This window comes from Streptomyces sp. NPDC002671, from assembly GCF_053592475.1.
Window position 1 is genome coordinate 1 of the sequence record NZ_JBSFVU010000033.1, and the last position, 57,671, is coordinate 57,671.

Genomic DNA, 57,671 nt, shown 5'->3' on the forward strand with positions numbered 1-57,671 from the left:
TCGTCCACCCCGTCCGGGAACCCCTCGGCCAGCCGCCGCCCGGTGGTGATCTGCACCGGCCGCGCCACCCGGTTCAGCCCCGTGCGGTGCCGGGCGTTCAACATCACCGGCGGCACCACCGCCTGGGCGCAGCAGGGGCACCCGCTCAACCGCCCGGCCGGCGGCCGGGCCGTGTGGGCGATGGACCGCCAGGTCCGCATGATCGCGGGCTCGCTGGTGCTGGCCGGGGTGCTGGTCGACCTCGCGCTGCCCGGCGCCCGCTGGGTCTCGGCCGCCGTCGGCTTCGGCCTGGCCTTCTCGGCCGCCACCAACACGTGCGCCATGGGCGCGATGCTCGGCAAGCTCCCCTACAACCGCCCCAAGGCGGTGCTCCCCAGCCTCGACGACACCTTCGCCGCCCTGCGGAAGTAAGCGGCAGCGAGGCGACACGCACAAGGGTCGGCCGTCCCTGCGAGGGGTGGCCGACCCGCGCTGTCTCAGGCGAGCCCGCGTCGTCTCGGGCGGGCCCCGCGCTGTCTCAGGCGAGCGTGAGGAACAGCTTCTCCAGCTCCGCCTCGCTCATCGGAGCGCCGCCCCGCTCGGCCTCGGCCAGGCACTGCCGCATGCCGCTGGCCACGATCTTGAAGCCCGCGCGGTCCAGTGCCCGGGAGACGGCGGCGAGTTGGGTCACCACGTCCTTGCAGTCGCGGCCGGCCTCGATCATCGCGATGACACCCGCCAGCTGGCCCTGGGCGCGGCGCAACCGGTTCAGCACCGGAGCCACGGCCGCGAGCCGCCGCCGGGAGCCGCCCGCACGGTCACCGGATCCGGTAGCGGTGCCTCACCCACTGGCGGAACGCCGTCGGGTCAGCTCGGAAGTAGCGGTACGAGAGCCAGAGGAAGAAGACGCCGGCCGCCAGGAAGATCAGGGACGCCCAAGGGCCCCGGGCCAGGTCGCGGGCGTCCTGGAGATCACTCGGATCCTCGGGGGCGTAGACGACGGGTATCCGGTCACCGACCTTGGTGCCGCCCGACACGTCGCCGGACCACTCGTAGCGCGGCGTCCCGTCCCGGTCGCTGAAGTCCAGCAAGTAGGAGGTGTCGCGGCCGGTTCCCTGCTGATCCTCCACGGTGGCCACCGTGCGCGGCTTCGGTGACCACGAAGCCGATGACCATGCCGAGTCCGCACACCGGCATCAGGGCCGTCAGGAGCCAAAACGGCTGCCCCTCGGCCCGGTCCGGCCGTAGCCTGGGGGCCATGCCTTCGCTTCGCACAGCACAACACGCGGTGGCGGTGTGGGACATCGCCACCCCCTCGGGGACCGGCCGGATCCAGGGGTTGGCCATGGCGAGCTTCCGCGCCCGCACCGCCGACCCCGTCGATCTCGGTGTGATCCCCTATCCCGCCGTCACCTTGGCCGTCGACCTGGGCGACTGGCCGATCGCCGTCGACGACGCCGGCGGGGGGCGGGAGCACGGCAGCGTCGTCATCGGCCTCGATCCGGGCGCGGTGCGGGGGAGCGGCAGCGAGATCGACTGCCTGCAGATCCGGTTGTCACCGCTGGTCGCCCACGCGGTCCTGGGTGGCGCCGCCGCGGAGGCGCGCGGGCTGGTGGTCTCCCTCGACGACCTCTGGGGCCGCGACGCGGAGCGCACCCTGGACCGGCTGCGAGCCGCCGGGGCCTGGGGCGATCGGTTCGAGATCGCGGAGGCCGCGCTCGGCCGGCGGTTCGAGCAGGGGCATGAGCAGGGCCGCCGCGTCGATCCCGAAGTCGCCGAGGTGTGGCGGCAGATGATGACGCGTCACGGCGTGGTCCGGGTCGAGCGGATGGCGGCGGAGGTCGGCTGGAGCCGCAAGCGCCTGTGGTCCCGGTTCCGGTCCCAGGTCGGCGTCACGCCCAAGCGCGCGGCGCAGTTGATCCGCTTCGACCACGTGGCGCACCGCCTGGCCGCGGGCCACAGCGTCGCGCGGATCGCCGCGGAGTGCGGCTACGCCGACCAGTCCCACCTGCACCGCGACGTCATGGCCTTCACCGGGGGGACTCCCGCGGCCCTGGCGACGGCACCCTGGCTCGCGGTGGACGACGTCGCCTGGCCGCGCGGCGGCATCAGCCGCGGTTCAGCGCCGCCCCGGTCAGTTCAGGCCGAGCCCGCGGGCGATCAGTCCGCGTTGCACGTCGTTGGTGCCGCCGGCGAGGAAGGCGAGGACGGACAGGCGCAGGCCCTGCTCGAAGAGGCCGGCGCCGGGGGCGTCCGGCGTGCTGAGCGCCGCCGCGGGGCCGAGGACGTCCAGGACGTCGCGGCTGAGCTGCTCCAAGACCTCGGCGGCCAGCACGCCGGCCATCGACGAGGCGAGGCGGGCGATGTGGGCGGGGCCGGACTCGGCCCGCTCGGCGGCCTCGCCGAGCAGCAGGTTCACCGCCCGCACCTGGACGGCCATCCGGCTGAGCGTGGCGCGTGCGGCGGACCCCGCCGGACCGGCCAGGCCCTCCGGGTCGGCGCGGACCGCTGCCAGCAGTTCGTCGAACTGCCGGCGGGACAGTCCGGCCACCTCGCCGGCCAGCAGCAGCCGCTCGCCGGTGAGCGTCTCGGTGATGACGTGCCAGCCGCGGTTGACCGGGCCGACGCGCGCGCCGTCGCTCACCCGGACGTCGTCGAAGCGCACGGTGCAGCAGGTCTGCCCGGACAGGCCCTGGAGCGGCTCCGTGCTGATCCCGGCGGTCGCCATCGGGACGATGAACATGCTGATTCCGGCGAGCGGCGTGCTCGCTTCCACGTCCGTGCGCACGGCGAGCCAGATGTACTCCGCCGTATCGGCGTTGGCAATCCAGGACTTCGTCCCGTTGATCACCCAGTCCTCGCCGTCCCGGACCGCCGTCGTGGTCAGTGAGGCCAGGTCGGAGCCGGCCTCCGGCTCGCTGTACCCCAGGCAGAAGGTCAGTCGCCCGTCCCGGATCGGGGGGAGGTAGCGGGCCTTCTGCTCGGCCGTCCCGTACCGGACGACGGGATGGCCGACCACGGAGACGGCCGCCATCGCGTTGGCGACCGGCAGTTGGTGGTAGGCGTTCTCCTCCTGCATCGCCAGTTGCTCGGGGACGGTGGCCGCGCGGCCGCCGTCGGCGGCGGGCCAGGTCATCCCGAACCACCGGCGCGCGGACATCGCCGCCACCAGCTCCGGGTCGTCACCCTTGCTGAACTCCCGTACCCGGCCACGGTGTTCGGCCCCGAAGGAGCGGGCCTGGGCCCGCATCGCCGCGGCCGGCGCGGAGTGGTCCACGGCGGGCAGGCCGGCGGTGCTCGCGATCAGGAGGTCGGCGACCGTTCCGCCCGGTGCCGGGAAGCAGGACAGCCGCGCCACGTCCGCGTGGACCCGGCGGAACAGCCACGGGGCGTCGTGTTCCTCGAAGTAGCCGCCCGCGCCGAGGTTGTGGTGGGCCGTCAGCTGGGCGCGCGGTGCGGCGGCGGCCGCGTGGCACACCGCGAGCTCGGTGGCGAGGACCGCCGCCTCCGCGTCCGGTGCCTCGTCGTGCCTCCGGACGGCGTCGTTGATCAGGAGTTCGCCGGCGACGAGGTCGATCTCGCGGGACGCCGTGCGCTGCTGGACCGCGCCGAAGCCGCCGATCGTCTGCCCGAACTGCCGGCGGACCTTGGCGTGGGCGACGGACTGCCCGTGCGTGTGCCGCGCGGCCGCCATGGCGCGCGCCGCGAGCCCCAGCCTGAGCAGCGAGAGCGCCCGGCGGGCCTCGTGCGGCTCGACGGAGAACTCGACCTCCGCCGCGCCCAGGCGCAGGCTGCTCCAGGCGGGCGACGCCAGCCCGGGCTGCGGGATGGCGAACTCCACGGGCCGGACCGACCCGAGGCCGCCCTCGGGGGGCAGGAGCAGGACGTGCGAGGCGGCCGCCCCGCCCTCGGCGAACGGGACCAGTCCGGCTGCCGGGTCCGTCGGCGTCACCACCAGGATCCGGACGCCGCCGTCCGCGATGCCGTCCGCGATCTCCGGGGCGGCCTTCGCCAGCAGGCCCGCGGCGACGTAGCCGTCCATCACGGGTAGCGGGCAGGCAGCCGCTCCGGTGGTCCGCAGCAGCCCCACGACGGCGTCGACGCTGCCCAGGCCGAACCAACCCTGGGCGGCCGCCAGCCGCCACAGCCGGGCCAGCGCGGCTTCGTCCGCCTGGTCGGGGAAGTGCCACTGCCTGGTCAGCAGTTCGATGACCTCGTCGATTCTGAGAACTGTCTTGAGCATTTGCCCGCCTGCCTGCTCGTCCGCTGTCCTGACAATTCGAGGGATGCCGAGCATAGGGACGGGGTGATTTCCCGGCAATGTGCGGCCGGATATTTAGGGGCTAATTAGGGGTTCGCCGCGCGGCGGCCGGGGATAGGGTCGGTCCTGGCCGAGGAATCGGTTATTCGTGCTGCGTTCAGAAAGGTGACGCCCGTGGGAAACGCCGACACTGACAGCTGGATCCGCGTCTACCGCCAGGCACCGGGGGGCATGCGCCTGTTCTGCTTCCCCCACGCGGGTGGTGCGGCCACCTCCTACTTCTCCTGGGGCGCCGCGCTGCCCGGCGACACCGAGGTGCTGGCCCTGCAGTACCCGGGCCGCCAGGACCGCGGCTCCGAGCCCCACCTGCGCTCCCTCCCCGAGCTGGCCGACCGCATCCACGCGGCGGTCCGGCCGCTGCTGGACGCGCCGTTCGCGTTCTTCGGCCACAGCATGGGCGCGGTCCTCGCCTACGAGGTGGCGCGTCGGCTCGACCGGGAGGAGGGCGCGGTGCCGGCGCACCTGTTCGTCTCCGGCAGGCGGGCCCCCTCCCGGTTCAAGCACGAGGAGCTGCACCGGGCGAGCAGGGCCGTGTTCGTCGAGCAGATGCGCGTGCTGGGCGGCACCGACCCGCGCATCCTGGCCGACCAGGAGCTGCTGGACATGGTCCTGCCGACGGTCCGCGCCGACTACGAGGCCATCGAGACCTACCGGTTCGAGCCCGGCCCGCCGCTGTCCTGCGACATCACCGCACTGACCGGCGACCGCGACCCGAGGGTCGCCATCGACGAGGCGGCGGCCTGGGCGGACCACACGCTCGGCCGGTTCGGCCTGCGGGTCTTCCCCGGCGGCCACTTCTACCTGGAGGACTGCCGGGCCGGCGTGCTCGACGTCGTCTCGTCGGTGCTCGCGGGAGCGCGGCAGGACGGTACGTCGGTGCTGTCCTGAGCGGCACCCCTAGTGAACCCCTAGTCGCCTCCCCGGCTGCATAAGGGTGCGGTAAGGGTTGGGGCCCGCTCGTGAGGAATATACCGTTGCCGAGGGCGCGGGCCAGGAAAAGGCGAATGGTGTGGCAGCGCCACTTTCTGAGGGGGACAGAATTGGAAACCGTCGATTACACACCGGAAGACGACTGATGGATTTCGAGCCCTCGCCGATTCAACGTGAACGCTGTGCCGACATCAGTGCGGTCGTCGCCGAGCGGTTCGCCGATCACACGACCAGCGCGGACCCCGAGTCGGCGCGGCTGGCCTGGAAGACCGCGGCAGGCATCGGCCTGACCGGGCTGTGCCTGCCCGAGGAGTACGGCGGTGCGGGCCTGGGGGCCCTGGACACCGCGCTGGCCCTGGAGGCGTTCGGACGCTCCTGCTCCGACATGGGCCTGGTCTTCGCGGTCGCCGCCCACCTGCTCTCGTGCGCCGTGCCGGTCCTGGAGTTCGGGACGGACACCGCCAAGGAGCTGCTGACCGGCATGGCGGCGGGCGACCTGATCGCCGGCAACGCCATGACCGAGGACGAGGCCGGCTCCGACATCAGCCGGATCAAGGCCACCGCCACCCGCCAGGGCGACGCCTACGTCCTCGAAGGGGAGAAGTCCTTCGTCAGCAACGCCCCGATCGCGGACGTGTACGTGACCTACGCCGTCACCGATCCGTCCGCCGGGTTCCTGGGCGTCTCGGCCTTCGCCGTGCCGCGCGAGCTGAGCGGCATCGTCGTCAGTGCGACGCTGCCGAAGGTGGGGCTGCGGGGCTGCCTGGCCGCGCGGGTCCGGTTCGACGGCTGCGTGGTTCCGGCCGAGTACCGGCTCGGAGCGGAGGGCAGCGGCGCGGCGATCTTCCAGCACTCGATGGCCTGGGAGCGCGGTGTCCTGTTCGCCGGCTACCTCGGGCTGATGGAACGGCAGTTGGACGAGTGCGTGGCCCGCGTGACCCAGCGCCGGCAGTTCGGGCGCAGGATTGCCGACTTCCAGGCCGTGTCGCACCGGATCGCCCGGATGCGGCAGCGCCTGGAGGGCGCGCGGCTGCTGCTGTACCGCGCCTGCTGGCTGCTCGACCAGGGCCGCACGGACGTCCGCGCGATCGCCATGTCGAAGACCGCCGTGTCCGAGGCCGCGGTCGCCAACAGCCTGGACGCGATGCAGCTGTTCGGCGCGACCGGCTACCTGATGGGCAACGGGATCGAGGAGCAGCTGCGCGACTGCCTGCCGACCACGATCTTCTCCGGCACGACCGAGATCCAGATGGAACTGATCGCACGGGAGTCCGGCCTGTGACCCTCCACCAACTGGTCATCGACGCCGCCGCGCGCCGGCCCGACGCGCCGGCCGTGAGCGGGCCGTCCGGCTGCGTCAGCTACCGCGAACTCGACCTCATGGCGGACGCGATCGCGTCCAGGCTGGACCGCCAGGGCGTGCGCCCCGGCGACCGGGTCGTGCTCTGGGCGGGCAAGAGCCCCGCCACGGTGGCGGCGATGCAGGCGGTCCTGCGGTGCGGCGCCGTCTACGTGCCCGTCGACGGCGGCAGCCCGGTGGCCCGGGTCGCGACCATCGCCCGGGACTGCGCGGCGCGCCTGGTGGTGGCGGACGGCGCCCGGATCCCGCGGATCTCAGCGGAACTGGGCGATGAGCTCGGCTACCTGGAGCTCGACGGCCCCTACGATCCGGCGCCGGCCCGCAATGCCGCCGTCACGCCCGACGACCTGGCGTACATCCTCTACACCTCGGGGTCGACCGGAACGCCCAAGGGCGTGTGCCTGACCCACCGGAACGCGCGGGCGTTCGTCGACTGGGCGTACGAGCTGCTGGCACCGCAGGAGGACGACCGGTTCGCCAACCACGCGCCGTTCACCTTCGACCTGTCGGTGCTCGACCTGTACGTGGCGTTCCGCGCCGGCGCCTCGGTGCGCCTCATCCCCCCGGAGCTGTCCTTCGCGCCGGCACAGCTCGTCGAGTTCCTCCACCAGGAGCGGATCAGCGTCTGGTACTCGGTGCCGTCCGCCCTCGCCGTGATGATGCGCTACGGCGGCCTGCTGGACCGTCCGGCACCGGAGAGCCTGCACACCGTGCTGTTCGCCGGGGAGCCGTTCCCCATCGGGCAGCTGCGCGACCTGGCCGGCTGGACCGGCGCACGGCTGCTGAACCTGTACGGCCCGACCGAGACCAATGTGTGCACCTTCCACGAGGTCACCAAGGCGGACCTGGACCGCGACCGGCCGGTGCCGATCGGGATCGCGGCCTCCGGCGACCGGGTCCAGGCGCTGCGGGAGGACGGCGAGGTCGCGGCCGCGGGCGAGGAGGGCGAACTCGTGGTGGACGGCCCCACGGTGATGCCCGGTTACTGGGGCCGGCCGCCGCAGAGCGGCCCGTACCGCACCGGCGACCTGGTCCGGGTCCTGCCCGACGGCTCGTTCGACTACCTGGGTCGCCGCGACCACATGGTGAAGATCCGCGGGCACCGGGTCGAGCTGGCCGAGGTCGAGGCCGTGCTCGAGAACCACGCCGACGTCGCGGAGGCCGCCGCAGTGGCGGTGGGCGAAGGCATCGACACCCGCCTGGTGGTCTTCGTGGCCCCGCGGGACGGCAGCGAGCCGGGGCTGCTGACCATCCGGCAGCACCTCGCGCAGAACCTGCCGCGCTACATGGTGGCGGACGAGGTGCGCTTCCTCGCCCCGCTGCCGAGGAACGGCAACGGCAAGATCGACCGGCGGGCGCTGAAGGCGCGCGCCGACGGGTCCGCGACGAGCACGTCATGAGCGGGCCGGACCAGACACCCACCTCCCGATGGAAAGGCGGCGCCATGACGATCGACGAAGTCACCCCGCGGATCACCACCTTCATCAGTGAGAGCTTCCTCGACGGTGACCCGAGGGGCGAACTCACCGAGACCACCCCGCTGCTGGAGTGGGAGGTGCTCAACTCGATGAACAGCGCCCTGCTGCTGACCTTCCTGCGCGAGGAACTGCGGGTCGACGTGCCCCTCGCCCAGATCAACGCGGCGAACTTCCGGGACATCGCCGCCATCAGCAAGCTCGTCTCCGGCCTGGTGGCCGCCTCCGCGGAAGGTGCCCGATAACCATGAGTCTCGACTACGACGTGGTGATCGTCGGCGGTGGTCCGGCCGGCTCCAGTGCTGCCGCCTACCTCGCCAAGGCCGGCCTGTCGGTGGCCGTCTTCGAGAGCGAGAACTTCCCGCGGCCGCACGTGGGCGAGTCGCTGGTCCCGGCCACCACCCGGGTGCTGCTGGAGACCGGCGCGATGGAGAAGGTCGAGGCGGCCAACTTCCCGCGCAAGTACGGCGCGGCCTGGACATCCTCGCTGCCGGCCAAGACGGGCAGCGCCACCCCGCAGTTCGCGCACGACTGGGGCATCGCCGACGTCATGTTCGCCGAGCGCACCCAGCCGGGCGTCGACCGGGACTACACCTTCCACGTCGACCGCGGCAAGTTCGACCTGATCCTGCTGAAGCACGCCGAGAGCCTGGGCGCCAAGGTGTTCCAGGGCGTCCGGGCGCTGCGCGCGGACTTCGACGACCCGGACAAGGTCACCCTGACCTGCCGCCTGGGCTCGAGGGAGGTGGACTTCACCGCGAAGATGATCCTCGACGGCTCCGGCCGCCAGACCTTCCTGGGCCGCCAGCTCGGGCTCAAGCAGGCGGACCCGGTCTTCAACCAGTACGCCGTGCACGCCTGGTTCGAGGGCCTGGACCGGGTCGCGCTCGCCAACAGCCCCGAGAAGATCGACTACATCTACGTGCACTTCCTGCCGATCAGCGACACCTGGGTCTGGCAGATCCCGATCAGCGACACCGTCACCAGCATCGGCGTGGTGACCCAGAAGGCCAAGTTCGCCGAGGCCAACACGGACCGCGAGAAGTTCTTCTGGAGCTTCGTGGAGAGCCGTCCGGACCTGTACGAGGCGCTGCAGAAGACCAAGCAGGTGACGCCGCTCAAGGTCGAGGGCGACTACAGCTACGCCATGAAGCAGATCTGCGGCGACCGCTACGTGCTGCTCGGCGACGCCGCCCGCTTCGTCGACCCGATCTTCTCCAGCGGCGTCGGCGTCGCGCTCAACAGCGCGCGGCTGGCCTGCAAGGACATCCTCGCGGCCGTCGAGGCGGACGACTTCTCGGCGGGCCGGTTCGCCGAGTACGAGCGGCAGCTGCGCAACGGCACCCGCAACTGGTACGAGTTCATCTCGATCTACTACCGGCTGAACATCCTGTTCACCACGTACGTCGAGGACCCGAAGTACCGGATCGACGTGCTGCGGCTGCTGCAGGGCGACCTCTACGACGAGGAGGAGCCGGAGGTGCTGCGCATCATGCGCGAGACGGTGACCGCCGTCGAGAACGACCCGACGCACCTGTGGCACCCGTACCTGGGCAACCTCCGGGCGCCGGTCATCGCTCCGGCGTTCTAGCCGCAGGGGCCTCGTCGTGGGGGAGTCCGATTGTCCGGGTCAGCACCCGGACGTCGGGCACCCGGACCGCGACGGAGGCGATCACGCCGCCCCGGACCGCGAGATCGGCCAGCGACCAGCCGGCGACGTCGCCGCACGGGCGCGGGAGTGACACCAGGGCGCCGTGCGCGGTCGTGACGATGCCGGGCAGGTCCGTGGCGAGCCCCGTGCCCAGCGCCTTCGCCACGGCCTCCTTCCGGGTCCAGAAGCGGAGCAGCTGGGCGTCCCGGTCCGCCTCGGGCAGCTCGTCCACGACCTGCTGCTCGGTCTCGGACAGGGCGGCCCGGGCCAGCGCGCCACGGGCGGCCAGCGGCCGCAGCCGCTCGACGTCGACGCCGACCGGGGCGTCCCAGGACAGGGCGGCCGCCACCACGCCCTCGGCGTGACTGCGGCTCACGTGGAGGCCCGCGGGACGGGCGAGCACCGGGCGCCCCCGGTCGTCGCGCTCCCAGACCTGCTGCTCCGGCGGACACGAGGTGTGCGCGGCGACCAGGTCCAGGCCGACCCGGCGCGCCGCGGCCCGCATGCGGCGGTACCGCCGGGCGCGGGCGTCCAGGCTGAGCGGCCCGCCCTCGGGCGGTGCCGCGCCCACCGCCACCCAGACGGCGACGAAACCGGGGCCCGCGAGCCGGTGCCCGGTCATCGGCCGCCCCTTCCGGTGTCCCCAGGGGCACTGCTGCCGAATAGTCGAAGATCATTGTCGAGCAAGGACAATCTCCAATGGCAGAACGACCGTTGACGAGCCATCACACTACTCCGATCGCCGTCGTCGGCATCGGCTGCCGGTTCCCTGGCGGCGCGCGCGACCTCGACTCCTTCGGCGCGGTGCTCAGATCCGCGACCCCCGTCTTCCAGGATGTCCCCCCGACGCGGTGGGACCGCGGCTTCGCGGGCACGGACGGCACCGGGACGTCCAGCCACGTCGGCGGGTTCCTGGAGGAGATCGACCGCTTCGACGCCACCTACTTCGGGATCTCGCCCCGCGAGGCCGTCGCGATGGACCCGCAGCAGCGGCTGCTGCTGGAAGTGGCCTGGGAGGCGATGAGCGACTCCGGGCGGCCCGCGGACCTCTGGCGCGGCACCCGCACCGGGGCCTTCTTCGGCATGTTCGCCCCCGACTACGCGACGTTGCACACCAAGACGCTCGGGGTCGAGGGCATCGGCCGGCACTACGCCAGCGGCACCGAGTTCAGCTTCGCGGCCGGCCGGCTGGCCTACGCCTTCGACCTGCACGGGCCGATGGCCTCCGTCAGCACCGCCTGCTCCTCGTCCCTGCTCGCCGTTCACCTGGCCAGCCAGAGCCTGCGCACCGGTGAGAGCGACGTGGTGCTGGCCGGCGGCGTCAGCCTGATGCTCACGCCTGAGCTCAGCGTCTTCATGAGCAGGATCGGCGCGATCTCGCCGACCGGCCACTGCCGGCCGTTCGCCGCCGACGCCGACGGCATGCTGCGCGGCGACGGCTGCGGCGTCGTCGTCCTGAAGCGCCTGCCCGACGCCCTCGCCGACCGGGACCGGATCTACGGCGTCATCCGCGCCTCGGCGGCCAACCACGACGGCCACAGCCTCGGCATCACGGCGCCCAACGGCGCCGCCCAGGCCGACCTGCTGCGCACCGTGCTCGCCGGCGCGGGCCTCGCCCCGTCGGACCTCGACTACGTGGAGGCGCACGGCACCGGGACCCCGCTCGGCGACCAGGTCGAGCTGATGGCACTGAACGAGGTCTACGGCCGGGTCCGGGAGGCCGACCGGGCGCCCCTCTACGTGGGCTCCAACAAGGCCGTGTTCGGGCACACCGACGCCGCGGCCGGGATCGCCGGACTGCTGAAGGGCCTGTGGGTCGTCAACTCGCGGGAGGTCCCGCCCCAGCCCGATCCCGGTCGGCTGACCTCGGCCGTCTCCTGGGACCGCGGCGAGCTGGCGGTGCCGCTCAGCCCGGTCAGCCTGGCGGGGACCGACCGGCCGCTGCGGGTGGGAGTGAGCTCGTCCGGGCTCAGCGGCACCAACGTCCACGTGATCGCGGAAGGCGTCGAGCCCGCCGCCGAGCCGCGGTCCGCCGGTCCGGACGGCCCCTACGTGCTGCTCGCCTCGGCGTTCCACCGCTCCGGCCTGGACGGCCAACTCGCCGCGATGGCCGAGCGGGTGACCGACGAGGCCGACGGGTTCGGCGACCTGCTCGCCTCCGCCGCCACCCGGCGCACCCACGAGCGCCACCGGTTCGCCGCCGTCACGGAGGGGCCGCAGGAGCTGGCGGCCGCCCTGGACGGGATCGAGGAGGCGCCGGACGGCACCTACTTCGGCACGGTGGACCCCGAGGGCGCCCCCGAGCCGGTGTTCGTCTACTCCGGCCAGGGCGCGCAGTGGGCGGGCATGGCGGTCGACCTGTACGACGCCTCGCCGGTGGTCCGCGCGGTCCTCGACGAGTGCGACGCGCTGGTCCGCCGGGACGCCTCGTGGTCCCTGCTCGACGAGCTGCGCCGGGGCGCGGACGGCCAGGGCGGCGACAGTCGGCTCGACCGCACCGACCTCGCCCAACCCGCCGTCCTCGCCGTCCAGATGGCGCTGACCGACTGGCTGGCCGACTGCGGGATCCGGCCGCGGACCGTGGTCGGACACAGCGTCGGGGAGATCGCCGCCGCGGCCGCGGCCGGCGCGCTGTCCCGCGCGGACGCCGTGCGGCTGGCCGTGCGGCGCGGCGAGATCCTGCACGGGACGGCCGGCCGGGGCGCCATGCTGGCGGTGCGCGCGGACCAGGAGACGGTCCTCGCGCTGCTGGCCGCCACCGGCGGGCCGGTGGCGGTCGCCGCGGTCAACGGGCCGCAGGCGGTGGTGCTGAGCGGCCCCGGCGACGCCGTCGACGCGGTCGCGGCCGAGTGCGAACGGCGCGGCCTGCGGTGCAAGCGCCTGGCCGGCGGCTACGCGTTCCACAGCCCGGTGGTGGCCGAGCAGGGCCCGCTGCTGCGCCAGGAGATGGCCGGACTCGCCTGCGCCACGCCCTCGTTGCGGCTGCTCTCCACGGTGCGGCCGGAGGAGTCGGACGTGCCGCGGGACGCCGCCTACTGGGAGCGCAACCTCACCGACCCGGTGCTGTTCTGGCCCGCGGTCGACGGGCTGCTCGCCGAGGCCGACGGTGCGTTCGTCGAGATCGGCCCGCACCCCACGCTGATCCGGCAGCTCACCGACGCGCTGCGCCACCGGGAGCGCCGCGGCCCGGTGACGGCCACGCTGCGCCGCGGCGAGGCCGGGCCGCTCGGCCTGCACCGGGCGCTCGCCCGGCTGCACGTCGGCGGCGTCGAGGTGGACTGGACGAAGGTCACCGGAACGCCGGGCCGGTACCGGACGCTGCCGGTGCCCTCCTGGGGCGGCGACCGGTACTGGCTGCCGGGCGTCGAGCCCGGCGAGCAGGGGCGCACGCCCGTCGTCGAGGCCCCCGCGCAGGTGCGGGTGAGCCTGCTGGACGCCGAGGGCCGGGTGATCAGCGAGATGGTCGCGCGCCCGGACGGCAGCGCGTCGAGCGCCGTCCCGGCGGCCGCGCCGACCGCTGCCGGAACCCGGGCCCCGGCGGCCGCGGCCCCGGTCGCGGCCCCCGCCCCGGTCCTCGCGCCCGCCCCCGCCGGCGGGCCGGCGTCGGCTGGCGGCGCGGTGCGGCGCGTCGAGGAGCTGGTCGCGGCCGTGCTCGGACTCGGCGAGGACGAGCGGCTGGCGCGTCGTCGCGGCCTGTTCGAGCAGGGCCTGGACTCGCTGACCGCCGTGGAGCTGCGCGACCGCCTCGGCGCCGAGTTCGGCCTGGACCTCCCCGCGACGTTCGTCTTCGAGCGGCCGACGATCGAGGCGCTCGCCGCGTTCCTGGCGGAGGCCGCCCCCGAGCCGGCCGCCGCCAAGGCGGCCGGCGAGTCGGTCCCCGGCGCGGGCGTTCCGTCCGAGGACGACGGCTCCGACGACGACGCCGTCGCCGTGATCGGCATCGCCTGCCGGCTGCCCGGCGCGAACTCGCCGGAGCAGTTCTGGTCGATGCTGACCGAGGGCCGCGACGCGATCCGCGACATCCCGGCGGTCCGCCTGGCGGACCCGATCTGGTCCGAGGCCGGGCCGGACGTCCCCACCCGCGGTGGCTTCCTCGACGAGGTGGAGGGCTTCGACGCGGAGTTCTTCCGGGTCTCGCCGCGCGAGGCCAAGTCGCTCGACCCGCAGCACCGCCTGCTCCTGGAGGTCGCCTGGGAGGCGCTGGAGGACGCCGGGCAGCCGGCACTCGCGCTCCAGGGCCGTGCCGCGGGCGTCTACTTCGGCCTCAACACCGCCGACTACCAGCAGCTGCTCACCCGGGACATGGCCCAGGTCGACCACTTCTACGGCACCGGCACGACCTTCGCCGCCGCCGCCGGACGCCTGGCGTACTTCCTCGGGCTGCGCGGCCCCAGCATCGCGGTCGACACCGCCTGCTCCTCCTCCCTCACCGCGGTCCACCTGGCGTGCCAGGGCCTGCGCCAGGGGGACTGCGAGATCGCCGTCGTCGGCGGCGCCAACGTGATCGTCGCCCCCAGCGTGTCGGTCTCCATGGCGGGGGCGGGCGCCCTGGCCCCCGACGGCCGCTGCAAGACCTTCGACGACGCGGCCGACGGCTACGGCCGCGGCGAGGGAGCGGCGGCGCTCATCCTCAAGCCGCTCAGCGCGGCCCGGCGCGACTCGGACCGGGTCTACGCGGTGATCCGCGGCACCGCGGTCAACCAGGACGGCGCCAGCGGCAACCTGACCGTCCCCAACGCCGACGCGCAGGCCGCCGTCGTCAAGCGGGCGGTCGAGGCCGCGGGTTGGGCACCGCGCGACGTCGACTACGTCGAGGCCCACGGCACCGGCACCCCGCTGGGCGACCCGATCGAGGTCCGCGCCCTCGCCGAGGCGCTCGGCGCCGGTCGCGCGGCGGACGAGGACCTGCTGATCGGCTCCGCCAAGGCCACCATCGGGCACCTGGAGGCCGCGGCCGGTGTCACCGGGCTGCTCAAGGTCGTCCTCTCGCTCCACCACGGCGAGCTTCCGCCGCACCCGCTGAACCGGCCGTCGACCAACATCGACTGGGAGCGGCTCCCGGTCTCGGTGGTGACCGAGCGGCGGCAGTGGCCGCTGCGGGACCGCCCGCACCGGGCCGGCATCAGTTCGTTCGGCTTCAGCGGCAGCAACGCGCACGTGGTCGTCGAGCAGGCGCCGGCGGTCGTCGAGCAGGCTGCGGGCCAGGCCGGGGGTGCTCCGCACGTCCTGATGGTCACCGCGGCGGCCGAGCCGGCGGTGCGCCAGGCGGCGGGCCGACTCGCCGCCCGGCTGCGCGAGGCTCCGGCCGAGCTGGACGACATCGTCTTCACCGCCGCCCACCGGCGCAGCTGGCTGAGCCACCGGGTCGGCGTCACCGGCCAGGACGCCGCCTCGCTGGTGGCGGCCCTGGAAGCGGTCGCGCTCGGCACCGGCACGCCGGCCGCCCGGACCGGGCAGGTGCCCGAGGACGAGGTCCGCACCGTCGGGTTCTGGTTCGGCGCCGAGCCGCCGTCCGCCGCCCTGCGCGAGCGGCTGGCCGGGCTGCCGGAGTACACCGCCGCGCTGCGGTCGTGCGCCGCCCGCCTCACCGCGCTGACCGGCGTGACGGCCGACCCGTTCGCCGAGCCGGCCGCCGACCTGTCGACGGCCCACCTGCTCTGCCACCACGTCGCGGCGGCCCGGCTGTGGGCCGGCCTCGGACTGGCGGCGGGTGCCGTGGCCGGTACGGGCGCGGGCTGCCTGGGCGCCGCCTGGGTGGCCGGACGGCTGGACCTGGACGACGCCCTGCGCATCGCCGCCGGGCGCCCGTCCGGCGTGGCACTGCGGCCGGGCCTGCTGCCCGAGCTGTCCGCCGACGGCGAGGGCCTCGCCCGGTCGGCCGAGGAGCTGGCCCGGCGCGCCGCCGCCGGTGCGGTCGCCGACCTGCCGCAGGCGTTCGCCGACGAGCTGGACGCCGCGGGCGTCGAGGCCCTCGTCGACGTGCTGGCGCGGCCGCTGCCCGCCGCGCTGGCCGACCGGTTCGGCGTCGCGGTGGACACCGACGACCCGGTGGACCGGTTCGCCGGCAGCGCGGCCGAACTCTTCGTGACCGGCGCGGTGCCCGCTCCGGCCCGGGCCGCGCGCCGACCCGTCAGCCTGCCCGCCTACCCGTGGCAGCGTCGCCGCCACTGGTACCGCGAGGCCCCCGAGCTCCCTGGTGACAAGCCGGCGCTCCCGTGGCCGATCGCGGCCGCCAGCGCCACCGGCCTGCGGGCCCGGGCCGCCGCACTGGGCGACCTGGTGACCCACGACCGGGAGACCAGCCCCCTGGACGTGGGTGCCGCGCTGGCGGCGCTGCCGCGCCAGGGCGCCCACCGCGCCGTCGTGCTGGCCGGCGACACCGCGGGCTTCGGCGACGCGCTGAGCGCGCTCGCCGACGGCCGGACCGCGCCGAACCTCCTTCAGGGTCCGGCGGTCGAGGACCCGAAGGTCGCCCTGATCTTCCCCGGGCAGGGCGCCCAGTGGGCGGGCATGGCCGCGGAGCTGATAGCGGCCGAGCCGGTCTTCGCCGAGCAGATGCGGGCGTGCGGCGAGGCCCTGGCGGAGTTCACCGACTGGTCGCTCAGCGCGGTGATCAACGGCGAGGCCGGCGCGGCCCCGCTGGACCGGGTCGACGTCGTGCAGCCCACGCTCTTCGCGGTGATGGTCTCGCTGGCCGAGCTCTGGCGGTCCTACGGGGTCGTCCCCGCGGCCGTGGCCGGTCACTCGCAGGGTGAGATCGCCGCCGCGTACGTGGCCGGCGCGCTCTCCCTGAGCGACGCCGCCAAGGTCGTGGCGCTGCGCAGCGCCGAGCTGTCCCGGCTGTCCGGCCGGGGCGGCATGGCCTCGGTGGCCGTGGGCGCGGCCGCGGTCGACGACCTGCTGCGCCGGTTCGGCGGGCGGCTGTGCGTCGCCGCGGTCAACGGTCCGCAGAGCGTCGTGGTGGCGGGCGACGCCGACGCCCTGGACGAGCTGGCGGCCGTCTGCCAGGACGGCGGCATCAGGTTCCGCCGCGTCGACGTGGACTACGCCTCGCACTCGCCGCACGTCGAGGCGCTCCGCGACCGGCTCGGCACGGTCCTCAAGGGGATCAAGCCCCGTGCGGGCACGGTGCCGTTCTACTCCTCGGCCACCGGCGGCCTGCTGGACACCACCGAACTCGGCGCCGACTACTGGTACCTGAACCTGCGTCAGCAGGTGCGCTTCGAGGACGCGGTGCGCGCGCTGCTGGCGAGCGGCCACGGACTGCTCGTCGAGGCGAGCCCGCACCCGGTGCTCACCCCGGCGATCGAGGAGACCATCGAGCAGGCCGGCGGCGGCGCGAGCGCGCTGGGCACGCTGCGCCGCAACGACGGCGGCACCGGGCGCTTCCTGGCCTCCCTGGCGGAGGCGTACACGCGCGGCGCCGAGGTGGACTGGCAGCGGGTGTTCGCCGGACGCGACGCGCGGCCGGCCGTGCTCCCCGACATCGCCGGCCTGGAGCTCGACGCCTGGCGCTACCGCGTCGACTGGCAGCCCGTCGCCGATCCCGCCGAGCCGCAACCGGGCGGACGCTGGCTGGTGCTGGCACCCGACACCGGCGCGGGGCAGGAGTGGGCCGCGGCCGCGTGCCAGGCCCTCACCGCGCGCGGCGCGGACGCGGAGCAGTTGTCGCTCGACCCGACGCGCGAGGGCCGGGACCGGCTCGCCGGCCTGCTCACGGACGCGGCGGCCGCCGGTGCGACCGGTGTGCTCTCGCTGCTGGCGATGGACGAGCGTGCGCACCAGGAGTTCCCGGACGTCCCGGCAGGTTCCGCCGCCACCCTGGCCCTGGTGCAGGCGCTGGGCGACGCCGGGGCCGACGTCCCGGTGTGGCTGGCGACCAGCGGCGCGGTCGGCGCGGCCGCCGGCGACGACCTGGACTCGCCCACCCAGGCGCAGGTCTGGGGCATGGGCCGGGTGGCCGGCCTGGAGACCCCGCAGCGCTGGGGCGGGTTGATCGACCTGCCCGCCGCGCCCGACGAGGACGCGCTGCGCCGGCTGTGCGGCGTGCTGGGCGGCGGCCTGGGCGCCGAGGACCAGGTGGCGCTGCGGGACAGCGGCGTGCACGTGCGGCGGCTGGTGCGCGACCCGGTGGCCGGCCGGCCCGCGAAGCGGAGCTGGCAGCCGGGCGGCAGCGTGCTGATCACCGGCGGCACCGGCCGGATCGGCCGGCGCCTGGCCGGCTGGCTGGCGGCCTGCGGCGCGGAGCACGTCATCCTCGCCAGCCGGCGCGGCGGCGACACGCCGGGCGCGGCCGAGTTCGAGGCCGACCTGGTGCGCTCCGGCACCGCGGTCACGATGGCGGCCTGCGACGTGGCCGACCGCGCCGCGGTGGCGCAATTGCTGGCCGAGGCCCGCACCGCGGGGCGGCCGGTGCGCACCGTCGTGCACGCGGCGGTCGTCCCCGAGCCCGGCCCGCTGGCCGAGATGACGCTCGCCCGGCTCGCCGGCACGCTGCGCGCCAAGGTGACGGGCGCGCGGGTGCTGGACGACCTGCTCGACGCGGAGTCCGTGGACGCCTTCGTCATGTTCTCCTCCGTCGCCGGCGTGTGGGGCGCGGCCGAGAACGGCGCCTTCGCGACCGCCGACGCCTGCCTGGACGCGCTGGCCGTCCGGCGCCGCGCCCGCGGCGGGGTGGGGACGGCCGTCGCCTGGAGCTTCTGGAACGCGTTCGGCGCGGACGCCGACGACACGGCGGTGCGGGACGTGTTCCGCAGCCAGTCGGAACGGCAGGGCCTCCCGCTCCTGGAGCCCGGGCAGGCGCTGCGCGCCCTGCGGCAGGTGCTGGACCGGGACGAGACGTCCGTGGCCGTGGCCGACGTGGAGTGGGAGCGGTTCGCCCCGCTCTACACGGCGACCCGCCCCCGGCCGTTCCTCGACGAGCTGCCGGACGTGCAGGGCGGCGCGGCCGGTGGGACGGGCCGGGGCGAGCAGGGGGCCGGGCAGAGCGCCCTCGCCCGGCTGCTGGCCCAGACGCCCGATTCCGAGCGCGAGTGGGCGGTGCTCGACCTGGTCAGGACCGAGGCCGCGACCGTCCTGGGGTACGCCCGGGCCGGCGAGGTGGACCCGGAGCGGCCGTTCACCGAGATGGGCTCCGACTCGGTCACCGCGGTCGAGTTCCGGACCCGGCTGAACACGGCCACCGGGCTGCGGCTGCCGGCCTCCCTCGCCTTCGACTACCCGACCGCCGCGGCCGTCGCCGACTACCTGCTCGAACTCGCCCTCGGCGAGTCGGCCGAGTCGCAGGAGAGCGCACCGGCGGTGAACGCCGCCGCCCTCGACGAGCCGATGGCGATCGTGGGCATGGCCTGCCGGCTGCCCGGTGGTGTGAGCTCGCCGCAGGACTACTGGCGGATGCTGGTCGACGGCGTCGACGGCGTGTCCGGGTTCCCGACCGACCGCGGCTGGGACCTGGCCAACCTGTTCGACCAGGACCCGGACAGCCTCGGCAAGTCCTACGTCCGCGAGAGCGGCTTCCTGGACGACGCGTCGGGCTTCGACGCGGAGTTCTTCGGGATCTCCCCCCGCGAGGCGGTGACCATGGACCCGCGGCAGCGGCTGATCCTGGAGACCACGTGGGAGCTGTTCGAGAGCGCCGGAATGGACCCGCAGAGCCTCAAGGGGAGCCGGACCGGCGTGTTCGTCGGCGCCGGTCCGACCGACTACGCGACCGGTGCGCCGCTGGCGCCGCACAGTGCCGAGGGCTACGCGGTGACCGGAGCCACGCCAGCCGTGATCTCCGGGCGCGTCTCGTACGTGTTCGGGCTGGACGGCCCGGCCGTCACCGTCGACACGGCCTGTTCGTCGTCGCTGGTGGCGCTGCACCTGGCCGGGCAGGCGCTGCGGGCCGGTGAGTGCTCGATGGCGGTGGTCGGCGGCGTGGCGGTGCAGTCGAGCCCGAAGGTCTTCGTCGAGTTCAGCCGGCAGCGCGCGCTGTCCGCGGACGGCCGGTGCCGGGCGTTCGCCGACGCCGCGGACGGAACCGGTTTCGCCGAGGGCATCGGACTGGTGCTGGTCGAGCCGCTGTCGCAGGCCCAGGCCCTGGGGCACGAGGTGCTCGCGATCATCCGCAGCTCGGCGCTGAACCAGGACGGCGCGTCGAACGGCCTGTCGGCCCCGAACGGACCGTCCCAGCAGCGGGTGATCCGCCAGGCGGTGGCCAACGCGGGCCTGTCGCTGCGCGACGTGGACGTGGTGGAGGCGCACGGCACCGGGACGACGCTCGGCGACCCGATCGAGGCGCAGGCGCTGCTGGCGACCTACGGCCAGGACCGGCCCGCCGGCCGGCCGCTGCTGCTGGGGTCGGGCAAGTCGAACATCGGTCACACGCAGGCGGCCGCGGGCGCGGTCGGTGTGATCAAGATGGTGCTGGCGATGCGTCACGGGGTGGTGCCCGCGACCCTGCACATCGACCAGCCGACCCGCCAGGTGGACTGGTCGATGGGCGAGGTCGAGCTGGTCGTGGACGCGGTGCCGTGGCCCGAGAGCGGACAGCCGCGGCGCGCGGGGGTCTCCTCGTTCGGGGTCAGCGGCACCAACGCCCACCTCATCCTCGAAGAGGCACCGGCCCGGCCGCAGCAGCAGCCGGAGACCACCGAGCCCGCTCCGGCGATCGCGGTCCTGCCGTGGCCGGTGTCGGCGGCCTCCCAGGTCTCGCTGCGGCAGCAGGCCGACCGGTTGCGGCAGTTGCTGGCCGACGAGCCCGCCCCGCAGCCGCGCGACATCGGCTGGAGCCTGGCCGCGACCCGAGCGGCGCTGCCGCACCGCGCGGTGGTGCTCGGCACCGAGCCGGCCGACTACGACGGCCTGCTCACCCGGCTCGCCGACGGCGAGCCGGACCCGGGGCTCGTCCTCGGCACCGCGTACCGCAAGCAACGCGTGGTCTTCGTCTTCCCCGGCCAGGGCAGCCAGTGGCCCGGGATGGCCGCGGAACTGCTGGACACCGTCCCCGAGTTCGCCGGCTACATCGGCGAGTGCGAGCGGGCCCTGGCACCGTGGACCGACTGGTCGCTGACCGAGGTGCTCCGCCAGGCCGACGGCGCGCCCGACCTCACCCGGGTCGACGTGGTGCAGCCGGCCCTGTTCGCCGTCATGGTCTCGCTGGCCCGCCTGTGGCAGCACCACGGAGTGAAGCCCTCGGCGGTGGTCGGCCACTCGCAGGGCGAGATCGCCGCCGCGTACGTGGCCGGCGCGCTGTCGCTGGAGGACGCCGCCAAGGTGGTCGCCGTGCGGGCGGCGGAACTGGCCCGGCTGACCGGCTCCGCGGGCATGGCCTCGCTGCGCGCCGACGAGCGCCAGGTGGCGGAACTGCTCGCCCCCTGGCAGGGACGGGTGACCATCGCGGCGATCAACAGCCCCTCGCAGGTCGTCGTCGCCGGCGACACCGAGGCGCTGGACGGGCTGACCGAGGAGTGCGAGCGCCGCGGCACCCGGATCCGCCGGATCGACGTCGACTACGCCTCGCACTCGCCGCAGGTCGAGCCGATGCGCGAGGAACTGCTGGCGAAGCTCGCGGGCATCGCCCCGCAGCGCGCCCGGATCCCGTTCTACTCCGCGGTGACCGGTGAGCCGATCGACACCACCGGGCTCGACCCGGAGTACTGGTACCGGAACCTGCGCGAGCCGGTGCGCTTCGCGCAGGCCACCCGGGCGCTGCTCGACAACGGCTTCACCATGTTCGTCGAGGCGACCCCGCACGCCGTGCTGACCGCCGCGGTGCTGGACACCGCCGCATCGGTGCCGGACATCCCCGAGCCGGTGACGCTGGGCTCGCTGCGTCGCGACGAGGGCGGCATGGCCCGCTTCGCCGCCTCGCTGGCCGAGGCCTGGGTGAACGGCGCGGACCTGGACTGGGCCACGCTGGTCCCCGGCGGCACCACCGTCGCGCTGCCCACCTACGCCTTCGACCGCAAGCGGTTCTGGCTGGAGGAGGAGAGCACCGGGGTGGACCCGGCGAGCCTCGGCGTCGTGGCGCCGGACCACCCGCTGCTCGGTGCCGCGGTCGAACTGGCGGACACCGGTGGCCTGGTGCTCACCGGGCGGCTGTCCGCGGGCACCCGGCCGTGGCTGGCCGACCACTCGGTCAACGAGGTGGTGCTGCTCCCGGGCACCGGGTTCGCCGAGCTGGCGCTGCGCGCCGGTGCCGAGGCGGGCTGCCCCCGGGTCGACGAACTGACCCTGGAGGCGCCGCTGCTGCTGCACGGCGACGCGGCGGTCTCCCTGCAGCTGATGGTGGGCGCGCCGGACGACGCGGGGCAGCGGTCGCTGACCGTCTACTCGCGGCCGGTCGGGGAGAACGGCCAGGACGGCGAGTGGACGCGGCACGCGTCGGCCGTCCTGACGGCGGACGACGGGACCGCACCGGACACCTGGGCCACCTGGCCGCCGCCCGGTGCCGAACCGGTGGAGCTGGACCCGGTCGCCTTCTACGCGGAGGGCGCGGAGGCCGGCTACACCTACGGGCCCTCGTTCCAGGCGCTGGCCCGGGCGTGGCGCAGCGGCGACGAGGTCTACGCCGAGGTGTCGCCGCCGGCCCAGGTGCAGGACGAGGCGGGCCGGTACGGCGTTCACCCCGCGCTGCTGGACGCGGCGCTGCACGCGATGGTGCTGGTCCCCGGCCACGACAAGCAGGTGCGGCTGCCGTTCAGCCTGTCCGGCGTGTCGCTGTTCGCCTCCGGTGCGCGTGCGCTGCGGGTGCGGATCGCGCCGGCCGGTTCCGGCGCGGTGTCGCTGACCGCGGCCGACGACTCCGGCTACCCCGTGCTGGTGATCGAGCGGCTGGTGACCCGGCCGGTCTCGACCGCGCAGCTCGCGGCGGCCGCGAGCCCGGTCAGCCACCCCCTGTTCCAGCTGGACTGGGTCGCCTCGCCGACGCCGAAGACCCGGCTGGGCGGTGACTGGTCGGTGCTCGGCGCGGACCCGTTCGGCCTGGCCGACTCGCTGCGGGCGGCGGGGGTCCCCGTGCACGCGCACCCCGACCTGGCCGCCCTGCTGGGGGCGCCGGCTCCCCGCGTCGCGGTGCTGTCCTGCGCGACCGGGGCGGGCGCCGAGCCGGCTGCCGCGGCCCTGCGGCTGACCAGCAGGGTGCTGGGCGAGCTCCAGGCCTGGCTGGCCGACGACCGGACGGTCGACACCCGGCTGGTGGTGGCCACCCGCCGCGCGCTCCCGGTCGCGGACTCCGGTGACGTGGCCGACCTCGCCGCCTCCACGGTGTGGGGCCTGGTCCGCTCGGCGCAGGCCGAGAACCCGGGCCGGATCGTCCTGGTCGACCTGGACGACCAGGACTGCGCGGACGCGCTCGCGCACGCCCTGGCCGGCGACGAGCCGCAGCTCGCGATCCGGAGCGGCGCGCTGCTGGTCCCGCGGCTGTCCGCGACGGCCGCGCCGAGGGACAGGCTGGTGCCACCGCTCGGCGGCCGCTGGCGGCTCGAACCCGACCCGGCCGGCGTCCTCGACGCCATGTCCGTGGTGGCCGGCCCGGAGACCGGAGCGCCACTGGCCGCCGGTGAGGTGCGGGTGCGGATGCGGGCGGCCGGGATCGCGTTCCACGATCTGCTGGTCGCGCTGGGGCTGCCGCCGGACGACGGCCTGTTCATCGGCGGCGAAGGCGCCGGCGTGGTCCAGGCGACCGGTGCCGGCGTGACCGGGCTGAAGCCCGGCGACCGGGTCGTGGGGCTGATGCCGCGCGCCTTCGCGACGGAGGCGGTCACCGATCAGCACTGGCTGGTCCCGATGCCCGACGACTGGTCGTTCGAGCAGGCGGCCTCGGTGCCCTCCGCCTTCCTGACCGCGTACTTCGCGCTGCACCAGGTGGCGGACCTGCGCGCCGGGCAGCGCGTCGTGATCCACGCGGCGGCCGGCGGGGTCGGCACGGCGGCGGTCCAACTCGCCCGCCAGCTGGGCGCCGAGGTGTTCGCCACGGCGAGCCCGGCCAAGCACGACGCGCTGCGGCAGCTGGGTCTGGACGACGACCACATCTCCTCGTCCCGGGACGCGGACTTCGCCGACCGGGTGCTCGCCGCCACCGACGGCGCCGGGGTCGACGTGGTGGTCAACTCGCTGGCCGGTGAACTCATCGACGCCTCGCTGCGGTTGCTGCCCAAGGGCGGTTGCTTCATCGAGCTGGGGAAGACCGACCGCCGGGACCCGGAGCAGGTCGCGGCCGCGTGGCCGGGGGTGGAGTACCGGACGGTGGACCTGGTGCCGGACACCACCCCGGAGTCGATCCGGTCGATGCTGACCGAGGTCGTCCGGCTGCTGCGGGAGGGTGCCGTCCGGCCGCTGCCGGTGCGCACCTGGGACGTGCTCGACGCGCCCGAGGCCTTCCGGTTCATGGCCCAGGCCAAGCACGTCGGCAAGCTCGTGCTGACGATCCCGTCCGTTCCCGACCCCGAGGGCACGGTCCTGATCACCGGTGGCACCGGGACGCTGGGCGCCCTGGTGGCCAAGCACCTGGCCGGCCCCTGGGGGATGCGCCACCTGGTGCTGGCGAGCCGTCAGGGCCCGGGCGCGGCGGGCGCCGAGGAGCTGTGCGCGCAACTCGCCGAGCTGGGCGCCGAGGCGCGGGTGGCCGCCTGCGACATCGCCGACCGCGCGGCCCTGGCCGGGCTGCTGGCCGAGATCGCGCAGGACCGCCCGCTCACCGCGGTGGTGCACACGGCGGGCGTGCTGGACGACACCGTGCTCAGCTCGCTGACCGCCGAGCGCCTGGCGCCGGTGCTGCGGCCCAAGGTCGACGCCGCCGTGCACCTCGACGAGCTCACCGCCGGTCTCGACCTCGGCATGTTCGCGATGTACTCCTCCGCGGCCGGCCTGCTCGGCAACGCCGGACAGGCCAACTACGGTGCGGCCAACGTGTTCCTGGACACGCTCGCCGCGGTCCGGCACTCGCGCGGCCAGGTCGCCTCGTCGCTCGCCTGGGGTTACTGGGCCAACGAGAGTGCCCTGACCGGTCAGTTGAACGAACTGGACCGGGCCAGGCTCGCCAAGGCCGGGGCGCAGGCCATGTCCGCCGCCGAGGGCCTGGCCCTGTTCGACCAGGGCGTCCGGAGCGGGCTGCCGCTGGTGGTCACGGCGCACCTCGACCGTGCGGCGCTGCGGGTCCAGGACGCCCAGGGCACCCTGCCGCCGGTGATGCGGTCGCTGGTGCCGCGGGGCGGCGCCCGGCCGAACCGCGCCGGGGCCGAGAGCGGCGCTGCCGCCGCCGGAGCCGACCAGTTCGCCGGGATGTCCGCGGCCGAGCGGCGCCAGGCACTGGTGAACCTGGTCAGGAAGCAGGCCGCCGCGGTGCTCGGTCACGGCTCGGCGTCCGCGGTGGACGTCGACCGGGGGTTCGTCGAGATGGGATTCGACTCGCTGACCGCGGTCGAGCTGCGCAACCGGCTGGCCACGGCCACCGGCGTGCGGTTGTCCGCGACCGTCATCTTCGACTGTCCGACGCCCGTCGACCTCGCCCGCCAGATCCACGAGCGGCTCAGCCCGATCGATGACGATGACGCCCCGGCTCCGGTGGAGGAGCGCGAGGACGTGATCAGCACGGTGGACGAGATGGATGTGGACGAACTCATCAACGCCGTGCTCGCTGGCGGCCACGACCAGAACTCCGGAGAGTGAGGCCACGATGGCTGCATCTGTCGAAGAGATCACCAACGCGCTGCGGGAATCGGTCAAGGAGACCCGGCGGCTGCGGCAGCGCAACGACGAGCTGGAGGCGAAGCTCGGCGAGCCGCTGGCGATCGTGGGCATGGCGTGCCGGCTGCCCGGCGGCGTGAGCTCACCGCAGGAGTACTGGCGGCTGCTGTCCGAAGGCCGGGACGCGATCCGCGGGTTCCCGACGGAACGGGGGTGGGACCTGGCCGGGCTGTACGACCCGGACCCGGACCACCTGGGGACCTCGTACGTCCGCGAGGGCGGCTTCCTGGACGACGTGTCCGGGTTCGACGCGGAGTTCTTCGGGATCTCGCCGCGTGAGGCGCTGGCCATGGACCCGCAGCAGCGGCTGCTGCTGGAGACCACCTGGGAGCTGTTCGAGACCGCCGGGGTGGATCCGGCGAGTCTGAAGGGGAGCCGGACCGGCGTGTTCGTGGGCGCCGGCCCCACCGACTACCCGCACGGCGTCGAGGGGTACGCGGTCGCCGGGATCAGCCCGAGCGTGCTGTCGGGGCGCCTGTCCTACGTCTTCGGGCTGGAGGGCCCGGCCGTCACCGTCGACACGGCGTGCTCCGGGTCGCTGGTCGCGCTGCACCTGGCGGCGCAGGCGCTGCGGGCCGGTGAGTGCTCGATGGCGGTGGCCGGCGGCGTGGCGGTGATGTCGAGCCCGGAGGTGATCGTCGAGTTCAGCCGGCAGCGCGCGCTGTCGGTGGACGGCCGGTGCCGGGCGTTCGCCGAGGCCGCGGACGGGTTCGGGTTCGCGGAGGGCGTCGGCCTGCTGCTGCTCGAACGGCTCTCGCAGGCCCGGCGGTTGGGGCACGAGGTGCTCGCGGTGATCCGGGGCTCGGCGGTGAACCAGGACGGCGCGTCGAGCGGGCTGACGGCCCCGAACGGGCCGTCGCAGGAGCGGGTGATCCGCCAGGCGGTGGCCAACGCGGGCCTGTCGCTGCGCGACGTGGACGTGGTGGAGGGGCACGGCACCGGGACGACGCTGGGCGACCCGATCGAGGCGCAGGCGCTGCTGGCGACCTACGGCCAGGACCGGCCGGCCGGCCGGCCGCTGCTGCTGGGGTCGGCGAAGTCCAACCTCGGTCACACGCAGGCCGCCGCGGGCGCGGCCGGTGTGATGAAGATGGTGCTGGCGATGCGCCACGGGGTGCTGCCCGCGACGCTGCACGTCGACGAGCCGAGCCGGCACGTCGACTGGTCGGCGGGCGACATCGAGTTGGCGGTGCGGGCGGTGCCGTGGCCGGAGAGCGGGCAGCCGCGGCGGGCCGGGGTCTCCTCGTTCGGGGTCAGCGGCACCAACGCCCACCTCATCCTCGAACAGGCGCCGGCCGACGAGGGTGCGGCCCCGGCGTCCGCTCCCGAGGGCGCCGCGCCGGCGGGGGAGGGGCTGCCGGTGCTGCCCTGGGTGCTGTCGGGGCGGGGCGAGCGCGGCCTGCGCGGGCAGGCCGCCCGGCTCGCGGAGTTCGTCGAGGCCCACCCGGAGCTGGACGCGCTCCACACCGCCCGCGCGCTGACCCGGCGCGCGGGGCTGTCCCACCGGGCCGTCGTGCTCGGCGCCACCCGGACCGAGCTGCTCGCCGGACTGCACGCGCTCGCCGCGGACCAGCCCGCGGCCGGGCTGGTCCGGGGGACGGCCCGCACCCGTTCCGGTGAGGCGGTGCTGGTGTTCCCCGGGCAGGGCTCCCAGTGGCGGGGCATGGCGCTGGGGCTGCTGGAGACCTCCGCGGTCTTCCGCGACCGGCTGGCCGCTTGCGACCTGGCCCTGGCCCCGTTCACCGGATGGTCGGTGCGCGACGTGCTTCGGGAGGCGCCCGGCGCCCCGGACCTGGACCGGGTGGACGTGGTCCAGCCGGTGCTGTTCGCCGTCATGGTGTCGCTGGCCGCCCTGTGGCAGCACGCGGGCATCGAGCCCGCCGCGGTGGTCGGGCACTCCCAGGGCGAGATCGCGGCCGCCTGCGTGGCGGGCGGCCTCTCCCTGGAGGACGCGGCGCGGGTGGTGGCGCTGCGCAGCCGGGCCCTGGGCTCGCTGTCGGGGCAGGGCGCGATGGCGTCGCTCGGCCTGGAGCCGCAGGAGGCGCAGGCGCGGCTGTCCCGGTGGGGCGGCCGGCTGGTGGTGGCGGTCGTCAACGGACCGGGCTCCGTGGTGGTGTCCGGCGACAGCGACGCGATCGCCGAGCTGGTGGCCGAGTACCAGGACTCCGACGTCCGGGTGCGGCTGCTGCCCGTCGACTACGCCTCGCACTCGCCGCACGTCGAGCGGATCCGCGAGGAACTGCTCGCCCAGCTGGACGGCATCACCCCCGGCCCCTCGCGGATCCCGTTCTACTCGGCGGTGACCGGCGGCCAGTGGGACACCACCGGGCTGGACGCGGACTACTGGTACCGCAACCTCCGGGAGCCGGTGCGCTTCGACGAGGTCGTCCGCACCCTGGTCGACCGGGGCTACGAGCTGTTCGTGGAGGCGAGCCCGCACCCGGTGCTCACCCTGGGGCTGGAGGAGACGGTCGCCGCCGCGGACGGCACCGCGGTCGTCCTCGGGACCCTGCACCGCGACCGCGGCGGCCTGGACGACTTCCTCGGCTCCCTCGCGCAGGCCGGCGTCGACGGCGTGCCGGTCGACTGGGCGGCGCTGCTCGGCCGGGCCGGGCGCGACGGGCGCGAGGACGGCGTGGAGCTGCCCGCCTACGCGTTCCAGCGGCAGCGGTTCTGGCAGGACCCGGCCGCGCCGTCCAAGGACGCCCTCGGCAGGGCGGGGCTGCGGGCCGGCGAGCACCCGATGCTCGGTGCCGCGATCGACGTCGCCGGCAGCGGCGCCGTGGTGCTCTCCGGCCGCCTGTCGCCGCAGACCCACGGGTGGCTGGCCGACCACGCGGTCGAGGAGCAGGTGCTGCTGCCCGGCACCGGGTTCGTGGAGCTGGCGCTGCGCGCCGCGATCGAGACCGGCGCCTCCGGGGTCGAGGAACTGACGTTGGAAGCCCCGATGGTGATCCCCGCGGCGGGCGCGGTCCAGGTCCAGGTCGTCGCCGGAGCGCCGGACGACTCCGGCAAGCGCCGGGTGACGGTGTACTCCAGGGCCCAGGACACCTCCGTCGACGGCGAGTGGACCTCCAACGCCGTTGGTGAGATCGGCAGTCCGCCGCTCCCGGAGGACTTCGGCGACCTGCTGGTGTGGCCGCCGGCCGGCGCGCGGGAGCTGCCCACCGACGGGCTCTACGAGGGGTACGCGGAGCGCGGCTACGCGTACGGCTCGGCCTTCCGCGGGATCCGCCGGGCCTGGCGCCACGGTGACGAGGTGTTCGCCGAGGTCGGCCTGCCGTCCCAGCAGCGCGACGAGGCCGGGCGGTTCGCGGTCCACCCGGCGCTGCTGGACGCGGCGGCGCAGGCGGCCGGCATCCTGATGGCGCAGGAGGACTCACCGACCGGTGCGGGCCTGTGGCTGCCGTTCGTGTTCAGCGAGGTGGCCCTGGTCGCCTCGGGCGCGGCCGACCTGCGGGTCAGGGTGCGGCGGATCGGCCCGGACCGGGTGGCGCTGACGGCCGCCGACCTCGACGGCAGGCCCGTCGTCTCGGTGGGCGCCATCGTGGTGCGCCCGGTGTCGGCCGAGCAGCTGCGGACGATGGACACCGGCGCGCGGCGCGACGCGCTCTTCCGGCTCGACTGGGCGCAGGTCACCCGGCCCGAGTCCGGGACGGGCCGGGCCCGGTCGCGCTGGGCGGTCCTGGGCGCGGGCGCGACGGAGTCCGCGACGGCGTTCGCGCGGCGGCTCGATGACGGCGGCGCGGTGGTCGACGGGTACGGCGACCTGGCCGGGCTGCGCGCCGCGATCGCCGACGGAACGCCCGCCCCCGACCTCGTGGTCTGGAGCGCCCCCGAGCCCGCGGGCGGCGACGACGACCTGAGCGCCCGGGTGCGCGCGGTCACCGCGGCCGCGTTGGGCGCGGCGCAGGAGTGGCTGGCGGCCGATGAACTCGCCTCCGCCCGCCTGGTGTTCAGGACCCAGGGCGCGGTCGCGGCGGTGGCCGGGGACGATCTCGCGAACCTGGAGTGCGCCGCCGTGTGGGGCCTGGTGCGCAGCGCGCAGGCGGAGCACCCGGACCGGTTCGTCCTGGTCGACGACGGCGGCTTGCCGGACGACGCCGGATCGGCGCCGGCCTGGGCGGCGGTCGCGGACTGCGACGAGCCTCAACTCGCCATCCGGGCAGATCAGTTGCTGGTGCCGCGGCTGGCCAGGGCGGACAGCGGCGAGAGCCTGGTGCCGCCCGCCGGGGCGGCCGCCTGGCGTCTGGAGTGCGCCGGCACCGGGACCTTGGAGGGGCTGACGCTGGCGCCGTGCCCGGCGCCGACCGAGCCGCTCGGTCCGCGCGAGGTGCGGCTGGCCGTGCGCGCGGCCGGGCTCAACTTCCACGACGTGGTCGTCGCGCTGGGGTTGCTGCCCGGTGAGACGGACCTCGGCGGTGAGGGCGCGGGCACGGTGACGGCCGTCGGCAGCGAGGTCCGCGACCTGGCGCCGGGGGACCGGGTGCTGGGCCTGCTGACCCACGCGTTCGGCCCGGTCGCGGTGACCGACCACCGGCTGCTCGCGAAGATCCCCGAGGGGTGGTCGTTCGAGCAGGCCGCCTCGGTGCCGGTGGCGTTCCTCACCGCGCACTACGCGCTGTTCGAGCTGGCCGGGCTGCGGTCCGGCGAGTCGGTGCTGGTGCACGCCGCGACCGGCGGCGTCGGCATGGCGGCCGTCCAGCTCGCGAAGCACCGCGGCGCACGGGTGTTCGCGACCGCCAGTGAGCGCAAGTGGCCGGTGCTGCGGTCCGCCGGACTGGACGGCGCGCACATCGCGTCGAGCCGCAGCCTCGACTTCGAGCGGCAGTTCGCCGACACCACGGCCGGGCAGGGCGTGGACGTCGTGCTGAACTCGCTGGCCGGGGAGTTCGTCGACGCCTCGCTGCGGCTGCTGCGGCCCGGCGGACGCTTCGTGGAGATGGGGAAGACCGACGTCCGGGACGACGGCGAGGTCCGCGCCGGCCACCCCGGGGTCGGCTACCGGGCGTTCGACCTGAACGAGGTGGGTCCGGACCGCATCCAGGAGATGCTGGCCGAGGTGATGGACCTGTTCCGGGCCGGCGCGCTGGCGCTGCCGCGCCGGACCACCTGGGACGTCCGCCACGCGGTCGCGGCGTTCCGCTTCATGAGCCAGGCCCGGCACACCGGCAAGATCGTGCTGACCGTCCCCCAGGCGCCGGACCCCGAGGGGACGGTGCTGGTCACCGGTGGCACCGGGACGGTGGCCGGGCTGGTCGTGCGGCACCTGGCCGAGCGCGGGGCCAGGCACTTCGTGCTGCTGAGCCGCAGCGGGCCCGCGGCACCCGGAGCGGACGAGCTGCGGGCCGAGCTGGCCGGGCTGGGCGCGAGCGTCGAGCTGGTCGCCTGCGACGTCGCCGACCGGGCCGACCTCGCCAAGGCCCTGGCCGCGGTGCCGGCCGACCACCCGCTGACGGCGGTGGTGCACGCGGCCGGCGTCCTCGACGACGGGATCCTGGCCTCGCTCACCCCGGAGAAGATCGACGCGGTGATGCGGCCCAAGGTCGACGGGGCCCTGCACCTGCACGAGCTCACCGCGCAGGCCGACCTCGCCGAGTTCGTGCTGTTCTCCTCCGGCGCGGGGCTGACCGGTGCGCCCGGCCAGGGCAACTACGCGGCGGCGAACGTGTTCCTGGACGCGCTCGCCGCTCACCGGCGGGCCGCCGGCCTGCCCGCGACGTCGGCGGCGTGGGGTCTGTGGGAGCAGACCAGCAAGCTGACCGCCACCATCACCGACGCCAGCCGGGCCCGGATGACGGGGTACTTCGCCGCGCTGTCCACCCCGCAGGCCCTGGCCCTCTTCGATGCCGCCCGCGGCAGCGCCGAGCCGGTCCTGCTGGCGACCCGGGTGCGCACCGACCGGTTGAAGGCCCTCGCCCGCGACGGCCAGCTGCCGCCGCTGTGGCGCGGCCTGATCACCACCCCGGTCCAGGTGCGGGCGGCGACCGCCGACCCCGCCGGCGGCGTGGCGAGGCAACTGGCGTCGCTGGGCGAGGCCGAACGGCAGCGGTTCCTGCTCCGCCTGGTCTGCTCGCACGCGGTCGCCGCGCTGGGCGGCGGCGACGCGGAGGCCATGGAGCCGGACCGTCCGTTCCGCGACCTCGGGTTCGACTCGCTCACCGCCGTCGACTTCCGCAACCGGCTGGCCGGCGCGACCGGTGGCCGGTTCCCGGCGACGCTGGTCTTCGACCACCCCACCCCGGCCGAACTCGCCGAGCACCTGCGCGGCAAGCTCGTCCCCGAGGCGGCGCCGACGTCCGAGCCGCTGCTCGACGAGATCGACGGCCTGGAGAGGTCGCTGCTGCGGGGCGTGCCGGACGAGGAGCTGCGGGGCCGGATCACCCGGCGCCTGCGGACGCTGCTGAGCCGCTGGGACGACGCCCACCCGGAGCCCGGGGCGCCGTCCCGCGACGTGGCCGAGGCCGCCCTCGACTCCGCCAGCGACGACGAGCTCTTCGCCCTCATCGACGGGGAGCTCCCCGACGTCGACGGGTTCTGACGGCGGGGACTACCGGCCGTCCGCTCCACCGCAGAGGCGCAGTGCGCTCCCCAGGCACAGCGCCTCTGCGGCATGAGTGGTCAGGCGCCCGGCGGTGACCTCGGCGGCGGCCGCGTGCTGGAGCCCGATGACGGCGGCGACCAGCCAGCCGGCGGGGAGGGAGTCGTCGAAGACGCCCTGCTGCTGGCCCCGCCGGATGAGCTGCTCCAGCCGAGGGGGCACCGCCTCGGAGAGCGAGTTGCGGTGGGGCGGCGGGGTGCCGGGGGCGGTGGGGTCGAGCAGCAGCGGGTGCCGCAGCAGGAACCGCCAGCCGGCACCGAGGAAGCGGGCCAGGGCTTCGGCGGGCGGCGCGGTGTCGAGGTCCGCTTCGTCGAGCGCGGTGAGGTACTCGGCGGCCGCGGCCTCGACCAGCGCGGTGACCAGCGCGTCGCGCGAGGGGAAGTGGGCGTAGACGGTCTGCCGGGTGAGGCCGGCCTTGGCGGCGATGTCCTCCATGCTCGCGTCACGCCGTTCGGTGAGCAGCACCCGCGCCGCGTCGAGGATGGCGTCGATGCTGCGCCTGGCGTCGGCCCGGAGGCGGCGTCGGGGTGCGGGGGTGCGAAGCGGGTCGTCCATGGTCCGACGGTATGCGCCCGATGGAAGCCTTGACAAGCCGTAAGAGATACCCAAGTCTTACGTCATGTCAAAGAAAAGCTTGGCCGGAGACCATCCGGCGATCGAGGCGCACGGTCTGGTCAAGGTCTACGGAGACAAGCGGGCCCTGGACGGGATCGATCTGACGATCCCGCGCGGTCAGGTGTTCGGGTTCCTCGGCCCCAACGGGGCGGGCAAGACCACCACGATCCGGATCCTGGCCACCCTGATCCGGCCGGACGGCGGCACGGCCCGCATCCTCGGCCACGACGTGCTCACCGAGACCGACGAGATCCGTGCCCGGGTGGCCGTGACCGGCCAGTTCGCCTCCCTCGACGAGGACCTGACCGGCCAGGAGAACCTGCTGCTCCTCGGCCGTCTCAACGGCCTGTCCGGGGCCGCCAGCCGCCGCCGCGCCGACGCTCTGCTCGAGGCGTTCGAGCTGACCGAGGCGGCCGGCCGGCCGGTGGGCGGCTACTCGGGCGGAATGCGGCGCCGGCTCGACATCGGGGCCAGCCTGATCGTCACCCCCGACCTGCTGTTCCTCGACGAGCCGACCACCGGTCTCGACCCGCACAGCCGCAACCAGGTCTGGGAGCTGGTCCGCCGGATCGCCGCGGCCGGCACCACGGTGCTGCTGACCACCCAGTACCTGGAGGAGGCCGACCAGCTCGCCGAGCAGATCGCGGTCATCGACCACGGCCGGGTCGTCGCCGAGGGCACCAGCGCCCAGCTGAAGGCCCAGGTCGGCTCCGGCACCCTGCACCTGCGGCTGCTCGACGGCGAGCAGCGTCCGCACGCGCTGCGGATCCTGGCCGCGACCGTGGAGGGCACGGTCCAGCTCGCCGCCGACCCGCTCAGCCTGTCGGTGCTGCTCGCCGACCGGCCCGACGCCACCGACGTGGGCCGTCTGGTCGGACAGGCCATGACCCGGCTCGCCGAGGCCGGGGTGGGCATCGCCGACCTCTCCCTCGGCCAGCCCAGCCTAGACGAGGCCTTCCTCACCCTGACCGGTCACCGGGCCGGCCAGGGCGCCAACGACCGTGAGGACGTGAGCGCATGACTGCCCCCACCGCCCCCAGCCGTCCCGCCGCGGCGGCGGCCAACCCGATCGACGCCCTGCTCGCCGAGGGCCGCGACCGCCGCCGCGCCGGGGCGCTCACCGCCTCGGCCGTCTTCGGCAAGCGCGCGCTGCTCAAGATCAAGCACGACCCCAAGCAGCTGGTCGACGCGACCGCCATCCCGGTCCTGCTGACCGTGCTGTTCACCTACCTCTTCGGCGGCGCCGTCGGCGGTTCCCCCGGCAACTACCTCAAGAGTCTGCTGCCCGGCGTGCTGGGCATGAGCATCTCCATCGTCACCATGTACGGCGGTGCCCGCCTCGCCCAGGACGTGCGCAGCGGGGCCTTCGACCGCTTCCGCGGCCTGCCGGTCTGGCGCGGGGCCTTGGTGCTCGGCGGCCTGATCAGCGACGCCGGGCGCTACCTGTTCGCCGCCACCATCGTGGTGGGCCTCGGCCTGGCCATGGGCTACCGGCCCGCGGGCGGTGCGCCGGGCGTGCTCGCCGCCGCCGCCCTGGTCATCGCCTTCGGGGTGGCGCTCTCCCTGGTGTGGTCGGTGCTCGCCCTGGTGGTCCGCGATCCGGCCGTCGTCCTCAGCATCGCCAACGCCGTGCTGATGCCGCTCTCGTTCGGCAGCAACATCTTCGTCTCGCCCGGCACCATGCCCGGCTGGCTCCGTGCCTTCGTCGACGTCAACCCGCTCAGCCACCTGGCGACCGCGGCCCGGGACCTGATGAACGACACCGGCCACGCCGGCGGCCCGGTCCTCTGGTCCCTGGGCGCGACCGCCGTCATCACGCTGGTCTGCGTGCCGATCACCCTCCGCCTCTACAGCAAGCAGGGCTGACACATGATCGAGGGCATCTCCCACCTGGCCATGGAGGGCTCGATCGAGGACGGCGCGAGGTTCGCCGGACTGGTCGGGTTCCGGCACGACTTCACCGGCGAGGCGAGCCTGCCGGAGAGCTTCGAGCGGGTCACCCCGCACCGCACGCCGCTGCCGCTGGCGCTCTACTCCGCGCCGGAGAGCATCCAGTTGGAGGTCGTGCAGCACGCCGAACCGACGCGCGCCGTCGGGGGGTTCACCGGTGTCTTCGGGTGCCCGCCGCCGGAGGGGCTGGGCACCCCCGTCAGCGCGCCGGTCCTGGCGGAAGCGATCGCGGAGTCCGGCGCGGCGCGGGACCCCCGGTGCCTGGCGCTGAGTTCGCCCGGCACCGAGACCTGGTTCGACGCCGCGGGCGGAGCCGGGGGCCTGCGCGCGGTCGTCTGCCGGGTCCCCGAGGTGGCCGCGGAGGCGGCGTTCTGGGAGCAGCTGGCCGAGGTCCAGTGGGACGCGGTCACCGCCGAGGCCGCGTGGGGCACGGTGCCGTCGGCGATGGGGACCGGTTGCGTGCTCGTCCTCGCGCGCGACGAGACGGCCTCGGCCGGCCGGCAGATGAACGACGCCGGCTTCCCCTCGATCGGTGTGCTGAGCACCGAGATCGAGGCCGACTACGCGAGGGCGCTCTCCCTGGGCGCGGTCGCCCGCTCCGCGCCGATCCAGGCCACCATCGGCGCACGGCGCCTGCGGCTCGCACTGTTCGCCTCCCCGGGCGGTGTGCTCGTCGAGCCGCTCGCCGCCGGGTGGGGGTGAGACGGCAAGCGAAGAGCCCCGCCCGTCACGGGCGGGGCTCTTCGCTTGCCGTCTCAGCCCTCGGTGCGCATGGCGGCTGCCAGTTGGGCGACCGTGGGGTTGCTGAAGAGCCGGCGCAGACCGTTCTCCTGGCCCTCGGTGGTGCCGAGCTCCGCGCTGATCCGCTCCAGGACACCGATCGCGCGCAGCGAGTCCCCGCCGAGCTCGAAGAAGTTGTCCCCGGTGCCGAAGTCGTCGCGCTCCAGGGACTCCTGCCAGATCCGCAGCAGGGTCCGCTCCAGGTCGTCCTGCGGAGCGGCCGGCCCGGCGGCGGCCCGCTGCTCCCGCGGGGCGGGCAGCGCCGACACGTCGACCTTGCCGTTCGTACTCAGCGGCACCTGCGGGATGACCAGGTAGTGGCGCGGCACCATGTACTCGGGGAGGACCTCCTCGAGTTCGGCCCGCAGGGCGGCGGCCTCGGGGTGGGGCTGGCCCGCGGCGGTCCCGCCGTCCTCGGGCACCAGGTAGGCGACCAGTTGGCGGCTGCCCGTCCTGGCGTTGGTGTCCACGGTGACCAGCGCGTCCCGGACACCCGGGTGCCGCAGCAGCGGGGCCGCGATCTCGCCGAGCTCGATGCGGTAGCCGTTCAGCTTGACCTGCGAGTCCTCGCGTCCCAGGAAGTCGATGTCACCGCCCGGGAGGTAGCGGCCGAGGTCGCCGGTCCGGTAGAGCCGGTCGCCGGTCCGCGGGTGGGTGACGAAGCGCTCCGCCGTCCGCTCCGGGTCGGCCCAGTAGCCGCGGGCCACACCGGTTCCGCCGATGTAGATCTCACCCGTCGTCCAGACCGGGCAGGGCTCCATCCACTGGTCGTAGACGTGCATGGTCTGGTTGGCCAGCGGCTTGCCGTACGGGATCCGCGACCACTCCGGGGGCACCTCGCCGATCGGGTAGTTGATCGACCAGATGGACGCCTCGGTGGCACCGCCCTGGCTCATCACCTCGACCTGCGGGTAGTACGCGCGGATCCGGTCCGGCAGCGCCACCGGGATCCAGTCGCCGCTCAGCATGGCCAGCCGCAGCCGGTCCCCGGCGGGCGGGGCGGCCGGACCGTGCGACTCGATCCACACCTGCATCAGGGCCGGCACGCTGTTCCAGAGCGTCACCCCGTGCCGCTCCAGCAACTCCGACCAGTGCTGCGGCTCCTGCGACCGTCCCGGCTCCGGCAGCACCACGGCGCCGCCCGCCGCCAGCAGGCCGAAGACGTCGTACACCGAGAGGTCGAAGCTCAGGGCGGACAGCGCCAGCACCCGGTCGTCCGCGGTGACCCGGTAGCGGTCGTTGAGGTCCTGGATGGTGTTCGCCGCGGCCTGGTGGTCGATCATGACGCCCTTGGGCGTGCCGGTCGAACCGGAGGTGAAGATCACGTACGCCAGGTCGTCCGGGGCGGGACCGGTCGGCGGCGCGGTGGTCGGCGCGGACCGCACCTCGGCGTCGGCGAGGGTCACCAGCCGGACACCCTCGGGCCAGCTCAGTTCGTCACGCAGCCGCGGGGTGGTGACCACCACCTCGACCCGGCCCTGCTGGATCAGCTGCTCCCGCCGGGCGGCCGGCCAACCCGGCTGGATCGGCAGGTAGGCGGCCCCGGAACGGGTGACGCCGAGGGCCGCCGCCACCTGGGCGTAGCCCTTGTCGGCGACGATGGCGACCAGGGTGTTCGGCTTCGCGCCGAGCGACTGCAGTGCATGGGCCAACCGGTAGGCGTCGTCGACCAGTTCGCGGTAGTCGTGCTGACCGTCGGCGGAGATCACGGCGACCGCGTCCGGCGTCCGCGCCGCCTGCTCCTCGACCAGACCGCACAGCGTCCGGCTGGGAATGGGCGCCTCGGTCGCGTTGGCCCGCAGGCGCTCCTCGGCCTGGGCCCGCGGGAGCTCGACGACCTCCCGCTCGTCCCACGCGGTCTCGCCCTGGCTCAGGCGCACCAGGCAGTCGTGGTGGGCCTGGAACATCTCGTCCATCATGCCCGGGGGGAAGAGCCCCTCGACGGAGTCCCAGTTGATCAGCAGCTCGCCGCGGTCCTCGAGCACCTGGTAGTCCAGCCAGACCTGCGGCGTCTGGCTGACCCCGTACACGACGTCGCCGAACACCTGGGCGCTCTCGGTGAGGCTGCCGCCGGAGTCGAAGCCGATCATGCTGGTGAACACCACCGGCATCGCGGCGCCCAGCCGGCCGCCGAGCCGCTTGGCGCGCTCCCGCAGCACGCGGACCCCCGAGTAGCTGGAGTGCCCGAGGTCGTCCAGGAGTTGGTGGTTCAGCCGCTTCGCCCGCGCCGCGAACGAGTCGCCCTGCTCCGGCCTGGTCTCCAGGAGCACCAGCGAGGTGAAGTCGCCGATCACGTCGCCGATCTGCGGGTGCACCGGCGGACGGTTGAACAGCGTCAGGTTGAGCGTGAGTTCGGGCCGCTTGGACCAGCGCCGCAGCACGTCGGCGTAGACGGTGACGAGCACGGCCGACGGCGTGAGGCCCCGGCGGCGGGCGGTCTCCTTGACGGCGGCCCAGCCCTCGCGGGACAGCCGGGCGTGCTGGCGGGCGAAGGCCGGGCGGCCGAGCTGCCCGGGCTGGACGGCCAGGGGGAGTTCGGGAGCGGGCGGCAGCTGGTCGATCCGGTCGTGCCAGTACCGCTTGTCGGCCTCGAACCGCGGCTCGCCCTGCTGCCGCTGCTCGGCGAGCACGTGGTCGCGGAAGGTGACCTCGATGGGGGCGGGCGGGGCGTCCGGCCGGCTGTAGAACCGGAACCAGTCGCGCTGGAAGATGCCGAAGCTGTACCCGTCCAGGACCAGCATGTCCAGGCTCAGGTGCAGGCGCCAGCGCCGCTCGTCCAGCCGGGTCGCGTGGACCTCGAAGAGGGGCCACTGGTCGGCGGGCAGGACCTGGTGCGCCAGCCGCTCCCGGATCCGCTCGATGCCGGCCTCCTGGGCCGCCTCGTCGAGGCCGGACAGGTCCGTGACGTCGATGTCGTACGGCGGGACCTCGGGCAGCACCCGCTGGCGGCCGTCGGGCTGGATGACCGCCCGGAGCATGTCGTGGCGCTGCACGAGCTGGTCCAGGCTCCGGCTCAGCCTGGGGATGTCGAGGTCCGCGGCGTCGAACTCGAGGTAGCAGTGCGTCGAGTTGCCGCCGAGCTCCACCCCCGGCGTCCGGCCGACCCAGTACGCCTGCTGGATGTCGGTCAGCGGGAACGGCTCGTGGCGTTCGGCCGGCCGCGGTTCGAGGCCGGCCGGCTCGCCCGCGCTCTGGGAGCGCGTGACGATGTCGATGAGCTCGTCCCGGCGAAGCTTCATCTCCTCACGCAGCTCGCTGGTCAGGGCACCGGGTGGGGCCGTCAGGTGGAGCCGGCCGTCGACCAGCCGCATCCTGACCCCGCGGCGGTACAACTCGGCGAAGAGGTCCGTGCTCACATGCCTGCCTTCCTGTCGTTAAGAGGGCGTTAGAGGATGAGTTCTTCGACGGGGCCGGCGGCCTCGGGCGCCTCGTCGCCGGACACCACGAGGCGTCGGGCGGCGAGGGACCGGCACACCAGGTCGACGATGTCCGCGACGGTGGTGTCGCCGAGCAGGCGCTGCGGCGGGACGTCCACCAGGAGCTCCGCGCGGAACCCGTCGCGCAGCCGCATCGCGCGCAGCGAGTCCAGGCCGAGGTCGCCCAGCCGGGAGTCGGCGAACCGTGCGCGCAGGTGCTCCCGGTCGGCCTCGGGCGCCTCGATCATCGCGGCCACCCGGGCGAACAGCAGGTCCGTGAGCTCCTGCCCCGCCGCCTGCGGTTCCTCCAGGGCGAGCCGCGACAGCTCGTCGGCGTCCCACCGCGCGGTGCCCTGCGGTGCGGTGTCCCAGGGCTCGGTGTCCACAGGCCGCGCGGCGCCCAGCGGGCCGCGCGCGTCGATCCAGTAGCGCTCGCGCTGGAACGGGTAGCCGGGCAGCTCGACCCGGCGGGTGCCGGTGCCGGTGAACGCGGCCTGCCACGACACCGGCGCTCCGGCGGTGTACGCCCGCGCGAGCAGGGCGAGCACCGCCTCCGCGGTGGTGAGGGCGGCGGGATCGAGCACCAGGCAGGTGGTCGCGCCCTGCTCCCGGACCAGGGACAGCGGGTCCGCGGCCGGGGCCCGCAGGAAGTCGCCGGTCGCCCAGTGGCGCGGGTCGTCCGGCGCGGCGGGGGAGACGACCGTGAGGGCGGGGCGCGCGTAGCCGAGCCGCTCGGCGGTGGCCCGCAGGCCGTCCGCACCGGCGCTGGTGGCCGCGACCGCGAGCACCGCGGCGTCGTCCGGCGACAGGACGCCCGCGGCGCAGGCCGCGGCGATCTCGCCGATCCCCGCGCCGGCGACGAGCTCCGGCGCCACCCCGAACGAGCGCACCAGGCGGTGCAGCGCGTAGTGGAGCGCGAACACCGCGGTGTCCTGATGCGCCGTCAGCGGCCCGTCGAGCCGCGCCTCCAGGCGCGTGCGCATGTCGTCGTACGCCTCGGCGAAGGCGGGGAAGCGTTCGGCCAGGGTCCGGGCCGGGGCATCGCTGCCCGGCTCACCGCTGCCCGGCTCACCGGCGGTGAACACCACCGCGACCCGCGCGGCGGAGGCCGTGCCGGTGACCAGGCCGGGGGCCTGCTCGCCCCGGGCCAGCGCCGCGAGCGCGGCGAGCCGCTCCTCCCGGGAGCCCGCGCAGACCGCGCGGTGCCTGAAGCCCGTCCTGGTGCGGGCGAGCGAACTCCCGAGGCCGGCGGCCGCGTTCGGCTCGGCACGGAGCAGCTCGGAGAGCTCCGCGGCCATGGCCCGCAGCGCCGGTTCGGTCTTCGCCGACAGCACCCAGGGCGTGGCACCGTCCGCGCTGTCGGGGACGGAGTCGTCGTCCGCCGCCGGGGCCTCCTCGAGGATCAGGTGCGCGTTGGTGCCGCTGATGCCGAAGGACGAGACGCCCGCCCGCCGGGGACGGCCCTCGGCCGGCCACGGAGCCGATTCGCCGGTCAGCACGACGGTGCCGGCGGACCAGTCGACGTGCGGGGACGGCCGGTTGATGTGGAGGGTGCGCGCATGGATCCCCGCGCGCATGGACATCACCATCTTGATCACGCCCGCCACCCCGGACACGGTCTGGGTGTGGCCGATGTTCGACTTGACCGATCCCAGCCGCAGCGGGCGGCCGGCCGGCCTGGACTCGCCGTAGGTGGCGATGACGGCCTCGGCTTCGATCGAGTCGCCCAGCGCCGTGCCGGTCCCGTGCCCCTCCACCGCGTCCACCTGGTCGGGGGTCAGCCGGGCGGCCGTCAGCGCCTGGCGGATGACGGCCTCCTGCGCCGATCGGCTCGGCGAGGTCAGGCCGTTCGTCGCGCCGTCCTGGTTGACCGCGGACCCGCGGATCACCGCGAGCACCCGGTGGCCGTTCTGCCGGGCCACCGACAGTCGCTCCAGCACCAGCAGCCCGGTGCCCTCGCCGAACCCCATGCCGTCGGCGGCGGCCGCGAAGGGCTTGCACCGACCGTCCGCGGCGAGGGCGCCGCGGTGGCCGAACTCGACGACGACGTCCGGGGTGCTCATGATCGTGACGCCGCCGGCCAGCGCGAGCTCGCAGTCGCCGCGCCGCAGGGCCTGGCAGGCCAGGTGGACGGCGACCAGCGAGGACGAGCAGGCCGTGTCGACGCTGATCGCCGGTCCGTGCAGGCCCAGGTGGTAGGCGATCCGGCCCGAGGTCGTGCTCGGGGCGCCGCCGACGATCAACTGGCTCGCGACGCTCGCCGGGAGGTCCGCCTGCGCCCCGGCGCCGTAGTGGGAGTAGGAGACCCCGGCGTAGACGCCCGTCCGGCTGCCGCGCAGTCCGGCCGGGTCCAGGCCGGCGTGCTCCAGCGCGTCCCACGCGGTCTCCAGGAACAGCCGCTGCTGCGGGTCCATCGCCAGCGCCTCGTGGTCGCCGAGTCCGAAGAACCCGGCGTCGAAGAGGTCGGCCCCGGCGACGAACCCGCCCAGGCGCGTGGTCGACGGGTCGACGGTGTCCCAGCCCCGGTCCTCCGGGAACGGCGAGATGCCGTCACCCTCGCCGGCGACGAACCGCCACAGCTCCGCCGGGGACCGCAGGCCGGGCGGGAGGTGGCAGCCCATGCCGACGATCGCGATGGGCTCGGTCTCCCTGAGCTCGGCCTCCTGCAGCCTCCGGGTGACGCGTTGGAGTTCACCGGTGGCCTTCTTCAGGTACTCTCGCAGTTTCTCTTCATCGGCCATCGGCTTTGTGGCTCTCCCGTGAATTGTCAGGCCAATTGGCGGGCCCGGACGGAATGCGTGAGCCCGCCTTGATTCCCCGCCGAACATACTGCGCGGGCCTGCCGCCTGATACCCCACCTCTACCCCTACGGCCGTCTGCCGCCCGGACGACTAAGGGTGCGGTAGGGGTTGATCGGGCATCGGGGGCCGGGTAGCAAGGGGTAGTCGCGGTCGGTCGCAGCTGCCGTGTATTCATCCGGACGTTCAACTGAGAAGGGGCTGAATAGCCGATGGCCGAACAGGGCAATGGGCTCAGCATCAAGGCGGCGGTGGCCTGGTTCCCGCCGGACACGGAGATTGCGCCGGAGGGCTTCGCCCCGGAGGACCTGGAGCGCGTCGGCGTCACCGAACTGACCGTCTCGAACGAGCTCGGGGCGCCGCAGATGGCCGTGCTGGCCGCGCGCGAGGCGATCGCGGCGAGCGGCGTGGAGCCGGGTGCCGTCAGCCACCTGCTGCACTCGAACCTGTACTATCAGGGCTTCGACATCTGGTCGGCGGCGCACTACATCGCGCAGGAGTCGGGAGCCGTCGCCAGCCTGCCGATCAACGTGCAGCAGACCTGCAACGGTGCCGCCCTGTCGCTGCACCTCGCGGCCGTGCTGCTGGCCGCCACGCCGGACTCGACCGCGGCCCTGGTCACGGCCGCGGACCGGTTCTGCGGGCCCGGCTTCGACCGGTGGCGCAGCAACGAGGAGGCCGTCTACGGGGACGCGGGCGTCGCGGTCGTGCTCGGCCGCAGCGGTGGCGGCAACGACCTGCTGGACCTGCTGGCGCTGGAGATGGGCGCGGACCCGGCGTTCGAGGTCCAGATGCGCGGCGACGACGAGTTCGCCGCCGCCCCGCTCGGGCACAGCACCCCGATCGACCTCAACCGCCCCAACAAGGTCTTCCAGGCCTCGGGCCAGGCGGCGCAGCTCGGCAAGGCCGGCGTCGAGCAGCTGTTCGGCGCGGCGGGCCGGGCGATGGCCAAGGCCGGCGTCGAGCCGGAGGACATCCGCTGCGTCACGATTCCGCGGCTCGCCCGGCAGATGCGCGAGAACGTGTTCAAGCCCGCGATCGGCATGCTCCTCGGCCGGCAGCCCGAGTACCTGGAGAACTCCACCGGCTGCCTGGGCCCGGGGGAGTACCTGGCGGACCTGGCCGATATGGCGGCGGCGCTGGCGCCCGGTGAGTTCGGCATGCTCATCCAGGGCGGCGGTGGATTCACCTTCTCCTGCACCGTCGTCCGGCGGTCGGCGAACTGATTCCGACATTCTGACTGGGTTTGACGTTCTGGAAAGGACTGGGCGCCCCGGCGGGATCCGATCCCGGTGGGGCGGTCAGCCATATTCTTTTCCGGAGTGAAGAATGCACACGCAATTGTGTGCGATGAATCTGTGAGGCCTGTTGAAGCGCTGCTACCGTCGGCAGGGTCATTGAGGATCCGAGCGTCGAATTTGCCGGGGGTACGGACTGTGACGGGCCATCCTGTAGTGGTGGAGGCGCCCTGGGAAAGGGTTGCGGATTCCATCGAATTCATTCCCGCTGAATACTCGGACCGGAGCCAGCCGGAATCGGTGGCGCAGGAGATGCTGCGCTGCGGGCCGGCGGAGATCGACCGGCTCGTCGCCGCGGGCCTCCCGTTCGAGGAACGGGACGGCGTCCGCTGCTTCGACCCGAACGACCTCTACAACCTCGGCATGTACTCCGGCACCTCGAAGACGCAGCCGGAGCTGGCGTTCCGGATGCTCTTCCGGTTCGCCGGCCGTCCCGTGGACGACCTGCTGCGCAACAAGACCTGGGACTTCCAGGTCCGGCTCGAGTGCCCGGACTGCGCCGGGGAGGCCCCCTGGCGCCTGGAGGAGCCGGACATCACTCGCTTCGGCGGCGTCGTCGCCGACGTGACCCGGCCGGCAGCCGGCACGGGGTCGGCCACCTACACGGCCACCGTCACCACGACGGGTGCGCTCACTCCCGTGGTCTCCCCGGTCCTGCGGAAGCTGACCGCCGAGTACCTGGCCGCGGGCTACCGCTGGCAGATGATCCCGGTGGCCATGCAGGCCGACTACCAGCTGGTGCACGACCTGGGCGCGACCAGCTGCATCGCCGCCAGCCTGCTGCTGGCCGAGCGCTTCCGCGAGGCGGGCTACCGGGCCGAGGCGAAGCGCGGCTGGTTCTGCGGCGTGCTCGGCGGCGCCCTAGACCTGCCGCACGCCAGCGTCGAGCTCGAGGACGACGACGGCCGCGTCAAGACCATCGACATCGCCAAGTCGCAGCTGGCCGCCCGGCTTTCGGGGAACACCGGCGGGTTCCGGGAGCTGTGCCTCGGGTCGATCTACAACAAAGTCATTCCGTCCACGGCTCGGGGCAATGCCGCCCTGGGCTATCACGAGTGCGGCTCGCGGACGCCGGTCCTCGTGCGCGCGGACATCCGATCGGTGCGTTGAAGGAGACGATTGCACATGGCGGTACGTGAAATCGAGCCAGTCGTCCTGGACCTGGGCCGGCTGGAGCAGATGGCCGAGTCCGGCTACTACAACCCCTACACGGCTTTCGAATGGCCCGATGCCATCCCGTCCGACGAGCCGTGGATGAGCGAGAGCCTGACCACGCTCGCCGGCACGGAGATGTGGGACGAGTTGACGCGCGAACAGCAGCTCGCGCTGACCAGGTCCGAGGCGATCAACTTCTTCAGTCTCAACATCCACGGCATACGCGAGCTGCTGAGCGAAGTCGTGATGCGTATCCACGAGCGCACCTACGCCGATGTCTCGGAGTTCCTCCACCACTTCATCGGTGAGGAAAACGAGCACATGTGGTTCTTCGCGCAGTTCTGCCTGCGCTACGGCGGCAAGCTCTACCCGGCGCAGCCGACGCTGCAGGCCGACTCGGTGGAGCACCTCTCGCCGCTCGCCCGCGAACTGATCGTGTTCGCGCGGGTCCTGATCTTCGAGGAGATCGTCGACCACTTCAACGCGCACATGGCGACCGACATGGCGCTCCCGCACATCGCCCGCGAGGTGAACCGGGTGCACCACCAGGACGAGAGCCGGCACGTCGCCTTCGGCCGGATGATGTTCACCAACCTGCTGGAGCAGGTGACCCGGCGCGATCCCGACGAAGTCCCCCTGATCGCCGAGTACTTGGAGAGCTACCTCCAGTACAGCATCGCGACCCTCTACAACCCCGCCGCCTACCGCGACGCCGGCATCCCGGACGCGCTGGCCCTGCGCCGCCGTGCCCTGGAGCACCCCGCCCGCCAGGAGGCGCACGAGCAGATCCTGAAGCGGACCCGCCGGTTCCTGGCGAAGTCGGGCGTGAGCGTGAAGGAGCCCGCCGAGTGAGTGCCGAAGCCATGCAGGGCGTCCACGAGTTCATCCTGGGCCGCAACCCCGGGCTGGAGCGGCTCACCGGTGACCTGGACCTGATCGACAGCCGGGCCATCAACTCGCTGGCCTTCGTCGAGTTCATCTTCCTGCTGGAGGAGCTGACCGGCGAGCAGATCGACCCGGAGGAGATCGATCTGGACGAGTTCCGCACCCTCGACGCGATCGAAGCGCGGTTCTTCAACCGGAAGGCGGACTGATGACCAACGACAACGGCCTGGGCGTTCTCGACGCGGGCCAGCTGCGACTGCTGCGGGCGCTCGACTCGGTGTTCCGGCGCTTCGCCGACGGCTGGCAGGCGCCGGAGTTCCGGTTCCCGTTCCTGATCCGCTGCCAGGACCTCGACCGCTTCGACTACTTCGACAACTTCCCGCACCTGGGCCTGGCCGCCACCCGGCTCGACCCGGCGCGCCTGGGCAAGATGCTGACCGAGGCGGAGCGGCCGCTGGACCGGGTGCCGCCCGCGATCATGGAGCCGACCGCCTTCGCCCTGCCGTCGGCGGCCTGCTACGCCATCTACGTGGACCTGGCCGGCCAGGAGCTGCCCGACACCGGCGTGATGCGGACCACCGTGGCCACCTGCTTCCGCAACGAGGACCACTACGACGGCCTGCAGCGGCTGCTCGGCTTCTCGATGCGCGAGATCGTCTTCATCGGCCCGGAGGACGGCGCCAAGGAGCATCTGCGGCGCGCCAAGGAGACCGTGCTGGCGCTCATCGCCGAACTCGGGCTGGAGGTCCGGGTCGAGGTCGCCACCGACCCCTTCTTCGACAAGAACAGCGGCAAGGCCAAGATGCAGCGGCTGTTCCCGGTCAAGGAGGAGTTCGTCGTCGACGGCCTGGCGATCGGCTCGGTCAACTACCACCGGAACTTCTTCGGTGAGCGCTGCTCCATCCAGGCCGGCGGCGACACGGCGCACACCAGCTGCCTGGCGTTCGGGCTGGAGCGCTGGGTGCACGTCCTGACTCGGCGCTTCGGCGACACCGCCGCCGCGCTGGCCGCCGTGGAGAGCCTGAGCTGATGCGCGCCACCTTGGCCGAGGAGCTCGGCATCCGGGTGAGCCTGCTGCAGTCGGGGATGGGCGGCGTCGCGGGCCCGGAGCTGGCCTGCGCGGTGTCCGAGGCCGGTGCGGCGGGCTGCGCCGGCGGCTACAAACTGTCCGGTGACGCGCTGTCGGCGATGCTCAAGCGCCTGGTCGCGGGCACCGACCACCCGGTCGGGGTGAACCTGATCGAGGAGGTCGTCGGTCCGCAGGAGCTCGTCCGCCAGGTCGAGCAGGTGCTCGCCGAGACGCCGCAGCACGTGTACCTCTCGCTGTTCGGGCTGGCCGACGACGCCGTGCTGGAGCGGATCACCGCCGCGGGACGGCGGCTCGTCGTCCAGGTCGGGACCGTCCAGGACGCCGAGCGCGCGGCCGGGCACGGCGCCATCGTGGTGGTGCAGGGCATCGAGGCGGGCGGCCACCTGCTCGGCACGGCGCACCGGGACGACCTGGTCGCCGAGCTGCGGACCCGGCTGCCCGACGCCTGCCTGGTCGCGGCCGGCGGGATCGGCTCGCCGGCCGCGGCGGCCGCGGCGGTCGCCGCGGGAGCCGACGGCGTGCTGCTCGGCACCGCCTTCGTGGTCGCCCGCGAGTCGATGGCGCACCCCTTCTTCAAGACCGCGATCTGCGGTTCCGCCGAGGCCGACACGGTCATCACCGACGTGTACGAGATCGGCTGGCCGGGCCGGCGGCACCGCGTCCTCGCGACGGACGCCACCCGCGATCCGGACCAGCCCAAGAACTTCATCGGCCGCACCGTGGTCGAGGGGAAGCCGTACGTGGTGCCCCGGTTCAGCGCCGCGGTGCCGACCGTCACCACCAGCGGCCGCATCGAGGAGATGGCGATGTACTGCGGCCTCTCCTGCGGTGACGTCTCGCAGGAACTCCCGGCGGCCGACATCGTCGCCGGATTCGCCCGCACGCTCCCGGGCCCCGGGGCCCGCGGAGCGGGGAAAGGATAGAACCCATGCCAGGTTACGAGAACCTGTCCCGGATGGACCTCACCTACCGCGAGGGCACTCCCCGGATCCAGACCCGCGAAGGGGTCGAGATCTACTACGAGTCCCGCGGCGAGGGCACGCCGATCACCCTGCTCAACGCCTTCTTCCTGACCAGCCCCTCGTGGCGGGTCTTCACCGAGCAGCTGGAGAAGGACTACCGCCTCATCAGCTACGACCTGTGCAACCACGGGGCCTCCTCGCACGTCGCCGAGGAGCCCACCTGGGACGAGCACATGGCCGACCTGATCGGGCTGCTCGACGCGCTGGAGATCGAGTCGACGTACCTGATCGGCGTCTCCACCTCCACCGTGCTGGCCCGCGAGATGGCCATCAAGCACCCGGACCGGATCAAGGGCATCGTGCTCACCGGCCCCGTCTTCGGCCCGAAGGGCATGCGGCGGCAGCGGCAGATCCAGAAGGCGTGGCTGCGCACCCTGGAGAGCCACGGCATCGCCGGGCTCTACGAGCACCTCTACCCAGAGGTGTTCAGCGCCGAGATGAACGAGTTCCTCGGCGCCCCGGGCTACCTCGCCTTCCGGGAGGCCTTCTCGGCGCTGTCCACCATCCCGGACCTGGTCAGCGGCCTGAAGCGGGCCATGCAGGACGAGCACAAGCCGTCGATGCTGGCCGCCATCGAGGCGCCCGCGCTGGTCGTCGTCGGTGACGACGACTTCCTGATCGGCCCGACCGGTGCCCACCAGCTGGCCGAGCAGTTCCCGAACGGCCGCGCCGAGGTCATGCCCACCGCCGGCCACGTGCCCTACGTGGACGACGCCGAGACGTACCAGGACCTGGTCCACGCGTTCATCCAGGGAGTGGAGACGCATGCCTGACCAGGCAGCCGAGGTACGGTCGCGGATCAGGGAGCTGCTGCTCGGACTGTTCACCGACGCGGAGTTCCTCGCGGCCGTCCCCGACTCCGCGTCACTGCGCCAGGCGGGGGTCTCGTCCAACGCCCTGGTCAGCCTGCTGGTGGCGATGGAGGACGACTTCGGCTTCGAGTGGGACGACGACGTGCGACCGGAGGTCCTGCGGTCCATCGACTCGCTCGCCGGCCACGTGCTGGCGCTGCGCGCCTGAGGCGCACGGTGGCCGCGTCGCGGCTGCCTGCGGGAGTGCCCCCGGACGTCCGGGCGGAATGGTGTCCGGTGCGGCCGCCCTACGGCCCGGCCCAGGAGACCGCGGCCGGCCGCCGCGCGGCTTCGGCCGCGCTGGTCGCGGCCGGTGCCGCCGATGTGGTGGTGCTGCGGGAACCTGACGGAAGGCCGCGTTTCCCCCCGGGATTCGCCGGCTCGATATCCCACACGGAGCGGCTGGCCGTCGCGGTGGTCACCCCCACCGCCGCGGCGGTCGGCGTCGACATCGAGGACGCGGTGGTCGGTCCCCGCGTCACCCGGTTCGTGCTGCGCGAAGCGGAGCGGCACGCCCTGCTCGTGCCGTCGGCGGGATTCACCTCCCGCGAGCTGTTCGCCGCCAAGGAGGCGGCATTCAAGGCGCTCTATGGCCCGGAAACCAAAGACGACCTGCTGTTCTGGCGCGTCGAGCTCAGCCGTCGCGGCGACGCCCTGGAGGCGTCCTTCCGCGGTGCGCGGGTGCCGGTCTGGGTCCGCTCCGAGCCGGAACTCTCCATTGCCGTGGCGGTTCTGTACCCACCCTTTGCGCAGACCAGATGAGTTCTGAGGAGGAGTCGTCGTCTCGGATCCGAGGGACATAGCGGTCATCGGCATCGGGTGCCGATTTCCGGGTGGAGTCGATTCCCCAGAGGCGTTGTGGGATCTGATCGAGCGCGGCGGTGACGCGATCACCTAGATCCCGGCGGACCGCTGGAACGCCGAGGACTACTACGATCCCGAGAAGGGCGTGCCCGGCCGCTCGGTGTCGAAATGGGGAGGCTTCCTCACCGACGTCGCGGGCTTCGACGCCAAGTTCTTCAAGCTCAGCGAGCGTGAGGCACTGGCGACCGACCCGCAGCATCGGCTGCTGCTGGAGACCGCCTGGGAGGCGGTCGAGCACGCCGGCATCCAGCCGTCCGCGCTGGCGGGCACCCGCACCGGCGTCTTCGTCGGCATGGCGCACATCGACTACGCGCTCGCCAGCCACGGCGCCCAGCAGCAGGCGCAGGTCCACCCCTACGGGTTCACCGGGCCGGCCCCGAGCATGGGTTCGGGCCGGATCGCCTTCGCGCTGGACCTCGCCGGTCCGGCCCTGAGCGTCGACACGGCCTGCTCCTCGGGCCTGATGTCGGTGAACCTGGCGGTCCAGAGCATCCGCAACGGTGAGAGCGACATGGCGCTGGCCGGCGGCTGCATGCTGATGCTGGTCCCGGAGATCGCGGTCTCCGCGTCCGGTCTGGGCATGCTCTCGCCCACCGGCCGGTGCCGGCCGTTCGACCAGGGCGCGGACGGCTTCGTCCGGTCCGAGGGCTGCGGCATGGTGCTGCTCAAGCGCGCCAGCGACGCGATCGCCGACGGCGACCGCATCCTCGCGATCATCAAGGGCGTCGCCTCCAACCAGGACGGCCGCACCGAGACGGTCACCATGCCCTCGGAGTCGGCCCAGGTGGCCGTCCACCGGGCCGCCCTGGCCGACGCGGGCGTCGCGGCGGAGACCGTCGGCATGATCCAGGCCCACGGCACCGGCACGCCGGTCGGCGACCCCATCGAGTTCCGCGCCCTGGCCGAGGTGTACGGCCGCGGCGACAGCGCCTGCGCCGTGACCTCGGTCAAGGCCAACATCGGCCACACCGAGTCCGCGGCGGGCGCGGCGGGCCTGATCACCACGGTCCTGGCGCTCCAGCACGGCGTGGTGCCGGGCGTGCTGCACCTGACGGAGCTGGCCGACGAGATCAGCTCGGTGCCCACCCAGCTGTTCGTGCCGGCCGAGATGGGGCCCTGGCCGGTCGAGCAGGGGCCCCGCCGTGCGGCGGTCTCCTCGTTCGGCATGTCCGGCACCAACGCCCACATGATCCTGGAGCAGGCGCCGTCCGTCGCCGACACCCCGGCGCAGCCGAGCCCGCAGGACGCCCCGGTGCGGCGGCTGTTCCCGCTCTCGGCCACCTCCGCGCAGGAGCTGGCGCCGACCGCGACCCGCATCGCGGACTGGCTCGCCGCCCATGACGAGGTCGCCCTGCCCGACCTCGGCCACACCCTGGCCCGGGGCCGCGAGCACCGCGGCGTGCGGACCGCCGTGATCGCCGCCGACCGCGCCGAACTGATCGCCGGACTGCGCGGCATCGGCGACCAGGTCGCCGAGCGGCCCCCGGCGGAGGTGGTCGGCGACGACTCGCGCGGCCCCGTCTGGCTGTTCTCCGGCCAGGGCTCCCAGTGGGCCGGCATGGGCACCCAACTGCTCGAAACCGAGCCGCAGTTCGCCGCGATGATCGCCCAGGTGGAGCCGCTCATCCAGCGCGAGTCCGGCTTCTCGGTGACCGAGGCGATGACCGCGCCGGAGACGGTGACCGGCATCGACCGGGTGCAGCCGACGCTGTTCGCCATGCAGGTCGCCCTCGCCGCGGCCTGGCAGGCGGCGGGCGTCTGCCCCGGCGCGGTCATCGGACACTCGCTCGGCGAGGTCGCGGCGGCCGTGGTCGCCGGAGGGCTCTCGCTGGAGGACGGCGTCAAGGTGATCTGCCCCCGCTCCAAGCTGTGCGCCTGGCCCGCCACCTTGCCGCGGCCGGCGCCGGCCGGATCGTGCTCAACGGGCGGTCCGCGCCCAGCGACGCGGCGCTGCGCGAGATCCAGGCGATGCGCGACGCGGGCACCGAGGTGCACGTCGAGCGCGGGGACATCGCGACCCCGGAGACCGCCGAACGGCTGGTCGCCGCGGCCCGGGCCACCGGGCTGGCGGTGCGCGGCGTGCTGCACGCCGCGGCCCTGGTCGAGGACGCGACCGTGCCGAGCATCACCCGCGAGCTGATCGACCGGGACTGGGCGCCCAAGACCTACGGCGCCACGGCCGCCGCGCTGCTGGGTTCGCCCGGCCAGGGTGCCTACGCCGCCGCCAACAGCCGGCTCGACGGCTTCGCGGCCTGGCGGCGGGCCAAGGGGCTGTCGGCGACCACGATCGCGTGGGGCGCCTGGGGCGAGTTCGGCAAGGGTGCCGTCCTGGCGGAGGCCGGGGACACCACCATGATCGCTCCTGCCGAGGGGGTGCACGCCTTCGACGCCCTGCTGCGCCACACCCGGGCCTACACCGGGTACCTGCCGCTCGCCCGGGCGCCGTGGCTGACCGCGCTCGCCAAGCGCAGCCCGTTCGCGGAGGCGTTCCAGGACAACCGCGGCGACCAGGCCCCGTCCTCGGAGCTGCGGCTCGAGTTCGAGGCGCTCGCGGCCGAGGAGCGGCTCGGCTGGCTGCGCCGCTTCGTCGCGGGCGAGGCCGCCGCGATCGTCCGCGGCGCGGTCGACCCCAGCCGTCCGTTCAACGACTACGGCCTGGACTCGCTCGGCAACCTGGAGCTGCGCACCCGGATCGAGACCAACCTCGGCATCCGCATCGCCCCGAAGGCGGTGGCCGAGAACAACTCGGCCCAGGCGCTGGCCCAGCACCTGGCGGACCTCATCGGCAGCGCACCGACCGCCGGCTGAGCGGTCGTGCCGACAGGGGAGCCCCCGGCCGCCGGCCGGGGGCTCCCCCACAACCGGGGCGGCGCCGGTCGCGCCAGTCGACCGCTCCGCCCCGACCCGCTCCACCCTCCTACTGGCGCAACTCTCCAGGGGAAGGCATGACAGCGATCGTCCTGTCCGGCGCGACCGGATCACTCGGCGGCCATCTGGCCGCAGCCCTGCTCGAACAGTCACATCCCGCCATCTACTGCCTGGTCCGGGCCAAGGACCCGGCGGTCGCCGACCGGCGGCTGCGGGACCGGATGGCCGAGGTCGGCACCGACGACCCGGCCCGGCTCATCGCCGTGCCGGCCAACCTCGAGGCCCCCCGGCTCGGCCTGTCGCCCCAGGTCTGGAACGACCTGACCGACAAGGTCACCGGGATCATGCACTGCGCCGCTTCGGTCCACCTCACCGCGCCGTACCAGCAGCTCGCGCCCGCCAACGTCGGCGGCACCAAGGAGCTGCTGGAGCTGGCCGCGGCCATCGGCGAACGCCGGCACATCTCGGTCCGCTTCCACTACGTCTCGACCCTCGCGGTCTTCCTCGACGCGATCCGGGCCGGGATCGCCGTGGTGGACGAGTTCACCCAGCCGTCCATGGACACCGCGGGCGGGCTCGGCTACCCGCGCTCCAAGGTCACCGCCGAGCGCCTGGTGCGCCGTGCGGCCGACAGCGGCGTGGTCAGCACCATCTACCGCCCCGGGCTGGTCACCGGGCACTCGGTGACCGGTGACACCTCCACCTCCGACCTGCTGATGCCGGTGCTGCGCGCCTGCGTCGCGATCGGGTACGCCCCGGACCGCGCCGAGGCGGTGCCCGGGGAGGCGGTCGACCTCGTCGCGCGCAACATCACCCGGCTCTCCGTCGGCACGCAGGGCGGCGAGGCTTACCACATGGTCAGGCCCCGGCCGGTCTCGCTGATGTACAGCTTCGACGCGCTGCGCCGGGCGGGGTACCAGCTGAAGGAGGCGTCGCCGGAGCGCTGGTGGGAGCTGGCGATGCAGCGTCAGGAGGACCCGGAGGTCGCTCCGCTGATCCACCTGGGTCAGATCGGCCGCCGGATGCTGGGCCTGGAGCCGGCCTACCCGCTGGCGCCGTTCCGCAGCGACCACACCTACGACACCCTGCGCCGGTCGTTCCCGGAGCCGGTCGCGCTCGACGAGTCCTTCTTCGACCGGCTGGTCGCCAACGGGCTCAGCCGGTTCACCCTGCTACCGCAGGCCGAGACGGTCTGAGCCCGGCAGCACCGAGAGGGCCTTTCCTGCCGGAAAGGCCCTCTCGGCGTTGCTGCCGGCACCGAACGCGGCGGCCCCGACCACAGTGGTCGGGGCCGCCGCGTCCGGGTCGCGGTCACGCGTCCGGCTGGGGCTTGCGCCGCCGGAACGCGTTGGCGGGACGTGCGGCGGCGGTGAGCGCCCGCCGGTCGGTCTTGCCGTTCGCGGTGACGGGCATCCGGTCGACCACCGCCCAGAGCGCCGGCACCATGAACGAGGGGAGCCGCTCGGCCAGACGGGCCCTCAGCTCCACCGGCGTGACGGCCGTCCCCGGCGTCAGCCGGACGGCGGCGACCAGCCGCTTGTCGGCCCCGGCGGCGGCGTCGGTGACGGTGACGACGGTGTCCTCGACCTCCGGGTAGCCGCCCAGCACGTCGCTGATCGTGGTGAGCTCGATGCGGTAGCCGCGGACCTTCACCTGGTGGTCGGCCCGGCCGAGGAAGTGGATGCGGCCGGCCTGGTCGATCCGGACCAGGTCGCCGGTGCGGTAGACCCGCTCCGGGACGTCGGGGGAGAAGAGGCCGAAGCAGCGGTCGGTCTCCTCCTTGTCGTTGACGTAGCCCGTGGCGAGGCCGTCGCCGCCCGTGTACAGCTCGCCGACGGCCCCCGGCGGCAGCAGCCTCGCCCGCCGGTCCAGGACGTAGACGCTGGTGTTGGGGACGGGCTCGCCGACCGGCAGCGGGCCGTCGACCTGCTCCGGGTCCCGGACCGAGTAGTACGTCGTGAAGGAGCTGTTCTCGCTCGGACCGTAGGCGTTGGTGACGGTCAGGCCGGGGTGGTCCGCGAGCGCGCGCGCGACGTGCTCGTGGGGCACCACGTCCCCGCCGCTGAGGAGGTGGCGCAGCGAGGCGAACGAGGCCGGCGCGAACTCCTGGACGAGCCGGAAGAGTCCGGCCGTCAGGAAGGCCACGGTGAGCTCGTGCTCCACGATGAACTCGCCGAGCTCGCCCGGCGAGAGCAGCCCCGGCGGGCACACCTCCAGGGTCGCCCCGGCCAGCAGCGGGCCCCAGAGTTCGAAGGTCGAGGCGTCGAAGGCCAGCGAGGAGAGGCGCAGCACGCGTTCGCCCGGCCCGAGCAGCAGGCGGTCGTTGTCGTGGACCAGCCGGATGACGCCGCGGTGCGGGATCGCCACGCCCTTCGGCTCGCCGGTGGAGCCCGAGGTGAAGCAGATGTAGGCCACCCGGTCGGGATCGGCCGGGGCGGGAGGCACGGGCCGCGCGTCGAGCTCCCAGTCCGGCCGCCAGGGGCCGACCGCGGGGAGGCCGTGTCCGGACAGCGCGTCGGCGTCCTCATCGGCGGCGATGACCGCGGTCGGCGCCGCCTTGGCGACGATCCTCGCGGTGTGCGCCTCGGGTTGGGCGGGATCGACGCCGACGTACACGCCGCCGGCCCAGAGCGTGCCCAGCACGGCGACCGTCTCGGCCACCGACCGCGGGACCGCGATCAGCACGGCGTCGCCCTCCTGGACGCCGACGGCACGCAGCCGCCGTGCCTGTTCGGCTGCCGCGCGGGCGAGTTGGGCGTAGGTCAGGGCCGATTCCGGGTCCCGGATGGCCACCTGGTCGGGGTGGCGGTCCGCCACGGCGCGGAACAGCTCGTCCAGCGAGGCGGACGGGAAGTCGCGGCCGGTCTCGTTGATCCGGGCGAGGGTCCGCAGGCCGGTGGGGGAGATGCACCGGACGTCCGCCAGGGGGGCGTCGCCGCCGGCCGCCTCGGCGAGTTGCTCCACCGCCGTCACGTAGTCGAGGACGAAGCTCTCCGCCTCCTCCCGGCTCCACAGGCCCGTCGCGTACTCGGCGTGGCCGGCGCGGATCGCCTCGTCCGGGCCGAACCGGACGCTGAGGTCGAGGCGCGGGCCGTCGTCGCGCGTGCCGAAGCCCACCTGGACCAGCGGATGGCCCGGGCCGGACCGGTCGATGCCCAACAGCTCCACGAGCCGCGGGAACGGGACGCCATCGGCGTCCAGGCTCCAGGCGAGCGAGTCGCGGACGGTCTCGACGAACGCGCCCGGTGTGCGGTCGTCGTCGATGTCGATGCGGACCGGAACGAGGTCGCCGGCGGGCGAGTCGACGCCCACCAGCAGCCGGTCGACGCCGGTCCGCCGAGCCAGGGTCAGGCCGAACGCGGCGAGCAGGAGGGCGGACGGACTCACCTCCAGGGCCCGGGACCGCGCCAGGACGGCGTCCGCCGTGCCGACCGGGAGGACGACGGGAAGCCGCTCGGTGGCGGTGTCCTGACGGTGGGTCCGCGGCCGGTCCGACGGGATCTCCAGGATCGTGGGCACCCCGGCCAGCCGCTCCGCCCACGCGGGTGCGCCCGCCTCAGGAGCCATCGGGAGACTCCTCGAGCTGGGCGCGCCTCAGCCGGGCGAGCAGCTCCGCCTGGCCGACGATGGTGTCGGCGTTGATGACGTCCACCGTCTTGAGCTTCAACCCGCTGGCCTTCGCGAGGCGCTCGATGAGGATGAACAGCCGGTGCGAGTCGCCCCCGCAGTCGAAGAATCCGAGGTCGTCGTCCGGTTCGAAATCCAGGAGGTCCTGCCACGTCGAACGGACCAGGACGAGGAAGTCGGACGGATCGCTGGCTTCGAGGTCAGCGGTTTGCGAACGGGTCAAGTTCTCCATCACCAACACCTTGTTCGATTTTTCACCGAGTGGCAACGATATCGGCGGCCGCGCCGGCCGGGCGATATGAGAAACGCACCAATTGCCGTGAGTTCCACACCTCTCCGGCACCGGGCGGCTTAGACCGCCGCGGTTGCGAAATAGATTCGGAGTGCGTGCGTTCTGGTTGGACGTCCGAGCACGTCCGATCAGGCACGACCGAGTACGACTGAGCACGTAGGAGAGTTGCGATGCCTCTGGACCGACTGCTCCGGCACCTGATCGCCTGGCAGAGCGTCGACGGACCCCCCGTTCCGGACCGTGAACTGACCGTCGACCAGGCCCGCGAACGGTACCGGGGGAACGCAGTCCGCCCGCGCTCCGACGCGGACCCGGCGGTGGCCTCGACCGACCGGACGATCGAGGCCGCGGACGGGGCGGCGCTGCGGGTCAGGGTCTACACCCCGCAGCCGGCGGAGTCGGCCGAGCGGCGGGTGGTCACCTACCTGCACGGCGGCGGGTGGGTGCTGGGTGACCTGGACAGCCACGACCGGGCCTGCCGGGGCCTGGCGGCCTCGTTGGGCGCGGTGGTGGTCGCGGTCGAGTACCGGCTGGCGCCGGAGTTCCCCTATCCCACCCCGCTGCGGGACGCGATCGCCGCGGCCCGCTGGACGGCCCGGACCTTCCCCGGCCGGAGCCATGTGATCGCGGGCGACAGCGCGGGTGCGAGCCTCGCCCTGGGCACCGCCCTGGAGGCCCGCGACCTCCGGTTCGCCGCGCACCTGCTGATCTACCCGCCGGTCGACCCGACCCTGACCCTGCTCTCGTCCAGCGAGCACGCCAAGGGATACTTGCTGAGCGCCGACGACATGGCCTGGAACTACGAGCAGTACGTTCCCGACGCGCGGCTGCGGACCGATCCCGCGGTGGACCTGCTGAACGCGGACCTGCGCGACCTGGCGCCGACGGTGGTCGCCACCGCCGAGTACGACCCGCTCCACGAGGAGGGCGCGGAACTGGTGGCGCGGATGCGCGCCGCGGGCGTCCCGGCCCGCCTGGTCACGGGGGAGGGGCTGGTGCACGGCTTCTTCCTGATGCAGGACATGGTGCCGGCGGCGGCGGCCTGCACCGAGCGGGTCATACGCGAACTGGACGCGGTGCTGCGGCAGGAGGGCGGACCGGGGGCCGCGGACGGGACCGAGTAGCGCCCGGGCCGAGGCGGCAGTGCGCCGCCGGCGTCCTCTCGGACACCGGCGGCGACCACCGACTACGGCCGGGCCGTCACGGCACCGGTGACGGGACGAGTTCGGACAGGCGCGACGGCAGCTGGGTGCGGCGCCGGATGCCGAGCTTGCGGTAGGAGCGGGTGAGGTGCTGCTCGACCGTGCTGACCGTGATGAACAGCTTGCGGGCGATCTGCTCGTTCGTGGAGCCGCCGGCGGCGAGTTCGGCCACCCGCCACTCCGCCGAACTGAGCTGGCGGACCGGCTCGTCGGCGCCGCAGGGAGCCTTCGTCGGCAGTGCCTTCTCGACCTCCACCGCCGGTGGTGCCGGCAGCGGCGCCGCGACGCACCGGCCGGCCAGCGTCGTGGCCATCTGGCTGTGGTAGCGGGCCTGGCCGGTGTCCTCCAGCGACTCGTAGGCGTGGCCCAGGTCGGTGAGCGCGTACGCCAGGTTCAGCGAGTCGCCGCAGCGGTCGAGGGCGCTCGCCGCCTTCAGCAGCACGGGCGGGCGCTCGTCCGCGCGCAGGGTGGCCGCCAGCGCGCGGTAGGCCAGTCCGCGGGTGCGCGGATGACTCGAAGCGACCAGCGACAGCTGCTCGGTCAGCAGCTCCTTCGCCCGCGCCGCGCGGCCCTGGTGGAGGTACGCCCGGGCGGCGTCAACGCGCCAGGCCACCACCGAGGGGCAGTCGGCGCCCCAGAGCCTCATCAGGTGCCCGGCGGCCAGGAAGTCCTGGAGAGCCGAGCCATGGCGACCGCGCGCGAGGTGCAGCTGGCCCCGGGCGGTGAGGTAGACCACCCCGCCCAGGGTCCCGAACGCGGCGCTGGGAACGGGAAGGTCGAGGTAGGTCTCGGCCTCCGTCAGGTCCCCCATCGCCGTGGTGGTGAGGATGAGGACCGAGAGCGGGATGACGACGGCCGTTCCCCAGCTCTCCCGCGGCATCAGCGCGAGGGCGGTCTGCGCGTGGCGCTTGG

Annotated in this window: 33 protein-coding genes and 3 pseudogenes (1 of these 36 running past the window's edge); 25 read left to right on the forward strand and 11 right to left on the reverse strand. The window is 74.0% G+C overall.

Annotated elements, in window-relative coordinates; translation table 11 throughout:
• Positions 1 to 101, reverse strand: a pseudogene (locus ACWD35_RS35945) (precorrin-6A synthase (deacetylating)); the annotation flags it as partial.
• A gap of 79 nt (positions 102 to 180) precedes the next feature.
• On the opposite strand from ACWD35_RS35945, the gene ACWD35_RS35950 reads away from it, so the two are divergent.
• Positions 181 to 411, forward strand: coding sequence for a YgaP family membrane protein (locus ACWD35_RS35950; RefSeq protein ID WP_451355608.1), 231 nt, complete (start codon positions 181 to 183; stop codon positions 409 to 411).
• 106 nt (positions 412 to 517) lie between these two features.
• Here ACWD35_RS35950 and ACWD35_RS35955 read toward each other — a convergent pair whose 3' ends face one another.
• On the reverse strand, positions 518 to 763 hold the full coding sequence (locus ACWD35_RS35955; protein ID WP_451355561.1) for a metal-sensitive transcriptional regulator: 246 nt from the start codon (positions 761 to 763) through the stop codon (positions 518 to 520).
• Between the two features lie 34 nt (positions 764 to 797).
• Positions 798 to 1,109, reverse strand: coding sequence for a hypothetical protein (locus ACWD35_RS35960; protein WP_451355562.1), 312 nt, complete (start codon positions 1,107 to 1,109; stop codon positions 798 to 800).
• A gap of 698 nt (positions 1,110 to 1,807) precedes the next feature.
• Between ACWD35_RS35960 and ACWD35_RS35965 the strand changes: the two are divergent.
• Positions 1,808 to 1,975 (forward strand): annotated as a pseudogene (locus ACWD35_RS35965) (helix-turn-helix domain-containing protein); the annotation flags it as partial.
• Between the two features lie 138 nt (positions 1,976 to 2,113).
• Here the strand turns inward: ACWD35_RS35965 and ACWD35_RS35970 are convergent.
• Positions 2,114 to 4,222, reverse strand: a complete 2,109-nt coding sequence (locus ACWD35_RS35970) for an acyl-CoA dehydrogenase family protein (protein ID WP_451355563.1) — start codon at positions 4,220 to 4,222, stop codon at positions 2,114 to 2,116.
• A gap of 192 nt (positions 4,223 to 4,414) precedes the next feature.
• Here ACWD35_RS35970 and ACWD35_RS35975 point away from each other — a divergent pair, with 192 nt between their 5' ends.
• The 5 genes from ACWD35_RS35975 to ACWD35_RS35995 all read left to right on the forward strand — a co-directional run bounded on the left by ACWD35_RS35975 (position 4,415) and on the right by ACWD35_RS35995 (position 9,656).
• Positions 4,415 to 5,188 (forward strand): thioesterase II family protein, encoded by a 774-nt coding sequence (locus ACWD35_RS35975; RefSeq protein WP_451355564.1) that lies wholly within the window; start codon positions 4,415 to 4,417, stop codon positions 5,186 to 5,188.
• 187 nt (positions 5,189 to 5,375) lie between these two features.
• Positions 5,376 to 6,512: an acyl-CoA dehydrogenase family protein gene (locus tag ACWD35_RS35980; protein ID WP_451355565.1), complete on the forward strand. Its 1,137-nt coding sequence runs from the start codon at positions 5,376 to 5,378 to the stop codon at positions 6,510 to 6,512.
• Complete coding sequence (locus ACWD35_RS35985) at positions 6,509 to 7,990, forward strand: amino acid adenylation domain-containing protein (RefSeq protein ID WP_451355566.1); 1,482 nt, start codon at positions 6,509 to 6,511, stop codon at positions 7,988 to 7,990. The genes ACWD35_RS35980 and ACWD35_RS35985 overlap by 4 nt, the downstream gene beginning before the upstream one ends.
• Before the next feature lie 44 nt (positions 7,991 to 8,034).
• Positions 8,035 to 8,310 (forward strand): acyl carrier protein, encoded by a 276-nt coding sequence (locus ACWD35_RS35990; RefSeq protein WP_451355567.1) that lies wholly within the window; start codon positions 8,035 to 8,037, stop codon positions 8,308 to 8,310.
• A 2-nt stretch (positions 8,311 to 8,312) separates the two neighbouring features.
• Complete coding sequence (locus tag ACWD35_RS35995; protein ID WP_451355568.1) at positions 8,313 to 9,656, forward strand: NAD(P)/FAD-dependent oxidoreductase; 1,344 nt, start codon at positions 8,313 to 8,315, stop codon at positions 9,654 to 9,656.
• On the opposite strand, the gene ACWD35_RS36000 is transcribed toward ACWD35_RS35995, so the two are convergent.
• On the reverse strand, positions 9,637 to 10,338 hold the full coding sequence (locus tag ACWD35_RS36000; protein ID WP_451355569.1) for a 4'-phosphopantetheinyl transferase superfamily protein: 702 nt from the start codon (positions 10,336 to 10,338) through the stop codon (positions 9,637 to 9,639). The two genes, ACWD35_RS35995 and ACWD35_RS36000, sit on opposite strands and share 20 nt — an antisense overlap.
• A gap of 77 nt (positions 10,339 to 10,415) precedes the next feature.
• Here ACWD35_RS36000 and ACWD35_RS36005 point away from each other — a divergent pair, with 77 nt between their 5' ends.
• Both ACWD35_RS36005 and ACWD35_RS36010 read left to right on the forward strand, forming a co-directional pair.
• On the forward strand, positions 10,416 to 25,367 hold the full coding sequence (locus tag ACWD35_RS36005; protein ID WP_451355570.1) for an SDR family NAD(P)-dependent oxidoreductase: 14,952 nt from the start codon (positions 10,416 to 10,418) through the stop codon (positions 25,365 to 25,367).
• Positions 25,368 to 25,374: 7 nt separating this feature from the next.
• Positions 25,375 to 31,986 carry an SDR family NAD(P)-dependent oxidoreductase gene (locus tag ACWD35_RS36010; protein ID WP_451355571.1) on the forward strand — a complete coding sequence of 2,204 codons (6,612 nt, stop codon included), beginning with the start codon at positions 25,375 to 25,377 and terminating at the stop codon, positions 31,984 to 31,986.
• 9 nt (positions 31,987 to 31,995) lie between these two features.
• Here the strand turns inward: ACWD35_RS36010 and ACWD35_RS36015 are convergent, their stop codons facing one another.
• On the reverse strand, positions 31,996 to 32,601 hold the full coding sequence (locus ACWD35_RS36015; RefSeq protein WP_451355572.1) for a TetR/AcrR family transcriptional regulator: 606 nt from the start codon (positions 32,599 to 32,601) through the stop codon (positions 31,996 to 31,998).
• Positions 32,602 to 32,665: 64 nt separating this feature from the next.
• Here ACWD35_RS36015 and ACWD35_RS36020 point away from each other — a divergent pair, with 64 nt between their 5' ends.
• The 3 genes from ACWD35_RS36020 to ACWD35_RS36030 are packed head-to-tail and all read left to right on the forward strand — an operon-like array spanning position 32,666 to position 35,313.
• Entirely contained in the window at positions 32,666 to 33,682 is a 1,017-nt protein-coding gene (locus tag ACWD35_RS36020) for an ATP-binding cassette domain-containing protein (RefSeq protein WP_451355573.1), read from the forward strand.
• A complete protein-coding gene (locus ACWD35_RS36025) occupies positions 33,679 to 34,527 on the forward strand; it encodes an ABC transporter permease (protein ID WP_451355574.1) in 849 nt (282 codons plus the stop codon). Before ACWD35_RS36020 ends, ACWD35_RS36025 begins: the two co-directional genes overlap by 4 nt.
• A gap of 3 nt (positions 34,528 to 34,530) precedes the next feature.
• A complete protein-coding gene (locus tag ACWD35_RS36030) occupies positions 34,531 to 35,313 on the forward strand; it encodes a hypothetical protein (RefSeq protein WP_451355575.1) in 783 nt (260 codons plus the stop codon).
• 53 nt (positions 35,314 to 35,366) lie between these two features.
• Here ACWD35_RS36030 and ACWD35_RS36035 read toward each other — a convergent pair whose 3' ends face one another.
• Both ACWD35_RS36035 and ACWD35_RS36040 read right to left on the reverse strand, forming a co-directional pair.
• Positions 35,367 to 38,747 (reverse strand): amino acid adenylation domain-containing protein, encoded by a 3,381-nt coding sequence (locus ACWD35_RS36035; protein ID WP_451355576.1) that lies wholly within the window; start codon positions 38,745 to 38,747, stop codon positions 35,367 to 35,369.
• A 29-nt stretch (positions 38,748 to 38,776) separates the two neighbouring features.
• On the reverse strand, positions 38,777 to 41,548 hold the full coding sequence (locus ACWD35_RS36040; protein WP_451355577.1) for a type I polyketide synthase: 2,772 nt from the start codon (positions 41,546 to 41,548) through the stop codon (positions 38,777 to 38,779).
• A gap of 269 nt (positions 41,549 to 41,817) precedes the next feature.
• Between ACWD35_RS36040 and ACWD35_RS36045 the strand changes: the two genes are divergently transcribed.
• From ACWD35_RS36045 to ACWD35_RS36100, 12 genes and pseudogenes are all read left to right on the forward strand, one after another.
• On the forward strand, positions 41,818 to 42,831 hold the full coding sequence (locus ACWD35_RS36045) for a hypothetical protein (RefSeq protein ID WP_451355578.1): 1,014 nt from the start codon (positions 41,818 to 41,820) through the stop codon (positions 42,829 to 42,831).
• Between the two features lie 312 nt (positions 42,832 to 43,143).
• The gene (locus ACWD35_RS36050; RefSeq protein WP_451355579.1) at positions 43,144 to 44,013 is read left to right on the forward strand and encodes a hypothetical protein; all 870 of its coding nucleotides are present in this window, start codon (positions 43,144 to 43,146) and stop codon (positions 44,011 to 44,013) included.
• A gap of 15 nt (positions 44,014 to 44,028) precedes the next feature.
• Complete coding sequence (locus ACWD35_RS36055; protein ID WP_451355580.1) at positions 44,029 to 44,910, forward strand: diiron oxygenase; 882 nt, start codon at positions 44,029 to 44,031, stop codon at positions 44,908 to 44,910.
• Positions 44,907 to 45,152: an acyl carrier protein gene (locus tag ACWD35_RS36060; RefSeq protein WP_451355581.1), complete on the forward strand. Its 246-nt coding sequence runs from the start codon at positions 44,907 to 44,909 to the stop codon at positions 45,150 to 45,152. Before ACWD35_RS36055 ends, ACWD35_RS36060 begins: the two co-directional genes overlap by 4 nt.
• Positions 45,152 to 45,973, forward strand: coding sequence for a hypothetical protein (locus tag ACWD35_RS36065; RefSeq protein WP_451355582.1), 822 nt, complete (start codon positions 45,152 to 45,154; stop codon positions 45,971 to 45,973). Before ACWD35_RS36060 ends, ACWD35_RS36065 begins: the two co-directional genes overlap by 1 nt.
• Positions 45,973 to 46,956 carry an NAD(P)H-dependent flavin oxidoreductase gene (locus ACWD35_RS36070; protein WP_451355583.1) on the forward strand — a complete coding sequence of 328 codons (984 nt, stop codon included), beginning with the start codon at positions 45,973 to 45,975 and terminating at the stop codon, positions 46,954 to 46,956. The genes ACWD35_RS36065 and ACWD35_RS36070 overlap by 1 nt, the downstream gene beginning before the upstream one ends.
• A gap of 5 nt (positions 46,957 to 46,961) precedes the next feature.
• Positions 46,962 to 47,828, forward strand: coding sequence for an alpha/beta fold hydrolase (locus tag ACWD35_RS36075; RefSeq protein WP_451355584.1), 867 nt, complete (start codon positions 46,962 to 46,964; stop codon positions 47,826 to 47,828).
• Positions 47,821 to 48,075, forward strand: coding sequence for a hypothetical protein (locus ACWD35_RS36080; RefSeq protein ID WP_451355585.1), 255 nt, complete (start codon positions 47,821 to 47,823; stop codon positions 48,073 to 48,075). The genes ACWD35_RS36075 and ACWD35_RS36080 overlap by 8 nt, the downstream gene beginning before the upstream one ends.
• A 68-nt stretch (positions 48,076 to 48,143) precedes the next feature.
• The gene (locus ACWD35_RS36085) at positions 48,144 to 48,668 is read left to right on the forward strand and encodes a 4'-phosphopantetheinyl transferase superfamily protein (RefSeq protein ID WP_451355586.1); all 525 of its coding nucleotides are present in this window, start codon (positions 48,144 to 48,146) and stop codon (positions 48,666 to 48,668) included.
• A gap of 37 nt (positions 48,669 to 48,705) precedes the next feature.
• A pseudogene (locus tag ACWD35_RS36090) lies at positions 48,706 to 50,634 on the forward strand (type I polyketide synthase); the annotation flags it as partial.
• A 50-nt stretch (positions 50,635 to 50,684) separates the two neighbouring features.
• On the forward strand, positions 50,685 to 51,578 hold the full coding sequence (locus ACWD35_RS36095) for a beta-ketoacyl reductase (protein ID WP_451355587.1): 894 nt from the start codon (positions 50,685 to 50,687) through the stop codon (positions 51,576 to 51,578).
• A 137-nt stretch (positions 51,579 to 51,715) separates the two neighbouring features.
• A complete protein-coding gene (locus tag ACWD35_RS36100; RefSeq protein WP_451355588.1) occupies positions 51,716 to 52,834 on the forward strand; it encodes a thioester reductase domain-containing protein in 1,119 nt (372 codons plus the stop codon).
• Positions 52,835 to 52,949: 115 nt separating this feature from the next.
• Here the strand turns inward: ACWD35_RS36100 and ACWD35_RS36105 are convergent, their stop codons facing one another.
• Complete coding sequence (locus tag ACWD35_RS36105) at positions 52,950 to 55,205, reverse strand: amino acid adenylation domain-containing protein (RefSeq protein ID WP_451355589.1); 2,256 nt, start codon at positions 55,203 to 55,205, stop codon at positions 52,950 to 52,952.
• A complete protein-coding gene (locus ACWD35_RS36110) occupies positions 55,195 to 55,497 on the reverse strand; it encodes a phosphopantetheine-binding protein (protein WP_451355590.1) in 303 nt (100 codons plus the stop codon). The genes ACWD35_RS36105 and ACWD35_RS36110 overlap by 11 nt, the downstream gene beginning before the upstream one ends.
• Before the next feature lie 230 nt (positions 55,498 to 55,727).
• Here ACWD35_RS36110 and ACWD35_RS36115 point away from each other — a divergent pair, with 230 nt between their 5' ends.
• Positions 55,728 to 56,681 (forward strand): alpha/beta hydrolase, encoded by a 954-nt coding sequence (locus ACWD35_RS36115; RefSeq protein WP_451355591.1) that lies wholly within the window; start codon positions 55,728 to 55,730, stop codon positions 56,679 to 56,681.
• A gap of 76 nt (positions 56,682 to 56,757) precedes the next feature.
• Here the strand turns inward: ACWD35_RS36115 and ACWD35_RS36120 are convergent, their stop codons facing one another.
• Positions 56,758 to 57,671 carry the 3' end of an AAA family ATPase gene (locus ACWD35_RS36120; protein WP_451355592.1) on the reverse strand. It continues 1,858 nt past the right edge of the window, so the window shows 914 of its 2,772 coding nt (coding positions 1,859-2,772); the start codon falls outside the window, past its right edge; it ends in the stop codon at positions 56,758 to 56,760.

Bases quoted from the DNA above. Each gene is read 5' to 3' on its own strand.
- ACWD35_RS35950 (WP_451355608.1), top strand. From the start codon at position 181: ATGGACCGCCAGGTCCGCATGATCGCGGGCTCGCTGGTGCTGGCCGGG.
- ACWD35_RS35970 (WP_451355563.1), bottom strand. From the start codon at position 4,222: ATGCTCAAGACAGTTCTCAGAATCGACGAGGTCATCGAACTGCTGACC.
- ACWD35_RS35980 (WP_451355565.1), top strand. From the start codon at position 5,376: ATGGATTTCGAGCCCTCGCCGATTCAACGTGAACGCTGTGCCGACATC.
- ACWD35_RS35990 (WP_451355567.1), top strand. From the start codon at position 8,035: ATGACGATCGACGAAGTCACCCCGCGGATCACCACCTTCATCAGTGAG.
- ACWD35_RS35995 (WP_451355568.1), top strand. From the start codon at position 8,313: ATGAGTCTCGACTACGACGTGGTGATCGTCGGCGGTGGTCCGGCCGGC.
- ACWD35_RS36000 (WP_451355569.1), bottom strand. From the start codon at position 10,338: ATGACCGGGCACCGGCTCGCGGGCCCCGGTTTCGTCGCCGTCTGGGTG.
- ACWD35_RS36005 (WP_451355570.1), top strand. From the start codon at position 10,416: ATGGCAGAACGACCGTTGACGAGCCATCACACTACTCCGATCGCCGTC.
- ACWD35_RS36010 (WP_451355571.1), top strand. From the start codon at position 25,375: ATGGCTGCATCTGTCGAAGAGATCACCAACGCGCTGCGGGAATCGGTC.
- ACWD35_RS36015 (WP_451355572.1), bottom strand. From the start codon at position 32,601: ATGGACGACCCGCTTCGCACCCCCGCACCCCGACGCCGCCTCCGGGCC.
- ACWD35_RS36020 (WP_451355573.1), top strand. From the start codon at position 32,666: ATGTCAAAGAAAAGCTTGGCCGGAGACCATCCGGCGATCGAGGCGCAC.
- ACWD35_RS36025 (WP_451355574.1), top strand. From the start codon at position 33,679: ATGACTGCCCCCACCGCCCCCAGCCGTCCCGCCGCGGCGGCGGCCAAC.
- ACWD35_RS36030 (WP_451355575.1), top strand. From the start codon at position 34,531: ATGATCGAGGGCATCTCCCACCTGGCCATGGAGGGCTCGATCGAGGAC.
- ACWD35_RS36040 (WP_451355577.1), bottom strand. From the start codon at position 41,548: ATGGCCGATGAAGAGAAACTGCGAGAGTACCTGAAGAAGGCCACCGGT.
- ACWD35_RS36045 (WP_451355578.1), top strand. From the start codon at position 41,818: ATGGCCGAACAGGGCAATGGGCTCAGCATCAAGGCGGCGGTGGCCTGG.
- ACWD35_RS36055 (WP_451355580.1), top strand. From the start codon at position 44,029: ATGGCGGTACGTGAAATCGAGCCAGTCGTCCTGGACCTGGGCCGGCTG.
- ACWD35_RS36065 (WP_451355582.1), top strand. From the start codon at position 45,152: ATGACCAACGACAACGGCCTGGGCGTTCTCGACGCGGGCCAGCTGCGA.
- ACWD35_RS36070 (WP_451355583.1), top strand. From the start codon at position 45,973: ATGCGCGCCACCTTGGCCGAGGAGCTCGGCATCCGGGTGAGCCTGCTG.
- ACWD35_RS36075 (WP_451355584.1), top strand. From the start codon at position 46,962: ATGCCAGGTTACGAGAACCTGTCCCGGATGGACCTCACCTACCGCGAG.
- ACWD35_RS36080 (WP_451355585.1), top strand. From the start codon at position 47,821: ATGCCTGACCAGGCAGCCGAGGTACGGTCGCGGATCAGGGAGCTGCTG.
- ACWD35_RS36100 (WP_451355588.1), top strand. From the start codon at position 51,716: ATGACAGCGATCGTCCTGTCCGGCGCGACCGGATCACTCGGCGGCCAT.
- ACWD35_RS36105 (WP_451355589.1), bottom strand. From the start codon at position 55,205: ATGGCTCCTGAGGCGGGCGCACCCGCGTGGGCGGAGCGGCTGGCCGGG.
- ACWD35_RS36110 (WP_451355590.1), bottom strand. From the start codon at position 55,497: ATGGAGAACTTGACCCGTTCGCAAACCGCTGACCTCGAAGCCAGCGAT.
- ACWD35_RS36115 (WP_451355591.1), top strand. From the start codon at position 55,728: ATGCCTCTGGACCGACTGCTCCGGCACCTGATCGCCTGGCAGAGCGTC.